The sequence below is a fragment of the Clostridium thermopalmarium DSM 5974 genome (assembly GCF_002995795.1).
Classification (GTDB): Bacteria; Bacillota; Clostridia; order Clostridiales; family Clostridiaceae; genus Clostridium_H; species Clostridium_H thermopalmarium.
Genome location: NZ_PVXN01000018.1, coordinates 1 through 47,341, shown reverse-complemented (window position 1 = coordinate 47,341; position 47,341 = coordinate 1). Strand labels below are relative to the sequence as shown.

At 30.5% G+C, this 47,341-nt stretch carries 39 protein-coding genes and 1 other annotated feature; of the genes, 33 read left to right on the top strand and 6 right to left on the bottom strand.

Annotation, left to right across the window (positions count from 1 at the left end):
* Positions 1–154: 154 nt before the first annotated feature.
* Complete coding sequence (locus CPAL_RS04585) at positions 155–535, bottom strand: DUF4363 family protein (protein ID WP_106024173.1); 381 nt, start codon at positions 533–535, stop codon at positions 155–157.
* Positions 536–559: 24 nt separating this feature from the next.
* Positions 560–1,234 (bottom strand): DUF421 domain-containing protein, encoded by a 675-nt coding sequence (locus CPAL_RS04580; RefSeq protein WP_106024172.1) that lies wholly within the window; start codon positions 1,232–1,234, stop codon positions 560–562.
* 197 nt (positions 1,235–1,431) lie between these two features.
* Between CPAL_RS04580 and CPAL_RS04575 the strand changes: the two genes are divergently transcribed.
* The 3 genes from CPAL_RS04575 to CPAL_RS04565 all read left to right on the top strand — a co-directional run bounded on the left by CPAL_RS04575 (position 1,432) and on the right by CPAL_RS04565 (position 4,671).
* Positions 1,432–3,090: an AAA family ATPase gene (locus tag CPAL_RS04575; protein WP_106024171.1), complete on the top strand. Its 1,659-nt coding sequence runs from the start codon at positions 1,432–1,434 to the stop codon at positions 3,088–3,090.
* A 148-nt stretch (positions 3,091–3,238) separates the two neighbouring features.
* Positions 3,239–4,288, top strand: coding sequence for a calcium/proton exchanger (gene cax / locus CPAL_RS04570; RefSeq protein WP_061858102.1), 1,050 nt, complete (start codon positions 3,239–3,241; stop codon positions 4,286–4,288).
* A gap of 53 nt (positions 4,289–4,341) precedes the next feature.
* The gene (locus CPAL_RS04565) at positions 4,342–4,671 is read left to right on the top strand and encodes a hypothetical protein (RefSeq protein ID WP_106024170.1); all 330 of its coding nucleotides are present in this window, start codon (positions 4,342–4,344) and stop codon (positions 4,669–4,671) included.
* A 15-nt stretch (positions 4,672–4,686) separates the two neighbouring features.
* Here CPAL_RS04565 and pssA read toward each other — a convergent pair whose 3' ends face one another.
* Positions 4,687–5,199, bottom strand: coding sequence for a CDP-diacylglycerol--serine O-phosphatidyltransferase (pssA, locus tag CPAL_RS04560; RefSeq protein WP_106024174.1), 513 nt, complete (start codon positions 5,197–5,199; stop codon positions 4,687–4,689).
* A gap of 179 nt (positions 5,200–5,378) precedes the next feature.
* On the opposite strand from pssA, the gene CPAL_RS04555 reads away from it, so the two are divergent.
* From CPAL_RS04555 to CPAL_RS04545, 3 genes are all read left to right on the top strand, one after another.
* Positions 5,379–5,807 (top strand): CBS domain-containing protein, encoded by a 429-nt coding sequence (locus CPAL_RS04555; protein WP_106024169.1) that lies wholly within the window; start codon positions 5,379–5,381, stop codon positions 5,805–5,807.
* A gap of 230 nt (positions 5,808–6,037) precedes the next feature.
* A complete protein-coding gene (locus tag CPAL_RS04550) occupies positions 6,038–6,940 on the top strand; it encodes a YegS/Rv2252/BmrU family lipid kinase (protein WP_061858099.1) in 903 nt (300 codons plus the stop codon).
* 58 nt (positions 6,941–6,998) lie between these two features.
* Positions 6,999–7,661 (top strand): hypothetical protein, encoded by a 663-nt coding sequence (locus CPAL_RS04545; RefSeq protein WP_061858098.1) that lies wholly within the window; start codon positions 6,999–7,001, stop codon positions 7,659–7,661.
* Between the two features lie 66 nt (positions 7,662–7,727).
* On the opposite strand, the gene CPAL_RS04540 is transcribed toward CPAL_RS04545, so the two are convergent.
* The gene (locus CPAL_RS04540) at positions 7,728–9,614 is read right to left on the bottom strand and encodes a YgiQ family radical SAM protein (protein WP_106024168.1); all 1,887 of its coding nucleotides are present in this window, start codon (positions 9,612–9,614) and stop codon (positions 7,728–7,730) included.
* Positions 9,615–10,305: 691 nt separating this feature from the next.
* Between CPAL_RS04540 and CPAL_RS04535 the strand changes: the two genes are divergently transcribed.
* The 6 genes from CPAL_RS04535 to nth all read left to right on the top strand — a co-directional run bounded on the left by CPAL_RS04535 (position 10,306) and on the right by nth (position 16,060).
* Positions 10,306–11,568: a magnesium transporter gene (locus CPAL_RS04535; RefSeq protein ID WP_106024167.1), complete on the top strand. Its 1,263-nt coding sequence runs from the start codon at positions 10,306–10,308 to the stop codon at positions 11,566–11,568.
* A 158-nt stretch (positions 11,569–11,726) separates the two neighbouring features.
* Positions 11,727–12,455, top strand: coding sequence for a spore cortex-lytic enzyme (gene sleB / locus CPAL_RS04530; protein WP_106024166.1), 729 nt, complete (start codon positions 11,727–11,729; stop codon positions 12,453–12,455).
* Positions 12,456–12,513: 58 nt separating this feature from the next.
* Positions 12,514–12,770: a binding site (T-box leader), on the top strand.
* 56 nt (positions 12,771–12,826) lie between these two features.
* Positions 12,827–13,405 carry a serine O-acetyltransferase EpsC gene (gene epsC / locus CPAL_RS04525; protein ID WP_082787849.1) on the top strand — a complete coding sequence of 193 codons (579 nt, stop codon included), beginning with the start codon at positions 12,827–12,829 and terminating at the stop codon, positions 13,403–13,405.
* Between the two features lie 28 nt (positions 13,406–13,433).
* On the top strand, positions 13,434–14,408 hold the full coding sequence (queG, locus tag CPAL_RS04520; protein WP_061858093.1) for a tRNA epoxyqueuosine(34) reductase QueG: 975 nt from the start codon (positions 13,434–13,436) through the stop codon (positions 14,406–14,408).
* Positions 14,409–14,457: 49 nt separating this feature from the next.
* Entirely contained in the window at positions 14,458–15,159 is a 702-nt protein-coding gene (locus CPAL_RS04515) for a lysophospholipid acyltransferase family protein (protein WP_061858092.1), read from the top strand.
* A gap of 271 nt (positions 15,160–15,430) precedes the next feature.
* Positions 15,431–16,060 carry an endonuclease III gene (gene nth / locus CPAL_RS04510; protein ID WP_061858091.1) on the top strand — a complete coding sequence of 210 codons (630 nt, stop codon included), beginning with the start codon at positions 15,431–15,433 and terminating at the stop codon, positions 16,058–16,060.
* A gap of 117 nt (positions 16,061–16,177) precedes the next feature.
* Here nth and CPAL_RS04505 read toward each other — a convergent pair whose 3' ends face one another.
* On the bottom strand, positions 16,178–18,373 hold the full coding sequence (locus tag CPAL_RS04505; RefSeq protein ID WP_106024165.1) for a PAS domain-containing hybrid sensor histidine kinase/response regulator: 2,196 nt from the start codon (positions 18,371–18,373) through the stop codon (positions 16,178–16,180).
* A 156-nt stretch (positions 18,374–18,529) separates the two neighbouring features.
* Positions 18,530–19,570, bottom strand: a complete 1,041-nt coding sequence (locus tag CPAL_RS04500) for a M42 family metallopeptidase (protein WP_061858090.1) — start codon at positions 19,568–19,570, stop codon at positions 18,530–18,532.
* A gap of 125 nt (positions 19,571–19,695) precedes the next feature.
* Here CPAL_RS04500 and CPAL_RS04495 point away from each other — a divergent pair, with 125 nt between their 5' ends.
* The 21 genes from CPAL_RS04495 (at position 19,696) to CPAL_RS04395 (ending at position 46,976) form a co-directional block, all read left to right on the top strand.
* The gene (locus CPAL_RS04495) at positions 19,696–21,072 is read left to right on the top strand and encodes a VanW family protein (protein ID WP_061858089.1); all 1,377 of its coding nucleotides are present in this window, start codon (positions 19,696–19,698) and stop codon (positions 21,070–21,072) included.
* Between the two features lie 196 nt (positions 21,073–21,268).
* Entirely contained in the window at positions 21,269–22,093 is an 825-nt protein-coding gene (locus CPAL_RS04490) for a Cof-type HAD-IIB family hydrolase (protein ID WP_061858088.1), read from the top strand.
* Between the two features lie 84 nt (positions 22,094–22,177).
* Positions 22,178–22,663, top strand: a complete 486-nt coding sequence (gene trmL, locus CPAL_RS04485) for a tRNA (uridine(34)/cytosine(34)/5-carboxymethylaminomethyluridine(34)-2'-O)-methyltransferase TrmL (protein WP_061858087.1) — start codon at positions 22,178–22,180, stop codon at positions 22,661–22,663.
* Between the two features lie 12 nt (positions 22,664–22,675).
* Entirely contained in the window at positions 22,676–23,512 is an 837-nt protein-coding gene (locus tag CPAL_RS04480; RefSeq protein ID WP_061858086.1) for a DegV family protein, read from the top strand.
* 188 nt (positions 23,513–23,700) lie between these two features.
* The gene (rpoN, locus tag CPAL_RS04475) at positions 23,701–25,068 is read left to right on the top strand and encodes an RNA polymerase factor sigma-54 (protein ID WP_207654915.1); all 1,368 of its coding nucleotides are present in this window, start codon (positions 23,701–23,703) and stop codon (positions 25,066–25,068) included.
* 243 nt (positions 25,069–25,311) lie between these two features.
* Positions 25,312–26,346 carry a sugar-binding transcriptional regulator gene (locus CPAL_RS04470; RefSeq protein ID WP_061858084.1) on the top strand — a complete coding sequence of 345 codons (1,035 nt, stop codon included), beginning with the start codon at positions 25,312–25,314 and terminating at the stop codon, positions 26,344–26,346.
* A gap of 64 nt (positions 26,347–26,410) precedes the next feature.
* On the top strand, positions 26,411–27,415 hold the full coding sequence (gene gap, locus CPAL_RS04465) for a type I glyceraldehyde-3-phosphate dehydrogenase (protein ID WP_061858083.1): 1,005 nt from the start codon (positions 26,411–26,413) through the stop codon (positions 27,413–27,415).
* 374 nt (positions 27,416–27,789) lie between these two features.
* Positions 27,790–28,986 (top strand): phosphoglycerate kinase, encoded by a 1,197-nt coding sequence (locus CPAL_RS04460; protein ID WP_061858082.1) that lies wholly within the window; start codon positions 27,790–27,792, stop codon positions 28,984–28,986.
* Between the two features lie 121 nt (positions 28,987–29,107).
* On the top strand, positions 29,108–29,860 hold the full coding sequence (tpiA, locus tag CPAL_RS04455) for a triose-phosphate isomerase (RefSeq protein ID WP_061858081.1): 753 nt from the start codon (positions 29,108–29,110) through the stop codon (positions 29,858–29,860).
* A 111-nt stretch (positions 29,861–29,971) separates the two neighbouring features.
* A complete protein-coding gene (gpmI, locus tag CPAL_RS04450) occupies positions 29,972–31,507 on the top strand; it encodes a 2,3-bisphosphoglycerate-independent phosphoglycerate mutase (RefSeq protein WP_106024162.1) in 1,536 nt (511 codons plus the stop codon).
* 75 nt (positions 31,508–31,582) lie between these two features.
* The gene (eno, locus tag CPAL_RS04445) at positions 31,583–32,884 is read left to right on the top strand and encodes a phosphopyruvate hydratase (protein WP_061858079.1); all 1,302 of its coding nucleotides are present in this window, start codon (positions 31,583–31,585) and stop codon (positions 32,882–32,884) included.
* 170 nt (positions 32,885–33,054) lie between these two features.
* A complete protein-coding gene (secG, locus tag CPAL_RS04440) occupies positions 33,055–33,285 on the top strand; it encodes a preprotein translocase subunit SecG (RefSeq protein WP_061858078.1) in 231 nt (76 codons plus the stop codon).
* Between the two features lie 175 nt (positions 33,286–33,460).
* The gene (locus CPAL_RS04435; protein ID WP_061858077.1) at positions 33,461–35,479 is read left to right on the top strand and encodes a sodium-translocating pyrophosphatase; all 2,019 of its coding nucleotides are present in this window, start codon (positions 33,461–33,463) and stop codon (positions 35,477–35,479) included.
* Positions 35,480–35,798: 319 nt separating this feature from the next.
* Entirely contained in the window at positions 35,799–38,048 is a 2,250-nt protein-coding gene (gene rnr / locus CPAL_RS04430) for a ribonuclease R (protein ID WP_106024161.1), read from the top strand.
* Between the two features lie 366 nt (positions 38,049–38,414).
* The gene (locus CPAL_RS04425; protein ID WP_106024160.1) at positions 38,415–39,416 is read left to right on the top strand and encodes a LacI family DNA-binding transcriptional regulator; all 1,002 of its coding nucleotides are present in this window, start codon (positions 38,415–38,417) and stop codon (positions 39,414–39,416) included.
* 257 nt (positions 39,417–39,673) lie between these two features.
* Positions 39,674–41,350 (top strand): PTS transporter subunit IIBC, encoded by a 1,677-nt coding sequence (locus tag CPAL_RS04420; protein WP_106024159.1) that lies wholly within the window; start codon positions 39,674–39,676, stop codon positions 41,348–41,350.
* A gap of 2 nt (positions 41,351–41,352) precedes the next feature.
* Positions 41,353–42,159, top strand: coding sequence for an endonuclease/exonuclease/phosphatase family protein (locus tag CPAL_RS04415; protein WP_106024158.1), 807 nt, complete (start codon positions 41,353–41,355; stop codon positions 42,157–42,159).
* Positions 42,152–43,102: an ROK family protein gene (locus CPAL_RS04410; RefSeq protein ID WP_106024157.1), complete on the top strand. Its 951-nt coding sequence runs from the start codon at positions 42,152–42,154 to the stop codon at positions 43,100–43,102. Before CPAL_RS04415 ends, CPAL_RS04410 begins: the two co-directional genes overlap by 8 nt.
* 85 nt (positions 43,103–43,187) lie before the next feature.
* Positions 43,188–44,849: a glycoside hydrolase family 13 protein gene (locus CPAL_RS04405; protein WP_106024156.1), complete on the top strand. Its 1,662-nt coding sequence runs from the start codon at positions 43,188–43,190 to the stop codon at positions 44,847–44,849.
* 133 nt (positions 44,850–44,982) lie between these two features.
* Positions 44,983–45,450, top strand: coding sequence for an SsrA-binding protein SmpB (gene smpB / locus CPAL_RS04400; protein WP_061858070.1), 468 nt, complete (start codon positions 44,983–44,985; stop codon positions 45,448–45,450).
* A gap of 131 nt (positions 45,451–45,581) precedes the next feature.
* Entirely contained in the window at positions 45,582–46,976 is a 1,395-nt protein-coding gene (locus CPAL_RS04395) for a hypothetical protein (protein WP_061858069.1), read from the top strand.
* The last annotated feature ends 365 nt before the right edge of the window (positions 46,977–47,341 follow it).

The window sequence follows — 47,341 nt, the reverse complement described above, 5'->3', positions numbered from 1 at the left end:
TTTCATTTTTAAACCCTAAATTTTTTCCAGTAAAAATCGGAATTTACATATTTCAATTATTATTCATCTAAACCATTACATATCAAGGGGCTACGCCCTATTTATTTTTTAATCTGCGAAACTTCTGAGATATTATAAAAATTTAAAATTAAATTTAAAAAACATTAGGTAGAGTAACCTTTTCTGAATTAACCATTTCCTCTAATAAAAATTTTACTTCATGAATTGTTGCAAGGCAATCTACTTTGTCTTCATTTTTAATATATTGGGTTAGTTTTAAAATATCGTTACTTATGGTTTCGATATGGGAATGGTTAATAAAAGCTGGAATTATATTTGAATCCTTTTTCCATTCCTCTAAAAAGTTCATAGAATTATTATATGCTTCTTTCCAGGATTCATTTACTATAATTGACTCTAAAATATTTGCTTTATTTGAATAATATTCAGATTTATTTTCAACATATTTTGTTGAAAATATCATAAGTACTATCAATAGTGTGAATAATGAAAATGAAGCTATTGTGTTTTTCACAGTGAATCCTCCCTATGTTTCTTCTTATTTATCTTTAAGTTGATAAAAAAATTTACCTTTAGAATCTATAGTGGCTATAAAAACTTCTTTTACAGAGGATATATTATTAATCTTTAATTGATTATAAAGCCATTCTTCTGTTTTGTTTATAAGTTTTAAATTTGATTTATTTATTTTTCCATCTAAAATCAAGGTTACAGGAAGTTTCTCTTGTGGAGAATTTATTTTTAAATCTTCTTTTGTTGCAGGAGAAATATTTGTCTTAGGCATTATAGATAACTGTCCGCTGGTTTCTAAAATAGCATATTCAACATCTGAAATATTATAATAGCCATTGAGCCTCAATTCTTCTATTAAATCATTAAAACTCAATTTTTGATTTCGTAGTTCTTTTATATCTATTTTACCTTGCTTTATTAAAATGCTTGGTTTGCCTGTTAATATTTCTGCAGCTTTTTCACTTTTGAGTTCTATGAGAGTTATTATAGTTTGAATCATTAGTAAAGTTAATATAGGAATTATTCCATGTATAAGAGGAATTCTTATATCTTGCATAGGAAATGAAGCTAAATCAGATATCATAATTGCGATTACAAGTTCAAAAGGTTCCAATTCTCCAATCTGCCTTTTACCCATTAAACGCATGGTTAATACTACTAAAGAATAAAGTATTATAGTTCTTATTAGTACTATGAACATAAATCATTCCCCTTTCAGAATAATATTTTTACCTAATATTAAAAAATTATAATATATAGTAAGTAACTCATATATATGCTGCAGGTATATAATAGTAGTATAAGTGACCATACTTATATAAATAATAATCAATCATAAATATAGGCCAAAAATAAACGAAGATAAAGAAAAACAATATGCAAATGGAGGAATGTGGTATGAGCAAATTAAATATTATCCTAAGGGGTGGAAAAAGTTTAAGTGTTGATAAAGGGACAACTTTATATGAAATTGCAAAACAGTATAGAATAGAAAATAACAGACCCTACGTATTAGGAAAATTTAATGGGAAAGTATATGAGCTTTCTTATGAGCCTGAAGAAGATGGATATTTTGAGCCTGTTGATTTAAGGGAAAAGATATCTATTCTTGCATATAAGAGAAGTTTAAAATTTGTGCTTATAAAAGCTGTACATGATTTATACCCTGACGCTAAAGTTACTATAGAACATTCTTTGAGTAAAGGATTGTTTGGAGAGATATACAAGGAAACCCCTCTTAATGAGGAAGATATAGTAAATATAAAAAAGAGAATGCAGGAAATAATAGACCAAGATATGAGAATTAACAAAGTAATTGTAAGCAAAGAAAAAGCTGTTGAAATTTTTAAAAAATCTAATATGGATGATAAATTGAGAATATTGCAACATACAAATGTGAATGAAGTAACTCTTTATGAGCTTGAAGGAATGTATGATTACTTTTATGGACCTATGGCATTTTCAACAGGAACACTTAAGGTATTTGATATAATGTATTATGCTCCAGGATTTATTCTTATGCTGCCTTCAGAAGATAATCCAAGTATGCTTCAAAAATTTGAAGATCATAAGAAATTAGCTAAGATATTTTATGAAGCAGAGCAATGGGGAAGAATACTTGATATAGCTGATGTTGGAGCATTAAATGATAAGGTAGTAAATGGTGAAATAGTTGATATTATTAGGATAGCAGAAGCACTGCATGAAAAGAAAGCAGCTTATATTGCAGATATGATACACAGCAGAAAAAATGTGAAAATTGTATTAATAGCTGGACCGTCTTCTTCAGGAAAGACTACATTTACAAGGAGATTAGCTATACAGTTAAAAGTTAACGGCATGATACCAGTTCAAATATCTTTAGATGATTATTTTGTGGATAGAGAAAATACTCCTAAAGATGAAGACGGAAACTATGATTTTGAATCTATTTATGCCTTAGATTTAGAATTATTTAATAAAAATCTCAATGATTTACTAGAGGGAAAAGAGGTAGTTGTTCCTCAATTTGATTTTATAACAGGCAGCAGAAAATGGCATGAAAAACCTTTAAAACTTCCTAAGAATGGTGTAATTCTAATTGAAGGAATACATGGATTAAATGAAATTTTAACTTCTTCAATACCAAAGGAGAACAAATTTAAAATATATATAAGTGCACTAACACAATTGAATTTAGATAATCATAATAGAATAGCTACAACTGATGTTAGAATAGTAAGAAGAATAGTAAGAGACTATTTATCAAGAGGTTATAATGCAGAAGATACTTTAAAAATGTGGCCTTCTATAAGACGGGGAGAAGAGAAAAATATATTTGTATTCCAAGAGGAAGCAGATGTTATGTTTAACTCAAGTTTAATATACGAATTATGTGTTTTGAAAAAACATGCTGAACCTCAGCTTTCAAAGATTTCTAAGGATAGTCCTGTTTATTATGAAGCAATGAGATTAAAAAGTTTCTTACATTTTTTCAAGGATGTAGATGATGACTTAATTCCAGATAATTCTATACTTAGAGAGTTTATAGGTGGAAGCTGTTTTTATAAATACTAGAAATATTTTATGCTAGAATATCCTCATTTATAAATTTAAAGAACTTATTACGGTTGGTATGTATATAATACCACAAAAAGTGTAACCTCATTTATCACTAGTCCATACACTAAAAGAAGATAGCAATAGATACAGAGTGAGGGATTAAGTGACGAAAAAGTATATATTTACATTAATATCTATAATAGCAATTTTTATTAATACCCCTTTTGTTTTAGCAAATACAATAATTTATTCTGTGGCAATAATTCCAGTTGCAATATTGCTTGGGGATCTTACCTCAGTAATGTCTCAATATATAGGAGAGAAAAGAGGAGGGCTTTTAGCTGCTACCATTGGAAATTTTCCAGAGCTTATGATGGGAATATGGTCTATAAGCTTTGGAATGGTTCCTATGGTTAAATCTGCTCTTGTAGGTTCTATAATAAGTAATATGCTTTTAGTTCTTGGTATATCTATATTTTGTGGAGGCATTAAGCATAAGGAACAGAGATTTAACAAAATAGTAGCAAGAACAAACTTTAATATGCTCCTTTTAGCTATGTCTGCTATGTTGGTTATGGCATCTATAGACAGTTATAGCAATTTATCTGGAAAAATAATGTTTACAATAAGCATAAAGGTATCAATTGTTTTAATAGGAGTATATATATTAGGGCTTATATTTTCTCTTTATACCCACAACAATCTTTTTGTAATAAGCGAAGGAATAGAGGAGAAAGGGAATAAAAGAGATAAAAAGAGAAAAAATATAATAGTAATTAAAATAATATTGGAATCAATATTACTATTTATAATTAGTGAAAAACTTACTTTTAGTATAAATGAGTTAGTAAATAAGTATAGTTTATCTCAGCAATTTATAGGAATAATACTCATACCTATATTAGGAAACATGGGAGAGAATGTTTCAGCTATAATCTGCGCCGCGAAAAATAAAATAAATATGAGCTTAGAAATAGCTATTGGCTCAAGTATACAAATTTCACTATTTGTAACTCCTATTTTAATAATTTTTTCATACTTTATGGGAGTTCAAATGAACTTTGTCTTTAGTCATTTTCAGATTATGATGAGTGCTATAGCTATAGCTATGTCATACTTTGTATTCCAAGATGGTAGAACCTATTGGTTTGAAGGTGCTATTTTACTTGCTATATATACAATGATTACTATGGGATACTATTACTTAGCATGAATTGATGTTTTAATTAATATAATTATTATGATATCAATTCATAAGGTGATTAAGTGGGGAGCAGGAAAGTTATACACACATACTATACAGATATTAATAATCTAGCAGACTTATTGGGCAAACTGGTAAATTCGTACAGATTGTTGATTGGCGGAGCAGATGAATTGAATAAAATAGCTTTATCAAGGAAAAGTGATGTAAGGGATGCTTTAAAAAGAGCAGATAAACTTGGAGATATAATAGATGAAATTATAGACATGTTAGAAAAGTCTAGCAATGGATATTTAGATTATTGTGAACTAAAATCTGAGATAATAAAAGGAAAACTTAATGAAGGATATATATATACAGAAATTGAGGAAGATTTAAGTTTTAAAGAATAAAAAAAGTGTGAGCTTTCACACTTTTTTTATTCTCAATCTACTTACCATAAGATAAGAAAGTAAAACCATTAACATACCTGTTAAAAATACATTAGAAGCATTACTCATTGTTATAAATGAGTATAAGGAAAGCAACATTCCAGCTACAGTTATAGGAACTCCCACAAAGGCTCCGTCAAATTCAGTACAATTATATCTCGCTAATCTATAGGCACCAGATAAAGGGAAAATCAAAACTAATAAATATCCTACTAATCCTAGACTCATAAGATCATATAAGTTGAAAACTAAAATTGAAGGTGCAACGCCAAAGGAAACTAAATCAGCAAGAGAATCAAGCTCTTTTCCTATATCGCTGGCTGCATCTAAAAATCTAGCAATTCTTCCATCATATCTATCCATAACACCTGCTAATAGGATAAATATACAAGCCGTTCTATAGTCTCCTTTAAATGTCATTATTAAAGATATAAGACCACATGCCAGATTTCCTAAAGTAAAGGCATTTGGTAATGCACTTCTGGTCATCATAATATCACTCCTAAAAATTATTGCCTGAAATTAAATACAAATAAAAATTAATGTTTATTATAATTATATATTATTTTGGACAAATATTTAAGTAGGAAAAAATTTTTTTTATAAAAACTTAATATAAACATATTAAGAGGAGTTTTGGTTAAGAATAAGCTTGGGAGGTGTTTTTCATGGAAATAAAAAATATAATGACAAAAACCGTAGCAACTATAAATGCAGAAGATACAGTAGAACGAGCAGCTCAAATGATGAAAGAATACAATGTAGGTTCTATACCGGTTTGTAGAGGAGAAAAGGTGGTTGGAGTAATTACAGATAGAGATATTGCTTTGAGATCTTGTGCTGAAGGAGAAAATGCTAGGCAGCAAAAAGTAAAAGATATAATGACTTCTAATCCGGTTACAGGAACACCAAATATGGATGTTCATGAAGCTGCCAGAATAATGAGCGAAAGACAAATAAGAAGGCTTCCAATTGTAGAAAATGATAAGGTTGTGGGAATAGTTGCACTAGGGGACTTAGCAGTTGAACCACAGTTTGCAAATGAAGCTGAAAGCGCATTAAGTAGCATTTCAACCCCAGCTAGTCCACAAATATAAGAATATACACTAAATTTATTATAATTTAATGACAATATATTAATTCAAAGTAAGAAAATAACTTCACTTATTCATTGCTTTGTTTATACAAAATTTAAACTGTAGTTATAAATTTTTCCTAAAAGCCTATGAATTTTCATCATAGGCTTTTTTATATTCATAATTAAGGCTATAATATATAATATAAAAATTAAATGAGGCAATTTTACTACTTTGATAGGAGAGTTGAAATGAATAGAGTAAAATTTATTTATAATCCGTATTCAGGTGAAAACACAATCATAAATGATATAGACACAGTAATTATGATTCATCAAAAATATGGTTATATTGTTGAACCATTTAGAATTAGTATGGATTATGAATTAAGTGATGCATTTAAGAATATTGATGAAAGTTTTAAATATATATTAGTTGCAGGAGGAGATGGAACGGTAGACAATGTAGTAAATCATATGAAGTTTTTAGGCATAAATCTTCCTATTGCTGTTCTTCCAGTAGGAACGGCTAATGATTTTGCAAAGTTCATAGGAATGCCTCTAGACGTAGAGAAAGCTTGCGAACAAATACTGACCAGCAGCCCAGTGGATATTGATATAGGAAAAATAAATGATAAATATTTTGTAAATGTAGCTAGCACAGGCCTATTTACAGATGTATCTCAGAAGACAGATGTAAACTTAAAAAATACCATAGGGAAGCTTGCTTATTATGTAAAGGGGATAGAGCAAATTCCTAACCTTAGAAAACTTAAGATAAAGGTATCTTCATCTCATATGGAGTTTGACGGAGATATGTATTTGATGCTTGTTTTTAATGGGCAAACAGCAGGAAACTTTAATCTGGCATATAAGGCGGATTTAACTGATGGAATGCTGGATGTAATCATAATAAAGGCTGGTATGATAAAAGATATAATATCTCTATTTATAAAAATATTGAAGAGTGAGCACTTAGAACATTCAAAGGGGCTTATTTATTTTAAGACAGATAAGCTATATATAGAGTGTCATGAGGATATAGTAACAGATATAGATGGAGAGAGAGGTCCTGATTTTCCTGTTACTATAGAATGTATAAAGGGAGGATTAAAGGTTTTAGGTGTAAAATTTACAAAAAGTGAAAAAGTATGAATAAATAATATGAATATAAAATAATTATAAGTAACAGTAATTTCATGGGGAGAATATATTGAGGACTTATATTTATTTGATATTAATATTGGTTACGATGTTGATTATTTATAAGGGTTTTAAAAATACTATTAAATATGCTCCGAATAGAATAAAATTTATTTGTACGGGAATATTTGCTGCAATGTTTCTGAGATATTGCTCAATACTAGTATTAACTATATCAAAAGATATGAGATACTTATATTTATTAAAGCCTATTTATTTTTTAAATCTTTTATGTATATTAATTGCAGCATTAACATCCATGTACATATTGATGAGAAACGATAAAATAAAGTTTTTATATATGTTTCCATTAAGTCTAATATTAGTTTTAATTTATGGATACTTGATTTATAAATATCCTGCAAGACTAAGCTTGGATATTATATATGGATATTATATTGAATTTATAGGTAATCCATACATATACATTGGATATATGCTAATGAATGTGCTTTTTATAATTTTAAGCATGAATATCTATAGAGCAAATATAGATAAAAAAGGAATCATATTTATTGTGTCTGCATCTATAGGGATTATATTAGAGACAATGTTATATGTACTTGGAAAAGAAATCTTCATTCATTTAATCATAGGAGATCTTTTGTGGATGATAACATTAAATTATGCAATTTCAAAGCTAAATAAATCTTCAATTACCAGTAAAAAATGATCGCTAATCCCTAGTGGCTAATCTCTAAAAATAGAGACTAGCAGCTAGGAATTAGCGATTTGAATTTTATTTTCGTGTTTTAGTATGTCTTTTTCCTTTAATGCCTTTGTGTTTGGTATTGTTCTTATTTTTGCCAGTATTTTTTCCTTTGATAGGTCTAGGTGGTATTAAGCAGTTTTTACCAAACCCTATTAAGTCTTCTCTGCCAGCTTTTATTAGAGCTTTTTTTACTAAAGAGTAATTTTCAGGCTTTGAAAATTGAAGTAAAGCTCTTTGCATAGATTTTTCTTCAGGAGTTTTAGGAACATATATTTTTTCTCCAGTAAGGGGATTTATACCTGTATAGTACATAGCGGTTGAAAGGCTTCCAGGTGTTGGATAAAAATCTTGTACCTGTTCAGGATTATGTCCCATAGTTTTTATATAAAGTGCAAGTTCAATTGCTGCGTCTAAATCACTTCCAGGGTGGCTTGAGATAAGATAAGGAACTAAAAACTGTTTTTTACATAGTTTTTTATTCATAGCTTCATACTTCTTTTGAAATTTTTCATAAACATCATTTTTAGGTTTTCCCATAGCTTCAAGCACTTTATCATTTATATGCTCAGGTGCTACTTTTAATTGGCCGCTAATATGATGTTCACATAATTCTCTAAGAAAAGTATCATTTTTATCTTGAATTAAGTAATCAAATCTTATTCCAGAACGGATAAAGACCTTTTTAATCCCAGGCAATTTTCTAACCTTTCTTAGAAGGTCAAGATATTCATTATGATCTACCTTTAAATTTTTGCAAGGAGTAGGAAAAAGACATTGTCTGTTTTTGCAAACACCATGTTTCTTTTGATGATCACAAGCTCTGTGTCTAAAGTTTGCAGTAGGGCCTCCAATATCGTGAATATATCCTTTAAAATCATCTAAAGTTGTTAAGAGTTTAGCCTCATTTATAATGGATTCCTGGCTTCTGTTCTGTATGGATCTTCCTTGATGGAAATTAAGTGCGCAGAAGGAACAACCACCATAGCATCCTCTATGGCTTGTTATAGAAAACTTAATTTCATTAATAGCAGGAATTCCCCCATCTTTTTCGTACATAGGATGGTAGTTCCTAGCATAAGGTAATCCATATACTGTGTCCATTTCAGACTGGGTTAAAGCTTCTTGAGGCCTATTTTGTACAATATATCTATTACCATGTTTTTGAACTATAGTTCTGCCATTTATGCTGTCTTGCTCATAATATTGTATTTTAAAGCTATCTGCGTAGGCTTTTTTACTATTTACACACTCCTCAAAAGAAGGAACTTCTATATAATCTTCTATATTTTCTAAAGAGTTAGAGATATAAACAGTACCTCTGACATTTGTTATATTTTTTATGTCCATACCATACCTAAGTAAATTAGCGATTTGAATTATAGTTTTTTCGCCCATGCCATATATTAATAAATCAGCTTTACAATCTACAAGTATACTTCTTCTTATTTTATCGTCCCAGTAGTCATAATGGGCAAAACGTCTAAGACTTGCCTCTAAGCCTCCTATTATTATGGGAACGCCATTATAAGCTTCTCTAGCTCTATTACAATATACAATTAAGGCTCTGTCTGGCCTGTGTCCTCCTTTCCCACCAGGAGAAAATACGTCGTAATGCCTTTTTTTCTTGGATACAGTATAATTACTTACTAAGGAGTCCATATTACCAGAGTTTATTAAAAAGCCATACTTTGGTTTACCAAGTTTCTTAAAATCATCTACACTATGCCAATCAGGTTGAGCAATAATTCCTACATTAAAGCCTTCATGTTCAAGCACGCGTCCAATTATTGCTGTGCCAAAGGAAGGGTGATCTACATAAGCATCTCCAGTTATTATTACAAAATCTAATTGGTCTATATTTCTTGCCTTTAAATCTTCTTTGCTTACAGGTAAAAATTTTTTATTTAATCTCATTAATTAAGTCCCTCCAAATCTAGTAATAATATTAACATAATAAATATAAAATATAAACAAAACATTTTATTGAAGGAGAGTATAATAATAGGGAAGAGATATACAAAAAATAAAGAAAAACTTAAGATTAGTTAAATAATAGAGTAAAACCTTGAAATTTGATTTAAAATACAACTATATTAATATAAACTAATAATTTTACTGTAAATGATTAAATACGGTTGCATTTTAATCTAATTATAATATAATTTATATTAGAGATGTGTTATATGAAATTTTTATAAACAGAATTTTAATTTTGTTCAATGTTTTAAGAAGAGGTGAGATATCAATGGAAGCTGGTCCCCTTAGTAGGAGATCAAAACAAAATTTAAAATTAAATATGGAATATAGAGGAAATCTCTTTTTAAGGTTAGGGAGTTAGAAGTTAGATTAAATATACATCAATTAATAATATTTAATTATACATTAATTAAGAAAAGAATTTATAAATACAAAGTTAAAGGTTAGAAGTTAGAAATTATAAATTCAAATTAATAATTAAGAGTTGATAATTAATATTATCAGTTGTTAAATATTAATTTGCTAACCTACTAAATTATTTAGTTTGGGTTTTGAACATACTAACTCTCTGACTTCCAACCTTTAAATTAGTACGTGGGTTTCCTCTATATTGAAAGGAGGAATATCCATGAAAAAACTTAGCAGCTTTTATTTAAGTGAAATACTCCACAAGGATATTTATGATGAATACGGTGACTGTATAGGTAAACTATGCGACATCTATGTTACAACAGGTAATGGATATCCTAAGGCTATAGGATATAAGGTGAAAAAAGGTGGAGACATAAACAATTATGAATTTAGAAGCATCGATTTTTATAATGATGATTCTAAAATAGTTATAAAAGTTAGAGGTGTTAAGGATATTATTCCTAGGGCATACTCTTACCTTTTGTCTAAAAACTTATTAGACAAGCAGATAGTTGATATAAATGGGAAAAAGGTTGTAAGAGTGAATGATTTAAGAATAGCCTGTATTTCTACAGAAATAAGAGTAATAGCTGTTGAAACGGGAATGCTAGCTTTAAGCAGAAGATATGGTTTGGATAGGATTGTTAAGTTTTTATACAAGCTTTTTAGAAAAGAAGTTTATGATACAGTTATAATGTGGGATGATGTTGAATCTTTAGAGATGGTAGATGATAATTTAAAAATTGCAGTTCCATATAAAAAGATTTCAGAGTTACATCCGGCAGATATTGCTGATATACTAGAGGAAGTAGATTTGAAGTATAGAAATAAAATATTTGAAAGTTTAGATGAACATTTAGCTGCAGATACTTTAGAGGAAATTGACCCTGAAATTCAGGTGGATATACTAGAAACTATGAATCAGTCTAAGGTATCTGGTATTTTAAATAATATGTCCAATGATGAAATTGCTGATATCTTAGAAGAATTAGATGAAGAAATGGTAGAAAAACTTCTTATGAATTTAGAAACAGAGGATGAAGAAAAGGTAAGAGATCTTATGAAATATGAAGAGGAATCCGTAGGAAGTATAATGAATACGGATTTTGTTTCGTTTAATTTAAATATAACAGCAGCTGAAACTTTAGAGCTTTTAAAAGAAATTCAGCCAGAGGATAAAGTATCCCACTATATTTATATAACTGATCAAAATGAAAAGCTTCAAGGTGTAGTATCTTTAACAGAACTAGTATTTTGCAAGGGAGATATGAAGCTAAGGGAAATAATGAAAAAGGAAATTATAAAGTTAAGCGATGATGAAAGATTAGATACAGCAATTAAAAAGTTTGTTAAATATGATCTTATAGCTATTCCAGTAATAGACTCTGAGGAAAGACTTCAAGGAGTAGTAATTATAAATGACATAATAGAAGAAGTTTTTGAAGAAAAATGGAAAAAGAAGTTAAAAAGAGCTGTGTAAAGCATAAAAAGGACTGTTTATATTAATATAAGCAGTTCTTTTTTGTTTTTTATAAATAAATAGGTACTTTGGAATAAAGAGTGTATTTTTTATAAAGTTGCACAAAATATAAGTAAGGAAGAATCTCTTTATATACTTATTTTAGGAGGAAAGTATATATGAAAAACAGGTTAGGATGGAAAAGAATTAGCATATTAATTATAGTAATCATGTTTTCATATGTGAGTACATCAAGATTAATCATTCCTTACTGCAATAGTGTAAAAACTGCAGTTTATAAGTATGGATCTAAAGATGCAATTGTAACAGAAATTCAAAGAAGATTAATAGCATGGGGATATTATAAAGGAAATATGGATGGAATTTATGGATATGAGACCTATCTTGCTGTTAAAGAATTTCAAAGGAAAAATGGTCTTACCGTTGATGGAATAGCAGGAAACGCTACATTAGCAGCTTTGGGAATAAATCCAGGACCTGGAGGAGGCTCAAGTGCTAAAACCAGTACTGCTTCTTCAAATGCAGCATCATCCAATAATTCGGATTTAATGCTCCTTGCAAGATTTATAAATGGAGAAGCAAGAGGTGAGCCTTATGAAGGGCAGGTAGCTGTTGGAGCGGTAATTTTAAATAGAGTAAGACACCCAGATTTTCCTAATACAATAGCAGGAGTTGTTTACCAGCCAGGCGCTTTTACCGCAGTAGTAGATGGTCAAATACACGCTGAAATGCAGGAAAGCTCTATTAAAGCAGCAAGAGATGCTTTAAACGGATGGGACCCTTCTGGAGGTGCTCTATACTACTTTAATCCTAGAACAGCTACAAGTGCATGGATTTGGTCAAGGCCTTTGATAAAAGTCATAGGACAACATAGATTTTGCAAATAATGTTGACAATTCTATAAGTAATGAATATAATAAAAATATAATTCTTAGTAAAATAGTAAGAAATACAGTGAAGAAGGAAAGTAGTGTAAATTGGATATTTCAGAGAGGAAATCATATGCTGTGAGATTTCTATATCACATTTATGCGAAGTGCCCTTCGGAGTTTTGCACCGAAAGATAAAGTAGGCTGCAACGGTTTTATCCGTTATAGTAATAGAGCATATAACTCCATTTTGTTTTGGGAGCGTGCTTGAAATGAGGTGGGATTTTATCCAATTAGAGTGGAACCGCAGAGTGTAATAGCTTTGTCTCTAGATATTAGAGATAGAGCTTTTTGTTTATGTAATTTTATTTTGATGGAGGGGGAAATTTATGATGAAATTTTTTAAAGCGATCAAATATGATATAGATAATATATTAAAAAATGATCCTGCAGCAAGAAATTTTTTAGAAGTATTATTACTTTATCCGTGTGTACATGCAACAATCTATTATAGGGTAGCACATGGGCTATACAAAAGAAAGTTATACTTCCTAGCTAGGCTAATATCTCAATTTGCTAGATTTATCACAGGGATAGAAATACACCCAGGTGCAAAAATAGGAAAAGGATTTTTTATAGATCATGGAATGGGAGTAGTAATCGGAGAAACTGCAGAGATAGGGGATAATGTAACTTTATATCATGGTGTAACTTTAGGTGGAACAGGTAAAGACCAAGGTAAAAGACATCCTACTGTAGGAAATAATGTAATGATTGGATCTGGAGCAAAGATATTAGGTCCAATATATATAGGAGATAACTCAAAGATAGGAGCAAATTCAGTGGTACTAAAGGATGTACCGCCAAATTCAACAGTAGTAGGAATACCGGGAAAGGTTGTAAACAAGAAGGCTAAAAATGTGGTTAAAATTGAGGATTATGGAATAAAGGATCAATGCGTGAGATAATAGATGCTAGAATTGTAGGTTAGTAAATATGGATTATAAGGAATGTATAATTAAATATTGTTATGAAATAGGTTTAAGTCAGATTGGATTTACTAAGTGTAGAGTGTTTCATGAACTTAAGGAATTTCTCACTAAAAGAAAACATGAAAATATAGAAAATGAATTTGAAGAGAAAGATATAGAAAAGAGAATAAATCCTTTTTTGTATATGAAAGAAGGAAAAACTATAATTTCACTAGCCTTTCCATATATGCATGAAACTAGTACTAAAGCTGATAAATATTTTTCTAAGTATACCTTAGGTAGAGATTATCATGAAGTTGTAAGTAAATATTTAGAGAGCATATGTAACTTTATAAAAAGCTTAAATGGAAAAGCAATATACTTTGTTGACAACAATGCACTGCCAGAGAGATATATAGCATATCTAAGTGGAATAGGCTTTATAGGCAAGAATAATATGGTAATTACAGAAAGGTATGGTTCTTATATTTTCTTAGGAGAAATAATAACAGATTTAGAAATAGAAGAAGATATGCCTAAGGAATCTAAGTGCGGAAATTGTGATATTTGCATAAAGGCATGTCCTGGAAGATCTATAAGTGAAAAAGGATGTAATCCAAATATATGTTTATCATATATAACACAAAAGAAAAATATTAACGAAGAAGAAATTTCTAAGCTTAAAGGCAAAATATTTGGATGTGATATTTGTCAAGATGTTTGTCCATATAACAAACATATAGAATTTTCTAAGATTAATGAGTTTGAACCATTTGATTTTATGAGAAATACAAACTTTCAAGAAATACTAAATATGAGCAAAAAAGATTTTAATGAGAAATACAAGATGACCTCATGTGGTTGGAGAGGAAAAAGCGTACTTCAGAGAAATGCGCTTATAAATTTGGCACATATGAAGAGGTTAAAAGAAGGAAAAAAATTCAATTCACCTTATGTTGAAGAATATTATAATAAGCTTTTGAAAAATTCTAAATTTTGATGTATATTAGTTATATGTAGAAATAGAATCTGAAAGGTGGAATTTGTAGATGATATCCCCAACTATGAGCAAAATTATAGGTCATCTTCCAAAAGGTCTTGTAAGGTTTATATCTAATAAACTTTTAAATGGATATATAAATAAGTATGCACACATTAAGGTTGAAAATAAGGAAAAATTGAATGATATAAAGAAGCCAGTAATATTTATATGCAATCATCTTAGTAATTCAGATGCTTTAGTACTAGATAGGGTGCTTAAGGACCATGATGTTACTTTTGTAGCAGGAGTTAAATTGAGCAGCAATCCTCTTACAAGTCTTGGGCTAAGCATAGTAAAGACTACACCGGTACACCCTAATTCAGCAGATAAAGAAGGCATAAAAAAGATTATTCAAATTATTAAAAGTGGCAATAATGTTTTAATTTTTCCTGAGGGTACGAGAAGTAGAACTGGTAAGATGATAAAAGGAAAAAAAGGAATTATATTAATTTCAAAAATATGTAATGTTCCTATTGTACCTATAGGAATGACAGGAACAGAAAAACTTCTTCCTATTAATATGGAAGGAAAAATGGAGATGGAAAGATTCCAACATTCAGACATTATTGTTAAAATAGGGGAACAATTTTATCTTCCAGAAAAATTAGAGAAGGAATCTAAAAAAGATTATGAAGAAAGAGCTTTAGACTTTATTATGAGAAATATTGCTAAACTTTTACCAGAAGAATACAGAGGTGAATACCAGTAAGGGCAGTAAAGAAGCTTAGAGAGTTTAAGTGCTGTGCTGAGTTTAGACTGTTTAGTGAGTTTAGGCGCTGATGCATAAGTGAAGGTGCAAGGTGCAGTGGAGAAAATAATGCTGAATTAAGCGGGGCTTAATTCAGCATTATTTTATAAGAATTTGTTACTATAAATCATAGATTAAGCTTAATGTATAAGTTAGATTAGATTATAACATTCTAATCAGCGAAAGGTTTGATTTTTAAAAGGCTGGTGTTGATAAAAGGAGAGAAAATGATATGAAGAAAAATGTTGATGAAATATTGGATATACTTGAAAAAATTTATCCAGATGCTCAGTGTGAGCTTATTCATGAGAACCCTTTTCAGCTTTTAATAGCCACTGTATTAAGCGCACAGACAACAGATAAAAAGGTAAATCAAGTTACGGAAAAATTATTTAAAAAGTATAAAACACCTAATGATTTTGCTGTTTTAGAGCAGGATGAGTTAGAAAAAGAAATAAGAGAAATAGGCTTATACAAAAACAAGGCTAAAAATATAATAGGTCTATGCAAGATGCTGATAGATGATTATAATGGAGAAGTTCCAAGGACTATGGAGGAATTAATTAAGCTTCCTGGAGTTGGAAGAAAAACTGCTAATGTAGTATTATCTAATGCTTTTGGTGTTCCAGCAATTGCAGTGGATACTCATGTGTTTAGAGTGGCTAATAGAATAGGCATTGCTAACAGCAATAATGTTGAAGGAACAGAAGAGCAACTAAGAAATAATATTCCAATGGAACGATGGTCAAAGGCTCATCATCTTCTCATATTTCATGGAAGAAGAACCTGTGCTGCAAGAAAGCCAAAGTGCGAGAATTGTCCTTTAGCGCCGCAGTGCAAGTATCTAAACGGAGAACAATAAATTGATTAGAAGTTTAGAAAGTTTGATTTTTTAAACTCTCTAAACTTCTAAACTAAAAATATTATCTATATATGTAATTTTAACTTTATGCTTTAAGCTAAACAATTTAAAATCCAATTAGTTGCTGCTAAGCACTTTGTTCAGCTCGTTACTTAGCTCTTCCATAGTATAAGGCTTATTTATTACTCCTTTAAAACCATAATCTTTAAAATTTGATATAACTCCGCCGGCAGAGTAGCCGCTAGATACTATGGCTTTAATTTTTGGGTCTATTTTAAGAAGGTGTTTTATGGTCTCTTCTCCTCCCATACCACCTGGAATAGTTAAGTCCATTATAACTGCATCGAAGGCATCACCTAAAGACATAGCTTTTTTATACAATTCTATAGCTTCTACACCATCTTTACATGATACAACTTTATAGCCCAGATGCTTTAGCATAGCAGATAAGGTTTTTCTTATATCTATTTCATCATCCATAACAAGGATTTTATTTTCTCTGTTAATTAATTCGTATTTTGGTTCTTCTATTTCAATAGGAACTCCCTCGCAGGCAGGTAGATAAATTTTAAAAACAGAACCTTTATCTAATTTAGATTTAACTAAAATATGACCATTATGCTTTTTTATTATAGAATAAGCTGAAGCAAGTCCAAGTCCAATACCAGTTTTTTTAGTTGTAAAGTAAGGATCAAATATTTTGAGTAACTTATCTTTGCTTATTCCACAACCTTGGTCTTTTATAGAGATACAAATATATTTTCCGGGACTAAGGCCCACTATCTCATTTTCTGAAAGTTCAATATTTCTGCATCTAATAAATATGTAACCTCCATTAGGCATGGCCTGGTAAGCATTTATTACTAAATTACTTATTACTTGACTCATTTGAGCACAGTCTATTTCAACAGGCCATAAATTGCTAGGGATATACATTTTACAAGCCACGTTTGAGCCACTTAATGCTAAATTAGTAGTTTCTTTTATCAAATCATTTATATAGGTTACTTTTTTAAAAGGTTTGCTGTCTTTAGAAAAGGTAAGAAGCTGTTTAGTTAAACTTTTTGCTTGTAATACAGTTTTTTCTAAGTCTGAAAGTTTTTTTGAGATTTTATCATCAGATTTCACATAGGTTTTCATTAAAGATATATTTCCTAAAATTATAGTGAGTATATTATTGAAATCATGGGCAACACCTCCAGCTAAAATGCCTATGGAATTAAGTTTTTCCATTTTTAATAATTCTTCATCGCTTTGTTTTCTTTTAGTAATATTTCTTACTATGGAAATAACTTTATTATCTGATAAGGGTATTAGTCTAGCTTCAAAGTACTGAACATCTTTTTTTAGAGGAAGCTCATACTCAAAAACAACTAAAGATTTTGTTTTTAAAGCTTTCAAAATAGCAGATTTAAACTGAAGCCCAGTGGGGTTGCCATATATTTCATGTACTTTTTTTCCTATAAGTTCATTTAAAGGAAATATTAAGTTGTCTGAGTCTTTTGTTTTACAATCTAAAAATGTACCATTTTTATCAAGTACAAAACATATGTCTGGAAAAGCTTTAATAATGGTTTCTAGTTGAATTTTTTTCTCTCTTAGTCTTTTTTCTGCTATTTTTCTAAATGTAATATCTACACCAAATTTTATATAAGACCAATTAGAGATTGGTGATGACTGAGAAGTTGAATACCAGGAAATAATCTTCTCTGTACCATCTTTACATATAATAGTTGATTCCATGTCTTTGTATTCATAATTCAATTCTTTACACTTATCTTCGATTAACTTTCTATATTCATAATCAGGATATAACAAAATATTTGGATTCTTAACAGAAAGCATTTCCTCACGAGTATATCCTGTAATCCTTTCACATTCATTATTCCAAAGTATCATATTCCCTTCATTATCAAAGGCCTGTATCATAACAGGCATATTATTCAAAATTAATTTAAGTTGTTCTTTCATTTTTTCTAAAGCAAGTTGAAGATATTTCTTTTCAGATATATCATTAATAACTATAAAAGTTAAATTAAGACCATTAATTGGCTCTGAAATTCTATTAACCTTAAGTTCCAGATATGTATTTCCAAATTGCTTTTCAAAAATATATTCTTGAAGGTTTTTCGCTAAAAATTTTTTCATAGGCTCTATAAATAAATTGGAAAATTCTAGTAAAGTAATGTGTAATCTTTTCAATAAATCTTCTCCTGGTAAATTAGTTCCTAAAATTTTATATTTAGAATCAAGTATAATAATTGGTACCGGAATATTTTTTAACAATTCAACATAAATAGAGTAATTATACATAAATGCAATTCACCACCTATATGCTTCGAGTTAATTGAGTAAAAGAACTACTTTATATACACTATTCTATTATTTTTGAAAAAAACCTTCTTTTTACATAATTTATAACAAAAAAGGAACGAATGGAATTAAAATCCTGCAACGTTCCTTTTAATTTTACTTAATTTTGCAATAATTAACAATAAGTTCTAAAGTAGATATAAGGGAATCCATATGGGTTCTTTCATAGGCGTGAGAAGCAAAAACGCCAGGTCCGATTAAAGCAGTTTTTATATCCCATCCAGCTTTCAGAGCTGCAGATGCATCTGATCCGTAATGAGGATATATATCTATTCTATAGTCTATGTTGTGTGTTTTGCATAAGTTTACAAGCTTTTTTCTAAGTTCATAGTCATAAGGGCCAGAAGAATCTTTTGCACATATGCATACAGTGTATTCAGAAGAATTTTGATTAAGTCCAGGTGCCCCCATATCTACAGATATGAATTCTTTAGTAGAAACAGGTATAGAGGCGGAGGCACCATGGCCCACTTCTTCATAGTTGCTTATAAAAAAGTTAGTTGTATAAGGAAGAGGTATATCATTGCTTAACAGATAGTCTATAGCATATAAAAGTACAGCAGTGCTGGCCTTATCATCTAAGTGTCTGCTTTTAATAAAGCCATTATCTGTTATTGTAGTTCTAGGATCTAAAAATATAAAATCACCAACATTAATTCCTAGATTTAGAGTATCCTCTTTAGAAAATACTTTTTCATCTAAAATAACTTCCATGTTTTCAGGAGTTCTTTTAAGATCATAAGCTTCATTTCCACTTATGTGAACAGATGGCTTTAAAGATTGAACTGTTCCGGTATAAGTTTTATCATCTAGAGTCAAAATAGTGCAATTTTCTCCCTCAATGGAATTTCCGGTGAATCCGCCTATTAGACTTATACCAAGCTTTCCATCAGATTTTATCTCGCTAACCATAGCGCCTAAGGTATCTACATGAGAGGAAAAAGTTCTTTGGTATTGGTTGTTTTCTCCTTTAAGTGTAACTATTATAGCTCCTTTGTTCGTACTAATATATGAAGCTTTTAAAGAATCGAGTTCTTTTTTTATATATTCCATTACTTTATAAGTGCAGCCAGAAGGACTAGGGATTGATAATATATTTTTTAAATAAGTTTTAAGTTTGTTTTTGTCATAATTCATAGTTTCATCACTCCTTTAAAAAATTTTATCATAATATGAAAGTATAGCCAATGTATAAACACAGTCCCATATGTAATTATTTAAAGTTTTGTAGTATAATAAGTTGGAAAGAGGGGAGAGATTAAATGGCTAGAAGTAAAAAAAATAAAAGAAGAAAAAATAGCAATAAGAGAATCAAAAATCTAGTATTTACAATCATTTTATTATTAATTTCAGCTGCTGTTAGTTATGTATATTTTATTACACAAAAATTCGATGATGTTATGTTCCCAGGAATTGTCGTTGAAAATGTGGAATTATCAGGAAAAACCAAGAAGGAAGCTGAAGAAATTTTAAAAGAAAAGTATTCAAAACCAATACTTAGTAAGAAAATAAATATTAAAACTCCGGAAAAAACTTATACCATAAATTGTTCCGATTTAAATCCTCAATATAATATAACAGAAGTTTTAGATGAAGCTTTTGCTTATGGTAAGGATTTAAATATATTATCTAGATATAAGCTTATAAAAAGTCCTGAAGTAAAAAAGTATAATCTTAAATTTTCATACAATCATAAGCCAGTAGATAAAATGATAGAGTCCATAAGCAAGGACATTAATAAAAAATCAAAGGGTGCAACAATTAAGATTGTAAACGGAAGCTTCCAGGTTACTGAAGATGAAAATGGCTTTGAGCTTGAAGAGAAAAAGTTAAGTGATGAAATTATAACTAAACTTAAAAATAACAGTAGTGGAGATATAAACATAGACGCCCCTATAAAAGTTATAGAATCTAAGATTAAAGCAGAAGCATTAAGAAAGGTTAATTCAAAGATAGGATCATTTTCAACCAATTATTCATCTTCTTCGGAAGCTAGGGCTACTAATATAAAGTTAGCCACTCAAAGCATTAATGGGACAGTGGTAATGCCGGGAGATACTTTTAGCTTCAATGAAGTTGTTGGAGAAAGGACAAAAGAAAGAGGATATAAGGAAGCTGGAGTTATAGTAAATCAAAAATTTGACTCTGGCCTTGGAGGAGGAATATGTCAGGTATCTTCAACTTTATACAATGCCTTAATAAGAGGAAATATAAAAACTACTGAGAGAGTACACCATTCTATTCCTTCTACATATGTTGATATTGGTCTTGATGCTACGGTTGACTGGGGAAATATTGACTTGAAATTTAAAAATACTTTCGATTATCCTATATATATCGAAGGCTTTACTTCAAATAGAAATGTGTATTTTAATATATATTCAAATTCTGAATTAGCAAAACGAACTTATGATATAACTACAGAAGTATATAGTACAATTGAGCCAACAATAAAATATATAGATGACCCATCATTACCAGCAGGACAAACAGAGGTAGAAAAGCAGCCTCGCAAAGGTTACAGAGTTAAAGCTTATAGAAATATCTATGAAAATGGTAAGTTTATAGGTAAGGAATTAATATCTAATGATTATTATGTACCGATAAATGGAGTAATTAGAAGAGGAACGAAAAAGTAAGATTAAATATTAAAAAAGTATTAATAAGTTAATTTAGAGTGCTTAATCCATATGGAAGAAACAAAAAACTTAGGATTAAGCACTTTTAAATTGAGAAAATTGCATCCCAATTTTCTTATATGTTATAATACTCTTTGATACTGTAAGGAATAGGTAATGTCAGCATAGTGGATGAAATTATAAAGGGGAGATTAATATGGCATTTAAGTTAGTGTGCTTGGACATGGATGGGACTTTATTGAACAGCAGTAAAGAAGTTAGTAATAGAAATAAGGAAGCCATAAAAAAAGCCCATGATATGGGAGTTAAAATAGCGATTTCTACAGGAAGGGTGTTTACATCTGCAAAATATTATGCACAACTTTTAGGGATAAATGCACCAATTATAGCTTCAAATGGAGCATATATTAGAGAAAAAGATAGAAATAAGGTAATATATAGTTCTACATTGAGTATAGAAGAATGTAAAAAGATACTAGGAATTATTAAAAATTATGATTTTAAAGTTTATTTTAATACTTTTAATACTATTATTTCGCCTAAACCCTACCCAAAAGGATATACTTATCTTGAGATGAATGAAGATTTATCAGATGATATGAAAATTAATCTTCATGTAAATCCTAATTTAGAAGAAGAATTTGTAAATAGAGATGGTGAAATACTTAAAGCTATATGCATTAGTGAAGACTACAGTACTCTAAAAAAAGCTAAAGATGAGATAATAAATTTAAAAAGTTTTGAAGTTGTAAGTTCTCTTGGAGATAATTTTGAAGTAATGAAAAAAGGAATTTCAAAAGGTAATGCAGTAAAAATATTGACAGAGTTTTATGGATTTAAAAGAGAGGAAGTTATTTGCATAGGCGATGGCGAAAATGATTTATCTATGATAAAGTATGCTGGATTAGGAGTAGCAATGGGAAATGCGCCAGACTATGTAAAAAAAGAAGCGGATTATATAACTGAAACTAATGACAAAGATGGAGTAGCTGAGATTATAGAAAAATTTATTTTACAATAAACCTATTTATATATGATGATATTTACTTTATTTTGTGGTTAATATAATATAGAGTTAAATTCCACTAATATAGGGGGGGCAACAATGAGATTAGATAAACCTAATTTAAATATAGTATTATTTCAACCAGAAATACCGCAGAATACTGGAAATATAGCAAGAACTTGTGTACTAACTGATTGTAGATTACATTTAATAAAACCTTTAGGATTTAGCATAGATGATAAGAGAGTAAAAAGAGCTGGCCTAGATTATTGGCCATTATTAGATATAGAAATTCATGAATCTTTCGATGATATGTTAGAGAAATATCCTGATGCCAATATATATTTATCAACAACAAAAGAAGCTAAATATCATCATGATGAAGTACAATATAAAAAGGGAGATTTTATTGTTTTTGGAAGGGAAACTTCAGGGTTACCTGACTATATAAGAGATAGATATGTAGAAAATAGAATACGAGTACCTATGGTAAATACTACTACAAGATCTTTAAATCTTTCGAATACTGTAGCTATAGTTGCGTACGAAGCTTTAAGACAATTAGGATTTCCAGGAATGAAGTAGGAGGTATAGACTATGGAGAAGATTAAGATAATCACGGATAGTACCTGTGATTTAAATAAAGAAATCATAGAAAAATATGATATAGAAGTCATACCTCTTATGGTTAGTTTTGGAGAAGAGAGTTATTTAGATGGCGTGACCATAAATATAAGAGAATTTTTAAAAAAAATAAAAGAAGAAGATGTTTTTCCTACTACTGCGGGAATAAATCCTCATAGATTTTACGAAATATATAAAAAATACTTAGATGAAGGATACAAAATTGTTTCTATTCATATTTCATCAAAAATGAGCGGCACATATCAGTCCGCATGTATGGCTAAAGAAATGCTTGAGAGTGATGATATATTAGTTATAGATAGTTTAAATGTAACTGCTGGATTAGGATTATTAGTGATAAAAGCAGGTGAATTAAGAGATAAAGGTTATTCCTTAGAAGAAATTGAGAAAGTTTTAAAAGAAACTATTCCTCATATAAAAAGTGGTTATGTATTTGTAAGCTTGGAGAATTTGGTTAAAGGCGGACGTCTTTCTAAAACCGCTGGAGCAATAGGAAATTTGCTGAATATAAAATTGATTTTAGCTGCAGTAGATGGAAAAATGGAAGTTTTGGATAAAGTAAGAGGAACAAAAAGAGCAATTAAGACGGTTTTGGGATATTTAGATAATTTGAATAATGAAGAGCCTAGTATATTACTTCATATAGATAATAAAGATATTTTACCTTCTCTTCAAGAGGAGTTAACTAATAGAGGCGTGAACTATATTGAATGTGAAGTTGGATGTGTAGTAGGAACCCATGCAGGACCTAATGCATGTGGAATAGCTTTCATAGAAAAATATAATTAAATTTAAACAATAATAAAAACACCCAAGAGATTAGGGTGTTTTTATTATATTGATATATGGAGGTGTAGAAAAAAGTATTGCATAGAATGATTGCAGAAAATTTTAATTATAATTACTTAATTCTTATGATATAATGATAATGTAATATGAAGCAGTATTATAATGCAAAGTGGTGATAAAATATGAAGATGGGGTTTAATTTAAGTTTAACTCAAGAACAAAAGCTAATAATGACTCAACAAATGCAACTATCAGTAAAGTTACTTCAAATGTCGAATTTCGAAATTCAAAGCTATATAGAAAAAGAGCTTCAAGAGAATCCGGTGCTTGATGCAGAGTATAAGAAAAATGATGTAGAAAAACCAAAAGAAGAAATAGATTATAAAAGTTTTTTGAAGTATCTAGAATTTGATGACTATGGAAATGGAAGCTATAGCAGAGAAAAAAGCGAAGATGAAGTGTCTCCGTTTAATTTTATCAGCGCTAAAAAATCACTTAAAGAGTTTTTAATGGAGCAAATAGTAGAACTGAATGAGGATGATTTTATTAAAGCTATATGCAAATATATGATTGAAAATATAGATAGTAGAGGATATTTGGATATAACCCTTGAAGAAATTGAAGAAGATCTAGCCATATCTAAAGAGTTAGCTGAGTCATGCTTAAAAATCGTACAATCACTAGAACCTCATGGAATCGGAGCTAGAGATTTAAAGGAATGTTTAAAAATACAGCTTCTAGCAAAAGGTTTTCAAGATGAAAACCTTTATAAAATAGTGGATAACTATTTAGAAATGATAGCTGAAAATAAGTATAATATAATAGCTAAAGAGCTAAAAATAGATGTGAAGAATGCACAAAAATATGGAGATTTGATAAAATCTTTAGAACCTAAACCTTCAAGAGGATTTTTTACTGGAGAAGAAACCAAGTATATAATTCCTGAGGCTTATATAAGAAAAATAAATGGCGAGTATTGCATTATAATGAATGATGCTTCTATTCCAAAATTAAATATAAATCAATTATATAAACAAATAATTAATAATGAAGATGATAAGAACACAGTAAAATTTGTAAAAGATAAATTAAATAGTGCTGTGTTTTTAATAAAAAGCATTAGACAAAGAGAAAACACTATATATAATATATTAGGGAAAATAATAGAAATTCAAAAAGATTATTTCGACTATGGAGAAGCTTTTTTAAAGCCTATGACTTTAAAAGAAATTGCAGATAGTCTAGGGATACATGAATCAACGGTAAGTAGAGCCATAAGAGAAAAGTATATTCACACAGAAAGAGGAACAATAAAAATTAAGGATCTTTTCACAACTGGAATATCTAGAGTAGATAGTTTCGAAGATATATCTACAAAGATAATAAAAAAGGAAATAGAAGATCTTATAAATAAAGAAGACAAAAGAAAACCTTTATCTGATCAGAAAATATGTGATTTGCTGAAAGAAAAGGACATTGATATTTCAAGAAGAACGGTGGCAAAATATAGAGAAGAAATGGGAATTAAGTCTTCAAGTAAAAGAAAAAGATTTTAATCAATACAAGATTTACCTGGAAGTTTTGTTTGTATAAATAAAATAGAATACTTAGTAAATAATAAAGGAAAAGAGAAATATCTTAAAAAAGATAAGTATCTTTTTCTTTATTATTTTTTTACAATAAAAATTTAACATTTTTTTTTATTAAATGTCTTTTAAAAAAAATATATTTGATTTATAATAATAAGTGGGACATATAGCAAACAAGTGGGACATTAAAAGGCCAAAGAGGTGTTATTTTTGAAGTATTTGGAAATAGAAAAAAGAGTGGTTCCGGAAGTGCTTGAATTGTTAGACAAAAGGTACAATATACTAACCACTATATATTATAATCAACCCATAGGAAGAAGAATGCTTGCAAGTCACTTGGGAATTGGAGAGAGAATAGTAAGAAGCGAAATTGGGTTTTTAAAAAAGCAAGGGTTGATAGATATTAATGCAGAAGGAATGACAGTAAATTATGATGGAAAGAAAATACTAGAAGCATTAAAGGAATTTGTCCATGACCTCAGAGGATTATCAGAAATGGAAGAATATTTAAAAGAAAAATTGAAACTAAGAAAAGTAATAGTTGTCCCAGGAGATATAGATGAAAATGAGCTTACTTTAGAGGAGTTAGGAAAAACTGCAGCTAATTTTATAAAAAGCATACTAAAAGATAAAAACATTATAGCATTAACTGGTGGGAAAAGCATAAAAAAAATGGTAGATAATATGCCAAAGACCAATGAATACAAAGATATTCTCATAATACCTGCAAGAGGTGGAATTGGAAGAAATGTGGAAATTCAAGCTAATACCTTAGTTGCAAGGCTTGCAGAGAGATTATCAGCAGATTATAAAATGCTTCAACTCATAGATAACGTAGATTATGCAGAGATATTTGCTATTTTAAATGAAGAAAGTATAAAAGAAGTTGTAGAAAATATACATAAGGCAAATATATTAATCTATGGTATTGGAAAAGCTGAAGATATGGCTAAAAAAAGAGGATTAAAAGATGAAGCAATAGATGAATTACGTCAAAAAAAAGCAGTAGGAGAGGCATTTGGATGTTATTTTAACATAAATGGAGAAGTTATTTTTTCAACTCCAACTGCTGGAATAAAAGGTGAAGATACCAAAAAAATTGAAAATATCATAGCTATATCTGGAGGACGTAGTAAAGCAAAGGCTATTCTAGGTGTACAGAGATTCAACTCAAATAATATTCTTATAACTGATGAAGGTGCTGCTAAAGAAATTATAAATATTATAAAAAGTGAGTGCCAATAAAAATATTCAAAATGTTAAAAATATATTTTAAATATATAAAAAAGATTTTTAGGAGGTAATTTTAATGACAAAAGTTGCTATTAATGGTTTTGGAAGAATAGGAAGATTAGCTTTAAGACTAATGATCGACAATCCAGAGTTTGAAGTAGTTGCAATAAATGACTTAACAGATGCTAAAACTTTAGCTCATTTATTCAAATACGATTCATCTCAAGGAAGATTCAATGGTGAAATTGAAGTTAAAGAAGGAGCTTTCATAGTTAATGGAAAAGAAATAAAAGTACTTGCTGAAAAAGATCCAGCAAGCTTACCTTGGGGAGAGTTAGGAGTAGACATAGTATTAGAATGTACTGGATTATTCACTAAGAAAGAAAAAGCAGAAGCTCATATTCAAGCTGGTGCTAAGAAAGTTGTTATATCAGCTCCTGCAACTGGAGACTTAAAGACAGTTGTATTCAACGTAAACCATGATATATTAGATGGTTCAGAAACAGTTATCTCTGGTGCATCTTGCACAACAAACTGCTTAGCTCCAATGGCTAAAGTATTAAATGACAAATTTGGTTTAACAAAAGGTTTCATGACTACAATTCACGCTTACACAAATGACCAAAATACTTTAGATGCTCCACACAGAAAAGGTGATTTAAGAAGAGCAAGAGCTGCAGCTGCAAGCATAATCCCTAACTCAACTGGTGCTGCTAAAGCTATAGGATTAGTTATTCCAGAATTAGCTGGTAAATTAGATGGAGGAGCACAAAGAGTTCCTGTTATAACTGGTTCATTAACTGAATTAGTATGTACTCTAGAAAAGAAAGTTAGCGTAGAAGAAATAAATGCAGCAATGAAAGAAGCTGCTAATGAATCATTTGGATACACTGAAGACCCTATAGTATCTTCAGACGTAATTGGAATTAACTATGGTTCATTATTTGATGCTACTCAAACAAAGGTTATGGACGTAAATGGAGAGCAATTAGTTAAAGTTGCTTCTTGGTATGATAACGAAATGTCATATACTTCTCAATTAATCAGAACTTTAAAATATTTTGCTAACCTTTCAAAATAATTTAAAGTTGAATACCTAATATATACCCTAACATACTAAAAGCATATTAATCTTGAATTAAGTGAGATTAGTATGCTTTTTCATTATAGATATGACGAATTGGATTTTTCTTATATGCTAAAACTTTTTTTAAAAACCCTATTTAAAAATCCCTGCGATTACATTATAATGAAAGTGGGACAAATAACTTGCGTGTGGGACAAAAAAGGACCGCGTATAATTTAATTAAACAATAATAATTATAGGAAGATGTAGAATACTAGTTTTAAAGCAAATTTAGCTTTATATAATGTGCTATTTTAATGATACATATTAAGCCATTTATTGAGAAAATTCCATGGCAATTTTATTAAAATGTGAAGGGAGATATAATTATGAAGTTAAACAAGAAGACTGTAGAAGATATCCAAGTTAAAGGTAAAAGAGTATTAGTAAGATGTGACTTCAATGTACCGCTTAAAGAAGGAGTTATAACAGATGAAAATAGATTAATAGGAGCACTTCCAACAATTAAATATTTAGTAGAACAAGGAGCTAAGGTTATACTTTGTTCCCATCTTGGTAAGCCAAAGGGAGAACCAAAGCCAGAATTATCATTAGCACCAGTTGCTAAGAGACTTTCAGAATTATTAGGAAAAGAAGTTGTATTTGCGGCAGATAATAACGTAGTTGGAGAAAATGCTAAAAAAGCTGTAGCAAATATGAAAGACGGAGATATTGTTTTGCTTGAAAACACAAGATATAGAAAAGAAGAAACTAAAAATGAAGAAAACTTCTCAAAAGAATTAGCTTCTCTTGCTGATGTATTTGTAAATGATGCTTTTGGAACAGCTCACAGAGCACACTGCTCAACAGTTGGAGTAACAGAATTTGTTAGTGAATCTGCTTGCGGATACCTAATTCAAAAGGAATTAAAATTCTTAGGTGAGGCTGTTGAAACTCCAGAAAGACCATTTGTAGCAATACTTGGTGGAGCTAAAGTTTCTGATAAAATTAACGTTATAAACAATCTTTTAGAAAAGGTTGATACATTAATAATAGGTGGAGGAATGGCTTATACTTTCTTAAAAGCTCAAGGCTATTCTATAGGAACATCTTTATTAGAAGAAGATAAGATAGATTATGCTAAAGAAATGATGGAAAAGGCAAAAGCTAAAGGAGTTAAATTATTACTTCCAATAGATAACGTAGTTGGTGCTGAGTTTAATGCGGATACAAAACCAGTTACTACAGAAGATCAGAATATTCCAGAAGGTTATATGGGATTAGATATAGGACCTAAAACTGCTAAACTTTATGCTGAAGCAGTAAAGGATGCTAAGACAGTTATATGGAATGGACCAATGGGAGTATTTGAGTTTGCAAACTTTGCAAAAGGAACAATAGCAGTAGCAGAAGCTATGGCACAATCAAATGCAACTACTATAATCGGGGGAGGAGACAGTGCAGCTGCTGTTAATACTCTTGGATTTGGAGACAAAATGACTCACATTTCAACTGGTGGTGGAGCATCACTTGAGTTCTTAGAAGGAAAAGAATTACCAGGAATTGTAGCTCTTACAGACAAGTAATAAGACCAGGTTAAAAAACAAGTTAGGAAAAGAAAAATATTAGTACTAGGTGCTAAGTACTAAATACTAGTACTTAGCGCCTAAAAAATCTGGTTATAAAAAATATAAGGGGTGTGTTAATATGAGAAAGCCAATTATAGCAGGAAACTGGAAGATGAATAATACTGTATCACAAGCATTAAAGCTTATAGAGGAATTAAAGCCATTGGTTAAAGATGCTAACTGTGAAGTTGTAGTTTGCCCACCAACTATATGCTTAGATGCTGTAGTAAAGGCTGTTAAAGGAACTAATATAGAAGTTGGAGCTCAAAATATGCACTTTGAAGAAAGTGGAGCTTTTACAGGAGAAACTTCTCCAGCTATGCTTGAAGAAATGGGAGTAAAGTATGTAATATTAGGGCATAGTGAAAGAAGACAATACTTTGCAGAAAATGATGCTGATTTAAATAAGAAGATAAAGAAAGCTTTTGAACATAACCTAATTCCAATACTTTGCATAGGAGAAACTCTTGAAGAAAGAGAAGCTAATATAACTGAAGAAGTATTGGCAAGGCAAATTAAGCTTGACTTAGCTGGACTTGAAAAAGAACAAGTTGAAAAACTTGTAATAGCTTACGAACCAATTTGGGCTATAGGAACAGGAAAAACTGCTACAGCTGATCAAGCAGAAGAAACAATAGCTTTTGTTAGAAAAACTGTTGCTGGAATGTTTGGAGAAGAAACTGCAGAAAAGATGAGAATACAATATGGCGGTTCAGTTAAGCCATCAACAATAAAAGAGCAAATGGCAAAACCAAATATAGATGGAGGACTTATTGGAGGAGCTTCACTAAAAGCAGAAGATTTTGCTGCTATAGTAAACTTTGATAAATAATAAAATTGCGATGCAATTTTATTAAGTTAGGACTCTGAGTTTCAGTTAGGCGTTAAAGCTGAAGTTAGAAGCCTACAAAAGATTAAAGATATTTCTCGGAGGTGATTACACATGACAAAGAGGCCTGTTATGTTAGCTATACTAGACGGATTTGGGATATCAGATCATGAAGACGGAAATTCTATTAGGATAGCTAAGAAGCCTAATTATGATAAACTTTGGAATGAATATCCACATACACAACTAGGAGCTAGCGGATTATCTGTTGGACTTCCAGAAGGACAAATGGGTAATTCAGAGGTTGGCCACTTAAATATAGGTGCAGGAAGAATAATATATCAAGCTCTTACAAGAATAACTAAGGCCATAGAAGATGGAGATTTAGATAAAAATGAAGCTTTACTAAAAGCTATAAACAATGTAAAAGCTAATAACTCTTCACTTCATTTTATGGGACTATTATCAGATGGTGGAGTACATTCACATATAGATCACTTAAAAGGTTTAATTGATTTTGCTGCAAAAAGTGGCATAAAAAAAGTATATGTACATGCTTTTCTTGATGGAAGAGATACACCACCAGATTCAGCACCAATATATGTAAAAGACTTAGAAAATCATATGAATTCAGTTGGAGTAGGAACTATTGCTACTATATCTGGAAGATACTATGCTATGGATAGAGATAAAAGATGGGAAAGAACTCAACTTGCATATAACGCATTGGTATTAGGAAAAGGTGAATATGCAAAAAGTGCTCTAGAAGCTATAGAAAAATCTTATCATGATAACAAACAAGATGAATTTGTACTTCCAACTGTAATATTAAAGAATGATAAACCTGTAGCTACTATTAAGGATGGAGACTCAGTAGTATTCTTTAATTTCAGACCAGATAGAGCAAGACAAATAACAAGAGCAATAAATGACAAAATATTTGATGGGTTTGAAAGAGAGAATCTTGATTTGACTTTTGTAACTTTAACAGAGTATGATAAGACTATTGAAAATGTTGAAGTTGCTTTTGGTCCTGAATCTTATAAAAATACTTTTGGAGAATATTTATCAAAGTTAGGTAAAAAGCAATTAAGAATAGCTGAAACAGAAAAGTATGCTCATGTAACCTTCTTCTTTAATGGAGGAATTGAAGAGCCTTATGCTAATGAAGATAGAGTTTTAATACCTTCTCCAAAGGTTGCAACTTACGATTTAAAACCAGAAATGAGTGCATATGAAGTAACAGATGAAGTTATTAAAAGAATAGATTCAGATGAGTATGATGCCATAATATTAAATTATGCAAATCCGGATATGGTAGGCCATACAGGAGTTATGGATGCTGCAATTAAAGCAGTTGAAGCTGTGGATGAATGTTTAGGTAGAGTTGTGGATAAAATATTAGAGAAAAACGGTTCTATATTCATAACAGCAGACCATGGTAACTGTGAACAGATGATAGATTATTCTACAGGAGGAAGTATGACAGCTCATACAACAAATCCTGTACCATTCATTTATGTATCAAATGATGCTAAGAAAAAAGAATTAAGAGAGAGTGGAATACTTGCAGATATAGCTCCTACAATGCTAGAAGAAATGGGCTTAGAAATTCCAAAGGAAATGACAGGAAAAAGCATCTTTAAATAATATCAGTTAGGAAACAATTATGATTGTTTCCTACTGTATATATAAATTTTTATCTTAAATTAGGAGGAGATAAATATGAAGACTTTTGTAGAAATAGTAGATGTTTATGCAAGACAAATTTTAGACTCAAGAGGAAATCCAACTGTAGAAGTAGAAGTTGAATTAGAAGATGGTACAGTAGGAAGAGCTGCAGTTCCATCAGGAGCTTCAACTGGTATATTCGAAGCAGTTGAATTAAGAGATAACGATAAATCAGTATACATGGGAAAAAGCGTTGAAAAAGCAGTTAACAATGTAAATGAAATTATAGCCGAAGAATTAGTTGGAATGAATGTATTTGATCAAGTTGCAATAGATAAAGTTATGCTTGAACTTGATGGAACAAAAAATAAGAGCAAACTTGGAGCTAATGCAATGCTTGGAGTATCACTTGCATGTGCAAAAGCTGCTGCAGAATACTTAGGAATTAGTTTATATCAATACATAGGTGGAGTTAACGCAAAAGTTCTACCAGTACCTATGATGAACATATTAAATGGTGGATCACACGCTGACAACAATGTAGATCTACAAGAGTTCATGATTATGCCAGCAGGAGCTCAATCTTTCTCAGAAGCTTTAAGAATGTGTTCTGAAATATATCATACATTAAAGAACATATTAAAGAACAAAGGATTATCAACAGGTGTTGGTGATGAAGGTGGATTTGCTCCAGACTTAAAGAGCAATGAAGAAGCAATACAAGTTATTGTAGAAGCTATAGAAAAAGCTGGATACAAAGCAGGAGAACAAGTATTCATAGCTTTAGACCCTGCATCTTCAGAATTCTACAATACTGAAACTAAGATGTATGAATTAAAAGGAGAAGGAAGAACATTAACTCCAGCTGAAATGGCTGATTTCTATGCTGAATTAGTAGAAAAATATCCAATAATCTCAATCGAAGACGGTATGGCAGAAGAAGATTGGGAAGGATGGAAGTTATTAACTGAAAAGTTAGGCGGAAAGATTCAATTAGTAGGAGACGATTTATTCGTAACTAATACAGAAAGACTTGCTATGGGAATTGAAAGAGGAGTTGCAAACTCAGTTCTTATAAAGCTTAACCAAATAGGAACATTAACTGAAACTTTAAATACAATAGAAATGGCTGAGAGAGCAGGATATACTGCAGTAGTTTCTCACAGAAGTGGAGAAACTGAAGATACTACAATAGCTGACTTAGTTGTTGCAGTAAATGCAGGACAAATCAAGACTGGTGCTCCAGCAAGAAGTGAGAGAGTTGCTAAGTACAATCAATTATTAAGAATCGAAGAAGAATTAGGAACAATGGGAGAATATAGAGGACTTAAAGCTTTCTATAACCTTAAAAAATAATATTTCTTTATTTAAAAGTAAGGTGGCTGTTTAATCTACAGCCACTTTACTTTTAAATATGCATAAAATACATAAAAAGCTTTTTTATTTGTAATTTATTCTATAGTGTGATAAAATAGTTGAGATAGTATACGTAAGAAGATTGATAATAAATGAGGAGGTGTATGTTAATGCATACATTTTTACGAGTTGCAGAAATATTAGTTTGTATTGCACTTATAATTGTTGTGTTAAAACAGCCAGGAAAAGCAGATGGCTTTAATTTAATATCTACAGGAGCAGATACCTTCTATTCTAAAAACAAAACAAAAACCTATGAAGCTGTATTAGCAAAATTAACTGTTATTTTAGCTATAGCTTTTGGCCTTATAACAATAGCATTAACAGTGATTAGAAAATAATATTAAAATATGCAATGTAACATACATATAGATACTTAAACACACGGATCTCTTTGAGATTTGTGTGTTTTTTTAGTTTTCAGACAAAATATATCCGTATTAAATCCCTAAAATGAGTAATATATATAATATATATATATATTATCCCTCAAATTAATAGAAAGGAAGTATAAAAATGGATGTAGCTTTATCAGTAATTTGTGGTCTTTTAGCATTGATTTTTGCCTTTGCATTGAGTTCAGGAATTGCAAAAAAAGATCCAGGTAACGAAAGGATGAAAGAGATATCGGGATACATTCATGAGGGTGCTATGGCATTCTTAATGAGAGAATATAAATATCTTGCAGGTTTTATAGCAGTTGTTGCTATAGTTATAGCTGCAGCAATTAGCTATAAAACAGCTATATGCTTTGTTTGTGGAGCAATATTTTCCATTTTAGCAGGGTATTTTGGAATGAATGTAGCAACTAAAGCAAATGTGAGAACAGCTCAATCAGCAAGAAAAGGGCAAAGTGAAGCTTTAAAGATTGCTTTTTCTGGCGGTGCTGTTATGGGACTATCTGTTGTTGGATTGGGTGTGCTCGGATTAGGTATCTTTTGTTTAATTTTTAATGATAATACAGATTTTATAACTGGTTTTGGCCTTGGAGCAAGTTCTATTGCACTTTTTGCTCGTGTGGGTGGAGGAATATACACTAAGGCTGCGGATGTAGGAGCAGATTTAGTTGGAAAGGTAGAAGCAGGCATACCAGAAGATGATCCAAGAAATCCAGCTGTTATAGCAGATAATGTGGGAGATAATGTAGGAGACGTTGCTGGAATGGGAGCAGACTTATTTGAATCCTACGTAGGATCGATAATATCAGCTTTAACATTGGGGTATTTTTTATTTTCAGGAGAGCAGTCAAAGATTATATTTCCTCTTACATTAGCAGCTATTGGAATATTAGCCTCAATAATAGGGGTATTATTTGCAAGAAATAGTAAAAATACTAATCCTCAAAAAGCTCTTAATGCTGGAACTTATATAGGAGGAGTATTAGTTATAATTGGTTCATTTATATTAAGCAAGCAGATATTTGGAGATTATAAAGCTTTTGGAGCTATACTTTCAGGATTAATTGTAGGAATTCTAATAGGAAAAATAACTGAAATATATACAGCAGATCAATATAATTCTGTAAAAAAGATTGCTAAACAGTCAGAAACAGGAGCTGCTACTACAATAATTTCAGGGCTTGCTGTAGGAATGTATTCTACCATGTTGCCTATAGTATTAATATGTATCGGAATTTTATTTTCATTTTATATAATGGGTGGAGCATCAAACATATCTATGGGGTTATATGGAATATCCCTTGCAGCTGTGGGAATGCTTTCAACTACAGGTCTTGTTGTTGCAGTAGATGCATATGGACCTATAGCAGATAACGCTGGTGGAATAGCAGAAATGTCTGAGCTTCCACATAATGTAAGAGAAGTCACAGATAAACTAGATTCTGTAGGAAATACTACAGCAGCTATTGGTAAAGGGTTTGCTATTGGTTCAGCAGCACTTACTGCTTTAGCATTATTTGCATCTTATGCACAAGCAACCAACCTAAAAAGTATTGACTTATTAACTCCAGTTACATTAGTGGGTGTATTATTAGGTGCTATGATTCCGTTCTTGTTCGGTGCTTTAACAATGGAATCAGTAGGAAAAGCTGCTAATAAGATGATAGAAGAAGTTAGGCGTCAATTTAAGACTATTCCTGGAATCATGGAGGGAAAAGGAAAACCAGATTATAAAAGATGTGTTGACATTTCTACGGCCGCAGCCTTAAAGGAAATGATACTTCCTGGCATACTAGCTATTGCGGTTCCACTACTAATAGGAATGCTTTTAGGTGTTGAAGCATTAGGAGGATTAATTGGAGGAGCAGTATCTTCTGGTGTTCTTGTAGCAATACTCATGGCAAATGCAGGTGGAGCTTGGGATAATGCCAAAAAATATATAGAAAGTGGAACACATGGAGGAAAGGGTAGTGATGCTCATAAGGCAGCAGTAGTAGGAGATACGGTAGGAGATCCATTTAAGGATACATCAGGACCAGCAATGAATATATTAATTAAGCTTATGACTATAGTATCATTAGTATTTGCACCAGTAATACTTAAATATGGCGGAATATTGCTAAATCTATTTAAGTAGAAAATATAGGGGTTTGGGAATTAATGCTATTATAGGTGTTAAAACACAAAGTTTAGTTGATTCATTAGTCTAGATAAGACTAAAAGTGTAGCTTTTTATACTTTTAGTCTTTTTATTTAAATAAAACAGATATTATCATTTATCATGGAAGTTGGTGGTTTGACTAGAAATATTAATTAGGTTACTATTAATTGTAACGGTTTATTTTATCATATTGAATATTATACATATAAGAAGCAAAAAATAAAGTAGGTGCAAGTTTATTCGATAAAATAAGAAATTTTGCTATTGTATTAGTAGATTAGAGGAGGAAAATAAATTGAATATAAAGAAAGTGCTCTTAGATTTTATGAGGGAGCAGGCATATAAGCCAATGGATATAAATGAACTAGCAAAAATATTTGGTATATCTAAGAAAGAGTTAAAGACTTTTAAAGATATTCTAAAAACTATGGAAAAGGAAGGAAGCATAGTAAAAAATCAAGTAGGACGTTATGGTATTCCAGAAAAAATGGGGCTTGTAGTTGGAAGACTTCAAGGGCATCAAAGAGGATTTGGATTTGTAATACCAGATGATGAAAGTCCAGACGTATTTATAACTTCAACCTTAATGAATGGAGCTATGCATGGTGATAGAGTAATAGCTCAAATTCTAAAAGAAAAGGATAAAGGAAAAAAACGTGAAGGCGAGATAATAAAAGTTATAAAAAGAGCTAATACAAAAATAATTGGAGTTTACGAAGCTAGTAAAAATTTTGGATTTGTTGTTCCAGAAGAAAAGAGAATATTTCAGGATATATTTATTCCTAAAGAAGATTCCAAGGGAGCATCAACTGGTGATGTTGTTATAGTTGAAATAACAGAATGGCCAGAAAAGAGAAGAAGTCCAGAAGGAAGAGTTGTGGAGATTTTGGGTAAAAAGGGAGAAAAAGGCATAGATATATTAACAATTATAAAAAAATATAAGCTTCCAGAAGAATTCCCACCAAAGGTTCAGAGTTATGCGGCTAATATACCAGATGAAATACCTGAAGAAGAATATAAAAACAGGGAAGATTTAAGACATATAAAAATGGTAACCATAGATGGAGAAGATGCAAAGGATTTAGACGATGCTGTTTCAATAGAGAGACTTCCAGATGGAAATTATTATTTAGGAGTTCACATTGCAGATGTATCTCACTATGTAAAAGAAAAAAGCCCACTAGATAAGGAAGCTTTAAAAAGAGGTACTTCTGTATATTTATTAACTAAGGTTATTCCTATGCTTCCAAAGGAATTGTCTAATGGAATTTGCAGCTTAAACCCTCATGTAGATAGATTAGCAATGACATGTTTTATGGAAATAAATAAAGAGGGTAAAGTTGTTGATTACAGAATTACGAAAAGTGTAATAAACACTAATGAAAGAATGACCTATACAGATGTGACAAAAATTCTAAGAGATCATGATGAAGAACTTATGAAGAGATATGATTATCTAATTGAAGACTTTAAAATGATGGAAGAATTATGTGAAATTCTATATAAAAAGAGATTAAAAAGAGGGGCTATAGATTTTGATTTTGACGAAACAAAAATAATATTAGATTATAATGATAAGCCTATAGAGGTTAAACCATACGAGAGAGAAATTGCTAATAGAATAATTGAGGAATTTATGCTTGTAGCTAATGAGACTATTGCAGAGCATATGTTTTGGACTAAGCTTCCTTTTGTATATAGAGTTCATGAAGATCCAGATGAAGAAAAACTTCAAAGGTTCAGAGAGTTTGCATATAATTTAGGATATTTCATAAAGAGCAGCAATGATATTCATCCTAAGTCACTTCAGCAGATTATTGAAGCAGTAAAAGGAAAAAAGGAGGAAACTGTAGTAAATACATTACTACTACGCTCACTAAAGCAAGCAAGATATTCACCAGAGTGTATAGGACATTTTGGTCTTGCAGCAAAATACTATTGTCATTTTACTTCTCCAATAAGAAGATATCCAGATTTAATTATTCATAGAATAATTAAAGAGTCCTTATATGGGGTAATAGATGAAAACAGGTTTAAGGAGTTAGAAAAGGCTGTAGAGTATGCAGCAACTCAATCTTCTGACATGGAGAGATTAGCTATGGAGGCAGAAAGAGAAGTAGATGACTTAAAGAAAGCTGAATACATGAGCGAAAGAATAGGAGAAGAATATGAAGGAATAGTTTCTTCTGTAACTAATTTTGGTATGTTTATACAATTGCCTAATACTATAGAAGGATTAGTCCACATAACCAATATTGATGATGATTATTATGTATATGATGAAGTACACTTATGTTTAATTGGAGAGAGAACTAAACACAAATACAGACTTGGAGACGTAGTAAAAGTAAGAGTAGCTGAAGTAGATATGAGTTCTTACGATATTTACTTTGATCTAGTTAAAGATGAAGAACCAGATGAGGAAGAGAACCTTCCTAAAATACCAATTGTAAAACTAAGCGAAGAAGAAATAATTCAATCTTTAAAGGAAGAAAAAATTGAAGAAGAAATTGAAGAAGAAATAGAAGACATGATTAAAGATTAGAAATAAATTGTGATAATCTTTAATATTGAACATTCCATAGGAGATTTGCTTTTAGGAAAGCTTCACTACGCAAAGAGGCTCTAATATTTCTGGATTTAAAACACCTAGACCTTCTAAACTCGCTGTCGCTCAAACAATAGAAGGTTCCTTACGGTGTTTTAAATCAATAAATATAAAGAGCTTATAATTGCTCCTTCAACGCTTTCTACAATGCAAATCTCATATTACAGTTCAATATTAAAAAGATTATATACATTTATTAAAAGGGAGCCTTTTATTCTTATATGTTGACACTTGTCTTATAGTTTTATACAATTATTTGTGAAAACGGTTGTTCAAAATAATTTAGATGGAGGTAAAAGTAGCATGGGCGTCACAATAAAAGATGTGGCTAAAGAAGCAAATGTTTCTCCTTCTACTGTATCCAGAGTTATAGCTGGCAGTGACAGAATTAGTGAAGAAACAAAAAAGAGGATTAACGAAGCTATAAAAAAATTAAATTATCATCCTAATGCTATTGCAAGAAGTTTAGCAAATAAAACTACTAATGTTATAGGAATAGTTATGCCGAGGGAAGCAGAAGATTTATTTAAAAACCCATTTTTTATACAAGCTATGACTGGAATAAGTACATATGTACAAGAAGCAGGATATTATATAATGTATACCTTTTGTAAAAGAGAAGAAGAAGAGTTGAGTGCTATACAGAATTATATAAACAGCAACTTAGTTGATGGAATAATTCTTATGTTGGCCCGAGTTCATGATAAATGTATAGAGTATTTACAAGAAGTTGATTTTCCATTTGTGGTAATTGGAAGACCAGAAGATACTAAAAATGTGCTTTGGGTAGATAATGATAATTTTCAAGCAATGTATAATGTAGTAAGTAAACTATTTATTAGCGGACATAAAGAAATAGCTTATATAGGAGCTAAAAAAGAGCTAAATGTTTCTAAAGATAGATTAGAAGGATATAAACAGGCTCATAAAATACATGGTATTGACATAGATGAAAGTTTAATAATGGAAGTAGAAGATTTTAAAGAAAACTTAGGATATGAGGCAATGAAACAAATGATGAAAGTAAAAAAGCCAACCGCATTAGTTGCAACAGATGACCTTTTAGCTTTTGGTGCAAATAACTATTTGAATGAAAATGGCATTAAAGGTATATCAATTATAGGATTTAATAACACTCCTTTTGCAGAATATCAAAAACCATCATTAAGTTCTGTAGATATAAATTCCAACAAGTTGGGATATTATGCAGCTAAACTATTAGTAGACAGACTTACAAATAACATAAAACATAAACATTATATTATAGAAACTAGATTAATAGAAAGGGAATCTACCAATTATTAAGTTGTGTCATAATAGAATAAATAATAGGATAACATTTAAGTTTTGAGAGAGTATAAGAATATACTCTTTTTTTGTGACTTAATATACGTAAAATATATAAAAAGTTTCATTGAGAAAGTTTACATGAATTTATTGACAAAGTTTATATTAAAGAATATAATTTATTCATAAGACAAACGTTTGCACAAACATAATTTATTTTTTTTAAATCGATTGCATAAATTTAATCTTATTTCTTATTTAAAGGGGGAAATAATATGTCTTCAAAAGAAACAAAATTAATTTCATTTGATTTTTGGCAGAAGTTTGGTAAAGCTCTAATGGTAGTTATTGCAGTTATGCCAGCTGCAGGACTTATGATTTCACTTGGAAAGGTAATAGGAATTTTTCTTGGAACTACAGGCGTTATAGGAACAATAGCAACTATAGTAGAAGACTTAGGATGGGCGGTAATAGGTAACTTAAATTTATTATTTGCTATAGCCATTGGTGGTTCTTGGGCTAAGGAACGTGCTGGTGGAGCTTTTGCGTCTGCTATAGCTTTTATATTGATTAATCGTGTAACAGGAACTATTTTTGGAATAAGTGAGGCTATGCTTGCAGAGCCAAATGCAACAGTAAATAACATATTAGGCGGGAAGCTTTTAGTTGAGGACTATTTCATATCTGTACTTGGAGCACCAGCTCTAAATATGGGAGTATTTGTTGGTATTATAGCAGGTTTCTTAGGAGCTACATTATATAATAAATATTATAACTATGATAAATTGCCAAATGCACTTTCATTTTTCAATGGTAAACGTTTTGTGCCATTTGTAGTAATTGTATATTCAGTTATAGCGGCAGTCATACTTTCTATATTCTGGCCAATTGCACAAACTGGAATAAATAGTTTTGGAAAGTGGATTGCAACATCTAAAGATAATGCACCAATTATATCACCTTTTGTATATGGATTCTTTGAACGTTTATTACTACCTTTTGGATTACATCATTTGATAACGGTACCAATAAACTATACTGATCTTGGAGGAACTTATAAAATATTAACTGGAGACAGTATAGGTAAAATAGTATCAGGACAGGACCCATTATGGTTAGCATGGATTACAGACTTAAATAATTTAAAGGCTTTAGGAGATATAAATACGTATAAGAATTTACTTGCTACAGTTCATCCAGCTCGTTTCAAAATTGGGCAGATAATAACATCATCTGCTACATTAATAGGTGCAGCTTTAGCAATGTATAAAAATGTAGATAATGATAAAAAATCAAAATATAAATCTATGTATCTATCAGCTGCTATTGCGGTATTTTTAACAGGAGTTACAGAACCTATTGAATTTATGTTTATGTTTACTTCTCCAATTTTATATGGTTCATATGCAGTATTAACAGGATTAGCATTTGCTATGGCAGATATACTAAATTTACGTATACATGCTTTTGGATTTATAGAGTTTTTAACTCGTACTCCAATGATTATAAATGCAGGTCTTGTAAGAGATTTAATTAACTTTATAATGGTAGCAATAGCATTCTTATTCATAAGCTACTTTATGTTCAGCTTCATGATTAAAAAGTTTAAAATTGCTACACCAGGACGTTTGGGAAATGATGTTGAAGGAATGGAAAACTCTAAAGATTCAAAATCAGAAAATAAAGAAAGCAAAGGAAACAAGAAAGTTAAAGATGAAATTGCAGTTAATGCTATAAAATTATTAGGTGGAAAAGACAATATAATAGATGTTGATGCTTGTATGACTCGCCTTCGTGTAACTGTTAAAGATCTAAGCTTAGTTGCAGGAGAGAAAGAATGGAAGGACAACAAGGCATTAGGTTTAATAATAAAGGATAAAGGTGTTCAAGTTGTTTATGGACCTAAGGCAGATGTTATAAAATCAAATATTATAGATATTCTAGGTGAATAAATATGAAGCTTTTAACTTTAAATTGTCATTCATGGATGGAAGAAAATCAACAAGAAAAAATTAAGATTATAATTGACACCATATTACAGAAAAAATATGATATAATTGCATTGCAAGAAGTAAACCAATCTATAGACAAGAAAGTCCTTTTTAAAAACATAAAAGAAGATAATTTTGCTCTAACTTTAATAAATGAACTAAAAAAGTCAGGTTGCAGTGAATATGAGATGTTATGGGATTTCTCTCATATAGGGTATGACAAATATGAAGAAGGAGTAAGCATTATAACAAAGCACAAAATTGAAAAAGCTTACTGCTTCTTCGCAACCAAAAGTGAAGATACATCCTTTTGGAAGACTAGAAAAATTATAGGAGCTTCTTTAAATATAAAGGGAAATCTTATAGATGTTTATTCTTGTCATCTTGGATGGTGGGATGATGAAGATGAACCTTTTAAGGAACAAGCACATAAAATCCTTGAAAGAGTAAATGATGACAGATTAACATTTTTAATGGGAGACTTTAATAATAATGCTTTTTTAAGAGGAGAAGGTTATGATTATTTAATAGGAAAAGGGATGTATGATACTTATTCTATGGCAAAAGAAAAAGATAATGGAGTTACGGTAAAGGGTAAAATAGCAGGATGGAATGAAAATAAGGAGGACTTAAGATTAGATTGGATTTTATGCAATAAAAAAATACAAGTTAAATATTCAAAGGTAATATTTAATGGAGAAAATAGAAATGTGGTATCGGACCATTACGGTGTAGAAGTAAAAATAGAAGAGGGGGAGTTTAATGGCTGATAACTATGTTATAGGAATTGATTTAGGAGGAACAAAAATAAGTGGAGCTGTTGCAGATTTTGATGGAAATATAGTTTCACAGTATACTATTCCTACAAAAGCAGAAGAGGGAGAAGAAGCAGTACTTCAAAGAATAATATTAGTTATAGAAAAAGTAATAGAAGAATCTAAAGTAGCTAAAGATAAAATTGTAACTATAGGAATAGGTTCTCCAGGACCTTTAGATGCCAAAGAGGGAAAAATCATAACCACACCGAACCTTCCTTTTAGAAACTTCAACTTAGTTAAGCCTTTAAAAGATAAGTTTAATATCCATGTTTATTTAGATAATGATGCTAATGTAGCAGCTATGGGAGAATATATTTTTGGGGCAGGAAAAGGCACCAGCAATATGATATTTGTAACAGTTTCTACAGGAATAGGTGGTGGAGCTATATTAAACGGAAAAATATATAGGGGTAATACCAGCAATGCTTTAGAGATTGGACACATGACCTTAGAAAAGGATGGACCTCGTTGTAATTGTGGAAATTATGGATGCGCAGAAGCATTAGCATCAGGTACAGCTATAGGAAGATTGGCAAAAGAAGAGATTACCAAAGGAGTAAAAACTTCTCTTACAACTTACGAAAATGTAACATCTTATGAAGTGTTTAAAGAGGCTGAAAAAGGAGATGCTGTAGCTAAGGCTGTGCTTGATAAAGCATTAAATTATTTAGGAATATGTATTGCGAACATAATAGCGTCTTTTGACCCAGAAATGGTTATAATTGGAGGAGGAGTTTCAAAGGGTGGAGATATAGTATTTAAGAAGGTACAAGAAGTGGTTAACAAGAGATGCTTTAAGTCTATGGCAGAAAGTACAAAAATAGTTCCAGCAGGCCTAGGAACTAATGCGGGACTTATGGGGGCAGTTGCTCTTGCAATAATGGAAAGTAAATAAAAAAATAAAAAAATAAAATTATTAAGTTTTTTTTTTACAGGTTTATGCAAGCGATTGCTCAATTTATAATGGAGGTTATGCTAAAATGAAAAAGACATGGTGGAAAGAAGCAGTTGCTTATGAGGTATATCCAAGAAGTTTCAAAGATTCTAATGGAGATGGAATAGGAGATTTACAAGGAATAATATCTAAATTAGATTATCTAAAAGATTTAGGAATTGATGTAATATGGATTTGTCCAATGTATAAATCACCTAATGATGATAATGGATACGATATTAGTGACTATCAAGATATAATGGATGATTTTGGTACTATGGATGATTTTAATGAGCTTTTGGATGAAGTCCACAAAAAAGGCATGAAGCTTATAATTGATTTGGTTGTTAATCATACAAGTGATGAACATCCATGGTTTATTGAGTCTCGTTCTTCAAGAGATAATCCAAAAAGAGATTGGTATATATGGCGTGATGGCAAGGATGGAAGAGAACCAAACAACTGGGAAAGTATTTTTGGAGGTTCGGCTTGGGAGTATGATGAAAAAACTGATCAATATTATCTTCATCTATTTTCAAGAAAACAACCAGATTTAAATTGGAAAAATAAAAATATGCGTAAGGCAATTTATGATATGATTAATTGGTGGCTGGATAAAGGAATAGATGGGTTTAGAGTTGATGCTATTAGTCATATAAATAAAGAAGAGGGCTTAAAAGATATGCCTAATCCAAAAGGATTAAGATATGTTCCATCTTTTGATAAGCATATGAATGTGGAAGGAATTCATGAATATTTAGAAGAGCTAGCTGAAAATACTTTTCGCAAATATGATATAATGACAGTTGGAGAAGCTAATGGAGTTAATGTTGAAGATGCTTCTCTTTGGGTTGGAGAAAATGAAGGAAAGTTTAACATGATATTTCAATTTGAGCATGTGCACTTGTGGGAAAATGGTACAGATTCAGATATGAGTATTCCTAAATTAAAGAAGATTTTATCAAAATGGCAAAAAGGATTAGAAGGTAATGGGTGGAATGCATTATATATTGAAAATCATGATGTACCAAGAATAGTTTCCACTTTGGGAGATGATGATAGATACTGGAGAGAAAGTGCTACATCTCTAGCTGCTATGTATTTTTTCATGCAGGGAACTCCATTTATATATCAAGGACAAGAATTAGGTATGACCAATGTTAAATTTAAAAACATTGAAGATTATAATGATGTGAGAACTAAAAATTTTTATGCCATAAAAAAAGAACAAGGTATGTCTCATGATGAAATAATGAGAATAATATGGTCAACATCAAGAGATAATTCTCGTACGCCAATGCAGTGGGATAGAAGCATAAATGCAGGTTTTACTTCTGGAAAGCCGTGGATTAAAGTAAATCCGAATTACACAAAAATTAATGCAGCAGATGAAGAGAAAGATCCTAATTCTGTGCTTAATTTTTATAAAAAAATGATTTTATTGAGAAAGCAAAATATTATATTTATTTATGGAACTTATGATTTAATATTAGAAGACCATGAGCAAATTTTTGCATATACTAGAACATTAGATGATGAGAAGGTTATAATAATTTGTAATTTGACAGATTCTGAGGCTTTATATGAATACAAAGATTTAAAATTGAAATTTAAAAATCTTTTACTCAATAATTATCCTGTAGAAGCACATGAAGAAACTACAAGTATTAATCTAAAACCTTATGAGGTGAGAGTGTATAGAGTATAGAACTTAAAGCTGAAAAGATGTTGAAATAAGAAATTAAAACTATAATCAACTTTCAGAGTTCTTATATTTGACTTTTAGATGTATCTGTAATATAATAACATATTACAGAAGTGGAAAAGTGGGTGTGGCGTATATGAAAAAGGAAAACAAGAATAATACTCTTGCACAAAACAGAAAAGCATTCCATGATTATTTTATAGACGAGACTTTTGAGGCAGGTATCGCTCTTGTTGGTACAGAAGTAAAATCCATAAGAGCTGGAAAGGTAAATTTAAAGGATAGTTATGCTCAAGTAAAGAATGGAGAAGTGTTTTTATGCAATATGCATATTAGTCCTTATGAAAAGGGTAATATATTTAATAAGGATCCATTGAGGGAGAGAAAACTTCTTCTTCACAAAAAAGAAATAGCTACTTTACTTGGATATACTACTCAAAAAGGATATACTTTAATTCCTTTAAGTTTATATCTAAAAAAAGGAAGAGTAAAAGTTGCTCTTGGAGTTGCAAGAGGTAAGAAAAATTATGATAAGAGAGAAGCGATAGCTGAAAGATCAGCTAAAAGAGATATAGATAGGCAAATTAAGGAAAGAATGAGATAAGAACTGCGTTTTTCGCAGTTCTTATCTTTTATATAGTAATTAATACAATTTGATACTGAATATAGCTTGTATCACAAAGTTAATTCCTCAGCATATTCTATAATATAAAATAATATGCGGGAGGGATGTAAATGACCATAGAATTGACAGCTCTACATTATGTATATCTAATATTTATTATAGCAATTATTATAGCTATGATAATGAAAAAAGACATAACTTTAATATGCATAATTGGGATTTTTGCTCTTGGAGTAATAGGGACTGATTCAATATATAAATCAGCTATGGGAGTATTTAATAGTTTCATTTATGCAACAAAGGAATTAATGCCTACTATACTGATTATTTCGGTTATAACAGCTATGAGCAATACATTAGCTGTTTCTGGAATAAATCAAGAAGTTGTATCACCTTTCAAAAAAGTTATAAGATCTTATGGGGTAGCCTATTGGGTTATTGGTTTAGTTATGATGGTGCTTTCATGGTTTTTCTGGCCATCTCCTGCTGTAGCCCTTATAGGAGCCTTATTTTTACCTATAGCTAAAAAAGCAGGATTACCAGCTATGGGAGCGGCTATAGCTATGAATTTATTTGGACATGGAATAGCTTTATCTAGTGATTATGTAATACAAGCTGCACCTAAGATTACAGCAGATGCTGCTGGAATAGAAGTATCAAAAGTTATTGAAGCAAGTGTACCATTAACAGTTGTTATGGCAGTGGTAACTACTGTAATCGCCTTTTATATGTTAAGAAAGGACATTAAATCTGGGAATATGGACTTGCAATATGAAATAGAACAAGATGAAGTAGAAGAAGAGAACTCACATTTAATAGCTTCAAGGACTATCAGAAAAATTTTAGCCTTAGTTATTCTTATATTATTTGCAGTAGATATAATTATAATGTATTTTGCTAAACTTCAGGGAGGAGATGCTACTGCTCTAATAGGAGGAACGGCTATATTTATATTATCTATAGTTTCAATTTTATCTTATAAAAAGGATGCACTTGAAAATATCACAAACAATTTGGTAAAGGGATTACAATTTGGATTCAAGATATTTGGAATAGTAATACCTGTTGCAGCTTTCTTTTATTTAGGTGATTCAGCTTTTAATGATATATTTGGGAATATATTGCCAAGTAATTCAAATGGAATTGTGAATGACTTGGGAGTTGCCTTAGCTAATTTAGTTCCATTGAATTCTATAGTAGCATCCATAACTTTAACTACTGTAGGTGGGATAACAGGTCTAGATGGTTCCGGCTTTTCAGGAATATCTCTAGTAGGTTCTGTTGCTAGACTATTTTCAACAGCCATAGGCGGAGGAGTAGAAACATTGACTGCTCTAGGACAGTTAGCAGGAATATGGATTGGAGGAGGAACTATAGTACCTTGGGCTCTAATACCAGTAGCTGCTATATGTGGAGTAGATGCTTTTGAACTTGCTAAAAGAAATCTAAAGCCAGTTCTTATTGGTCTCGTAGTAACCACAATAGTAGCAATGTTCTTAATTTAATAAGTCATGACACACTAGAAATATTTTGCTTTGCAAAATATTTCTAGTGGTGAAGAAAAGGTTTTCTAAATGTAAATTCTATATGCGGGTATTACATATAGGAAAGAGATGTTCAATTTTTATATGAAGGAAGTTTATACACAAAATATAAGACATTGATTAATATAGTTTGAAAATCCTATTGATAACTATATTCATATAGTGTATTATACTAATTGTTAGTTATATGAGTAAGCAGTTCTTAAATTGCAATATTAAATGCAACACCCCTGTGAAAAAATCATGTAGAATAGGACTGACAATAGTCAAAATCAGCCTTAAGCCCATCTTAATAATAACAGGAGATGGCGTACATGGGTTTGTCA

What these genes read in the sequence shown, in the direction of transcription:
- CPAL_RS04580 (WP_106024172.1), bottom strand. Translation starts at nt 1,234, where the DNA reads ATGTTCATAGTACTAATAAGAACTATAATACTTTATTCTTTAGTAGTA.
- CPAL_RS04575 (WP_106024171.1), top strand. Translation starts at nt 1,432, where the DNA reads ATGAGCAAATTAAATATTATCCTAAGGGGTGGAAAAAGTTTAAGTGTT.
- pssA (WP_106024174.1), bottom strand. Translation starts at nt 5,199, where the DNA reads ATGACCAGAAGTGCATTACCAAATGCCTTTACTTTAGGAAATCTGGCA.
- CPAL_RS04555 (WP_106024169.1), top strand. Translation starts at nt 5,379, where the DNA reads ATGGAAATAAAAAATATAATGACAAAAACCGTAGCAACTATAAATGCA.
- CPAL_RS04550 (WP_061858099.1), top strand. Translation starts at nt 6,038, where the DNA reads ATGAATAGAGTAAAATTTATTTATAATCCGTATTCAGGTGAAAACACA.
- CPAL_RS04540 (WP_106024168.1), bottom strand. Translation starts at nt 9,614, where the DNA reads ATGAGATTAAATAAAAAATTTTTACCTGTAAGCAAAGAAGATTTAAAG.
- CPAL_RS04535 (WP_106024167.1), top strand. Translation starts at nt 10,306, where the DNA reads ATGAAAAAACTTAGCAGCTTTTATTTAAGTGAAATACTCCACAAGGAT.
- sleB (WP_106024166.1), top strand. Translation starts at nt 11,727, where the DNA reads ATGAAAAACAGGTTAGGATGGAAAAGAATTAGCATATTAATTATAGTA.
- epsC (WP_082787849.1), top strand. Translation starts at nt 12,827, where the DNA reads ATGATGAAATTTTTTAAAGCGATCAAATATGATATAGATAATATATTA.
- queG (WP_061858093.1), top strand. Translation starts at nt 13,434, where the DNA reads ATGGATTATAAGGAATGTATAATTAAATATTGTTATGAAATAGGTTTA.
- CPAL_RS04515 (WP_061858092.1), top strand. Translation starts at nt 14,458, where the DNA reads ATGATATCCCCAACTATGAGCAAAATTATAGGTCATCTTCCAAAAGGT.
- nth (WP_061858091.1), top strand. Translation starts at nt 15,431, where the DNA reads ATGAAGAAAAATGTTGATGAAATATTGGATATACTTGAAAAAATTTAT.
- CPAL_RS04505 (WP_106024165.1), bottom strand. Translation starts at nt 18,373, where the DNA reads ATGTATAATTACTCTATTTATGTTGAATTGTTAAAAAATATTCCGGTA.
- CPAL_RS04500 (WP_061858090.1), bottom strand. Translation starts at nt 19,570, where the DNA reads ATGAATTATGACAAAAACAAACTTAAAACTTATTTAAAAAATATATTA.
- CPAL_RS04495 (WP_061858089.1), top strand. Translation starts at nt 19,696, where the DNA reads ATGGCTAGAAGTAAAAAAAATAAAAGAAGAAAAAATAGCAATAAGAGA.
- CPAL_RS04490 (WP_061858088.1), top strand. Translation starts at nt 21,269, where the DNA reads ATGGCATTTAAGTTAGTGTGCTTGGACATGGATGGGACTTTATTGAAC.
- trmL (WP_061858087.1), top strand. Translation starts at nt 22,178, where the DNA reads ATGAGATTAGATAAACCTAATTTAAATATAGTATTATTTCAACCAGAA.
- CPAL_RS04480 (WP_061858086.1), top strand. Translation starts at nt 22,676, where the DNA reads ATGGAGAAGATTAAGATAATCACGGATAGTACCTGTGATTTAAATAAA.
- rpoN (WP_207654915.1), top strand. Translation starts at nt 23,701, where the DNA reads ATGGGGTTTAATTTAAGTTTAACTCAAGAACAAAAGCTAATAATGACT.
- gap (WP_061858083.1), top strand. Translation starts at nt 26,411, where the DNA reads ATGACAAAAGTTGCTATTAATGGTTTTGGAAGAATAGGAAGATTAGCT.
- CPAL_RS04460 (WP_061858082.1), top strand. Translation starts at nt 27,790, where the DNA reads ATGAAGTTAAACAAGAAGACTGTAGAAGATATCCAAGTTAAAGGTAAA.
- tpiA (WP_061858081.1), top strand. Translation starts at nt 29,108, where the DNA reads ATGAGAAAGCCAATTATAGCAGGAAACTGGAAGATGAATAATACTGTA.
- gpmI (WP_106024162.1), top strand. Translation starts at nt 29,972, where the DNA reads ATGACAAAGAGGCCTGTTATGTTAGCTATACTAGACGGATTTGGGATA.
- eno (WP_061858079.1), top strand. Translation starts at nt 31,583, where the DNA reads ATGAAGACTTTTGTAGAAATAGTAGATGTTTATGCAAGACAAATTTTA.
- secG (WP_061858078.1), top strand. Translation starts at nt 33,055, where the DNA reads ATGCATACATTTTTACGAGTTGCAGAAATATTAGTTTGTATTGCACTT.
- CPAL_RS04435 (WP_061858077.1), top strand. Translation starts at nt 33,461, where the DNA reads ATGGATGTAGCTTTATCAGTAATTTGTGGTCTTTTAGCATTGATTTTT.
- CPAL_RS04425 (WP_106024160.1), top strand. Translation starts at nt 38,415, where the DNA reads ATGGGCGTCACAATAAAAGATGTGGCTAAAGAAGCAAATGTTTCTCCT.
- CPAL_RS04420 (WP_106024159.1), top strand. Translation starts at nt 39,674, where the DNA reads ATGTCTTCAAAAGAAACAAAATTAATTTCATTTGATTTTTGGCAGAAG.
- CPAL_RS04415 (WP_106024158.1), top strand. Translation starts at nt 41,353, where the DNA reads ATGAAGCTTTTAACTTTAAATTGTCATTCATGGATGGAAGAAAATCAA.
- CPAL_RS04410 (WP_106024157.1), top strand. Translation starts at nt 42,152, where the DNA reads ATGGCTGATAACTATGTTATAGGAATTGATTTAGGAGGAACAAAAATA.
- CPAL_RS04405 (WP_106024156.1), top strand. Translation starts at nt 43,188, where the DNA reads ATGAAAAAGACATGGTGGAAAGAAGCAGTTGCTTATGAGGTATATCCA.
- smpB (WP_061858070.1), top strand. Translation starts at nt 44,983, where the DNA reads ATGAAAAAGGAAAACAAGAATAATACTCTTGCACAAAACAGAAAAGCA.
- CPAL_RS04395 (WP_061858069.1), top strand. Translation starts at nt 45,582, where the DNA reads ATGACCATAGAATTGACAGCTCTACATTATGTATATCTAATATTTATT.